Source organism: Sphingobium sp. WR1, from assembly GCF_059693745.1.
On the sequence record NZ_JCATID010000019.1, the window covers coordinates 55,310 to 112,478 of the forward strand.

Annotated in this window: 48 protein-coding genes, 1 tRNA gene and 9 pseudogenes (2 of these 58 cut by a window edge); 26 read left to right on the forward strand and 32 right to left on the reverse strand. The window is 63.8% G+C overall.

From position 1 onward, the window contains the following. Positions 1-215 carry the 3' portion of a radical SAM family heme chaperone HemW gene (gene hemW, locus AC58EF_RS19875; RefSeq protein WP_497278133.1) on the forward strand. Its footprint begins 961 nt before the window's first position, so the window shows 215 of its 1,176 coding nt (coding positions 962-1,176); the start codon falls outside the window, past its left edge; the stop codon is at positions 213-215. 200 nt (positions 216-415) lie between these two features. Here the strand turns inward: hemW and AC58EF_RS19880 are convergent, their stop codons facing one another. After that, complete coding sequence (locus tag AC58EF_RS19880; RefSeq protein ID WP_497278134.1) at positions 416-1,807, reverse strand: DEAD/DEAH box helicase; 1,392 nt, start codon at positions 1,805-1,807, stop codon at positions 416-418. Positions 1,808-1,930: 123 nt separating this feature from the next. Further along, complete coding sequence (locus AC58EF_RS19885) at positions 1,931-2,365, reverse strand: hypothetical protein (RefSeq protein ID WP_497278135.1); 435 nt, start codon at positions 2,363-2,365, stop codon at positions 1,931-1,933. Positions 2,366-2,444: 79 nt separating this feature from the next. On the opposite strand from AC58EF_RS19885, the gene AC58EF_RS19890 reads away from it, so the two are divergent. The 3 genes from AC58EF_RS19890 to AC58EF_RS19900 all read left to right on the forward strand — a co-directional run bounded on the left by AC58EF_RS19890 (position 2,445) and on the right by AC58EF_RS19900 (position 5,164). Further along, the gene (locus tag AC58EF_RS19890) at positions 2,445-3,884 is read left to right on the forward strand and encodes an FAD-binding oxidoreductase (RefSeq protein ID WP_497278136.1); all 1,440 of its coding nucleotides are present in this window, start codon (positions 2,445-2,447) and stop codon (positions 3,882-3,884) included. Positions 3,885-4,012: 128 nt separating this feature from the next. Further along, positions 4,013-4,801 (forward strand): SapC family protein, encoded by a 789-nt coding sequence (locus tag AC58EF_RS19895; protein WP_497278138.1) that lies wholly within the window; start codon positions 4,013-4,015, stop codon positions 4,799-4,801. A gap of 288 nt (positions 4,802-5,089) precedes the next feature. Continuing rightward, a tRNA-Glu gene (locus tag AC58EF_RS19900) sits at positions 5,090-5,164 on the forward strand. A gap of 816 nt (positions 5,165-5,980) precedes the next feature. On the opposite strand, the pseudogene AC58EF_RS19905 reads toward AC58EF_RS19900, so the two are convergent. The 6 genes and pseudogenes from AC58EF_RS19905 to AC58EF_RS19930 all read right to left on the reverse strand — a co-directional run. Continuing rightward, positions 5,981-6,201 (reverse strand): annotated as a pseudogene (locus AC58EF_RS19905) (IS1380 family transposase); the annotation flags it as partial. 28 nt (positions 6,202-6,229) lie between these two features. Next, complete coding sequence (locus tag AC58EF_RS19910; protein WP_229668043.1) at positions 6,230-7,672, reverse strand: efflux transporter outer membrane subunit; 1,443 nt, start codon at positions 7,670-7,672, stop codon at positions 6,230-6,232. Continuing rightward, a complete protein-coding gene (locus AC58EF_RS19915; RefSeq protein ID WP_133494097.1) occupies positions 7,669-8,577 on the reverse strand; it encodes an HlyD family secretion protein in 909 nt (302 codons plus the stop codon). The genes AC58EF_RS19910 and AC58EF_RS19915 overlap by 4 nt, the downstream gene beginning before the upstream one ends. 10 nt (positions 8,578-8,587) lie before the next feature. Then, positions 8,588-8,800 carry a DUF1656 domain-containing protein gene (locus AC58EF_RS19920; protein ID WP_133494098.1) on the reverse strand — a complete coding sequence of 71 codons (213 nt, stop codon included), beginning with the start codon at positions 8,798-8,800 and terminating at the stop codon, positions 8,588-8,590. Beyond that, positions 8,797-10,779 carry an FUSC family protein gene (locus tag AC58EF_RS19925; RefSeq protein WP_133494099.1) on the reverse strand — a complete coding sequence of 661 codons (1,983 nt, stop codon included), beginning with the start codon at positions 10,777-10,779 and terminating at the stop codon, positions 8,797-8,799. The genes AC58EF_RS19920 and AC58EF_RS19925 overlap by 4 nt, the downstream gene beginning before the upstream one ends. Next, entirely contained in the window at positions 10,776-11,201 is a 426-nt protein-coding gene (locus AC58EF_RS19930) for a MarR family winged helix-turn-helix transcriptional regulator (RefSeq protein WP_197057672.1), read from the reverse strand. Before AC58EF_RS19930 ends, AC58EF_RS19925 begins: the two co-directional genes overlap by 4 nt. 293 nt (positions 11,202-11,494) lie before the next feature. Here AC58EF_RS19930 and AC58EF_RS19935 point away from each other — a divergent pair, with 293 nt between their 5' ends. Beyond that, positions 11,495-11,623: a hypothetical protein gene (locus tag AC58EF_RS19935; RefSeq protein ID WP_255530622.1), complete on the forward strand. Its 129-nt coding sequence runs from the start codon at positions 11,495-11,497 to the stop codon at positions 11,621-11,623. A gap of 265 nt (positions 11,624-11,888) precedes the next feature. Here the strand turns inward: AC58EF_RS19935 and AC58EF_RS19940 are convergent, their stop codons facing one another. The 9 genes and pseudogenes from AC58EF_RS19940 to AC58EF_RS19980 all read right to left on the reverse strand — a co-directional run. Continuing rightward, on the reverse strand, positions 11,889-12,905 hold the full coding sequence (locus tag AC58EF_RS19940) for an SDR family NAD(P)-dependent oxidoreductase (RefSeq protein WP_272781415.1): 1,017 nt from the start codon (positions 12,903-12,905) through the stop codon (positions 11,889-11,891). Continuing rightward, entirely contained in the window at positions 12,841-14,016 is a 1,176-nt protein-coding gene (locus AC58EF_RS19945; RefSeq protein WP_133494101.1) for an acyl-CoA dehydrogenase family protein, read from the reverse strand. The genes AC58EF_RS19940 and AC58EF_RS19945 overlap by 65 nt, the downstream gene beginning before the upstream one ends. A 78-nt stretch (positions 14,017-14,094) precedes the next feature. After that, positions 14,095-15,153 carry an acyl-CoA dehydrogenase family protein gene (locus AC58EF_RS19950; protein ID WP_133494102.1) on the reverse strand — a complete coding sequence of 353 codons (1,059 nt, stop codon included), beginning with the start codon at positions 15,151-15,153 and terminating at the stop codon, positions 14,095-14,097. 13 nt (positions 15,154-15,166) lie between these two features. After that, positions 15,167-16,012 (reverse strand): MaoC/PaaZ C-terminal domain-containing protein, encoded by an 846-nt coding sequence (locus tag AC58EF_RS19955; protein WP_229668044.1) that lies wholly within the window; start codon positions 16,010-16,012, stop codon positions 15,167-15,169. Beyond that, positions 16,009-18,126 carry an acetate--CoA ligase family protein gene (locus AC58EF_RS19960; protein ID WP_133494241.1) on the reverse strand — a complete coding sequence of 706 codons (2,118 nt, stop codon included), beginning with the start codon at positions 18,124-18,126 and terminating at the stop codon, positions 16,009-16,011. The genes AC58EF_RS19955 and AC58EF_RS19960 overlap by 4 nt, the downstream gene beginning before the upstream one ends. A 2-nt stretch (positions 18,127-18,128) precedes the next feature. Then, positions 18,129-19,280, reverse strand: coding sequence for a thiolase family protein (locus tag AC58EF_RS19965; protein WP_133494103.1), 1,152 nt, complete (start codon positions 19,278-19,280; stop codon positions 18,129-18,131). A 1-nt stretch (position 19,281) separates the two neighbouring features. Then, complete coding sequence (locus AC58EF_RS19970) at positions 19,282-19,656, reverse strand: Zn-ribbon domain-containing OB-fold protein (RefSeq protein WP_133494242.1); 375 nt, start codon at positions 19,654-19,656, stop codon at positions 19,282-19,284. A 531-nt stretch (positions 19,657-20,187) separates the two neighbouring features. After that, positions 20,188-20,295, reverse strand: a pseudogene (locus AC58EF_RS19975) (ATP-binding protein); the annotation flags it as partial. Between the two features lie 5 nt (positions 20,296-20,300). Beyond that, positions 20,301-20,560 (reverse strand): annotated as a pseudogene (locus AC58EF_RS19980) (IS3 family transposase); the annotation flags it as partial. Between the two features lie 69 nt (positions 20,561-20,629). On the opposite strand from AC58EF_RS19980, the gene AC58EF_RS19985 reads away from it, so the two are divergent. Continuing rightward, complete coding sequence (locus AC58EF_RS19985) at positions 20,630-21,646, forward strand: IS110 family RNA-guided transposase (RefSeq protein ID WP_026109761.1); 1,017 nt, start codon at positions 20,630-20,632, stop codon at positions 21,644-21,646. A gap of 231 nt (positions 21,647-21,877) precedes the next feature. On the opposite strand, the pseudogene AC58EF_RS19990 reads toward AC58EF_RS19985, so the two are convergent. From AC58EF_RS19990 to AC58EF_RS20000, 3 genes and pseudogenes are all read right to left on the reverse strand, one after another. Further along, positions 21,878-22,006 (reverse strand): annotated as a pseudogene (locus AC58EF_RS19990) (IS3 family transposase); the annotation flags it as partial. A gap of 74 nt (positions 22,007-22,080) precedes the next feature. Next, positions 22,081-22,194 (reverse strand): annotated as a pseudogene (locus AC58EF_RS19995) (transposase); the annotation flags it as partial. 116 nt (positions 22,195-22,310) lie between these two features. Continuing rightward, positions 22,311-23,249, reverse strand: a complete 939-nt coding sequence (locus tag AC58EF_RS20000) for a LysR family transcriptional regulator (RefSeq protein WP_133494104.1) — start codon at positions 23,247-23,249, stop codon at positions 22,311-22,313. Between the two features lie 96 nt (positions 23,250-23,345). Here AC58EF_RS20000 and AC58EF_RS20005 point away from each other — a divergent pair, with 96 nt between their 5' ends. From AC58EF_RS20005 to AC58EF_RS20020, 4 genes are read left to right on the forward strand one after another with little or no spacing between them, the layout of a single operon-like run. Then, positions 23,346-24,536, forward strand: coding sequence for an acyl-CoA dehydrogenase family protein (locus AC58EF_RS20005; RefSeq protein ID WP_133494105.1), 1,191 nt, complete (start codon positions 23,346-23,348; stop codon positions 24,534-24,536). Further along, positions 24,536-25,636, forward strand: a complete 1,101-nt coding sequence (locus tag AC58EF_RS20010) for a CaiB/BaiF CoA transferase family protein (protein ID WP_025549983.1) — start codon at positions 24,536-24,538, stop codon at positions 25,634-25,636. Before AC58EF_RS20005 ends, AC58EF_RS20010 begins: the two co-directional genes overlap by 1 nt. Positions 25,637-25,640: 4 nt before the next feature. After that, on the forward strand, positions 25,641-26,495 hold the full coding sequence (locus AC58EF_RS20015) for an HTD2 family dehydratase (protein ID WP_211338445.1): 855 nt from the start codon (positions 25,641-25,643) through the stop codon (positions 26,493-26,495). Further along, positions 26,489-27,295, forward strand: a complete 807-nt coding sequence (locus AC58EF_RS20020; protein WP_025549981.1) for an HpcH/HpaI aldolase/citrate lyase family protein — start codon at positions 26,489-26,491, stop codon at positions 27,293-27,295. The genes AC58EF_RS20015 and AC58EF_RS20020 overlap by 7 nt, the downstream gene beginning before the upstream one ends. A gap of 259 nt (positions 27,296-27,554) precedes the next feature. Here AC58EF_RS20020 and AC58EF_RS20025 read toward each other — a convergent pair. Continuing rightward, positions 27,555-27,917 (reverse strand): annotated as a pseudogene (locus tag AC58EF_RS20025) (transposase); the annotation flags it as partial. A 148-nt stretch (positions 27,918-28,065) separates the two neighbouring features. On the opposite strand from AC58EF_RS20025, the pseudogene AC58EF_RS20030 reads away from it, so the two are divergent. Further along, a pseudogene (locus AC58EF_RS20030) lies at positions 28,066-28,269 on the forward strand (IS5/IS1182 family transposase); the annotation flags it as partial. Positions 28,270-28,676: 407 nt separating this feature from the next. On the opposite strand, the gene AC58EF_RS20035 reads toward AC58EF_RS20030, so the two are convergent. The 4 genes from AC58EF_RS20035 to AC58EF_RS20050 form a co-directional block, all read right to left on the reverse strand. Further along, positions 28,677-29,498: an IclR family transcriptional regulator gene (locus AC58EF_RS20035; protein ID WP_133494106.1), complete on the reverse strand. Its 822-nt coding sequence runs from the start codon at positions 29,496-29,498 to the stop codon at positions 28,677-28,679. A gap of 127 nt (positions 29,499-29,625) precedes the next feature. Beyond that, positions 29,626-30,507, reverse strand: a complete 882-nt coding sequence (locus AC58EF_RS20040) for a helix-turn-helix domain-containing protein (protein WP_497278146.1) — start codon at positions 30,505-30,507, stop codon at positions 29,626-29,628. Between the two features lie 98 nt (positions 30,508-30,605). Continuing rightward, positions 30,606-31,766 carry an acyl-CoA dehydrogenase family protein gene (locus AC58EF_RS20045; RefSeq protein WP_133494244.1) on the reverse strand — a complete coding sequence of 387 codons (1,161 nt, stop codon included), beginning with the start codon at positions 31,764-31,766 and terminating at the stop codon, positions 30,606-30,608. A 19-nt stretch (positions 31,767-31,785) separates the two neighbouring features. Then, positions 31,786-32,577, reverse strand: a complete 792-nt coding sequence (locus AC58EF_RS20050) for an IclR family transcriptional regulator (RefSeq protein ID WP_133494108.1) — start codon at positions 32,575-32,577, stop codon at positions 31,786-31,788. Between the two features lie 400 nt (positions 32,578-32,977). Here AC58EF_RS20050 and AC58EF_RS20055 point away from each other — a divergent pair, with 400 nt between their 5' ends. The 6 genes from AC58EF_RS20055 (at position 32,978) to AC58EF_RS20080 (ending at position 40,181) form a co-directional block, all read left to right on the forward strand. Next, positions 32,978-33,880: an alpha/beta hydrolase gene (locus AC58EF_RS20055; protein WP_025549975.1), complete on the forward strand. Its 903-nt coding sequence runs from the start codon at positions 32,978-32,980 to the stop codon at positions 33,878-33,880. A gap of 103 nt (positions 33,881-33,983) precedes the next feature. Next, positions 33,984-35,621, forward strand: a complete 1,638-nt coding sequence (locus AC58EF_RS20060; protein WP_133494109.1) for a flavin-containing monooxygenase — start codon at positions 33,984-33,986, stop codon at positions 35,619-35,621. Between the two features lie 89 nt (positions 35,622-35,710). Continuing rightward, positions 35,711-36,466: an SDR family NAD(P)-dependent oxidoreductase gene (locus tag AC58EF_RS20065; protein ID WP_133494245.1), complete on the forward strand. Its 756-nt coding sequence runs from the start codon at positions 35,711-35,713 to the stop codon at positions 36,464-36,466. A 115-nt stretch (positions 36,467-36,581) separates the two neighbouring features. Further along, the gene (locus AC58EF_RS20070) at positions 36,582-37,481 is read left to right on the forward strand and encodes a transporter (protein ID WP_170170537.1); all 900 of its coding nucleotides are present in this window, start codon (positions 36,582-36,584) and stop codon (positions 37,479-37,481) included. Positions 37,482-37,713: 232 nt separating this feature from the next. Further along, the gene (locus AC58EF_RS20075; protein WP_211338446.1) at positions 37,714-38,682 is read left to right on the forward strand and encodes an alcohol dehydrogenase; all 969 of its coding nucleotides are present in this window, start codon (positions 37,714-37,716) and stop codon (positions 38,680-38,682) included. 5 nt (positions 38,683-38,687) lie between these two features. Continuing rightward, the gene (locus tag AC58EF_RS20080; protein WP_229668048.1) at positions 38,688-40,181 is read left to right on the forward strand and encodes an NAD-dependent succinate-semialdehyde dehydrogenase; all 1,494 of its coding nucleotides are present in this window, start codon (positions 38,688-38,690) and stop codon (positions 40,179-40,181) included. Here AC58EF_RS20080 and AC58EF_RS20085 read toward each other — a convergent pair. From AC58EF_RS20085 to traA, 4 genes and pseudogenes are all read right to left on the reverse strand, one after another. Continuing rightward, a pseudogene (locus AC58EF_RS20085) lies at positions 40,131-40,396 on the reverse strand (hypothetical protein); the annotation flags it as partial. The gene AC58EF_RS20080 and the pseudogene AC58EF_RS20085 sit on opposite strands and share 51 nt — an antisense overlap. Positions 40,397-40,400: 4 nt before the next feature. Next, positions 40,401-40,603: pseudogene (locus AC58EF_RS20090) on the reverse strand (arsenical-resistance protein); the annotation flags it as partial. A 358-nt stretch (positions 40,604-40,961) separates the two neighbouring features. Beyond that, entirely contained in the window at positions 40,962-41,717 is a 756-nt protein-coding gene (locus AC58EF_RS20095) for a DUF6118 family protein (protein WP_133494112.1), read from the reverse strand. A 16-nt stretch (positions 41,718-41,733) separates the two neighbouring features. Then, positions 41,734-44,760 carry a Ti-type conjugative transfer relaxase TraA gene (gene traA / locus AC58EF_RS20100; RefSeq protein WP_133494113.1) on the reverse strand — a complete coding sequence of 1,009 codons (3,027 nt, stop codon included), beginning with the start codon at positions 44,758-44,760 and terminating at the stop codon, positions 41,734-41,736. A 173-nt stretch (positions 44,761-44,933) separates the two neighbouring features. On the opposite strand from traA, the gene traD reads away from it, so the two are divergent. Together traD and AC58EF_RS20110 are read left to right on the forward strand one after the other, a co-directional pair. After that, entirely contained in the window at positions 44,934-45,239 is a 306-nt protein-coding gene (gene traD / locus AC58EF_RS20105) for a conjugal transfer protein TraD (RefSeq protein WP_133494114.1), read from the forward strand. 37 nt (positions 45,240-45,276) lie between these two features. Next, a complete protein-coding gene (locus tag AC58EF_RS20110; protein ID WP_133494115.1) occupies positions 45,277-45,522 on the forward strand; it encodes a conjugal transfer protein TraD in 246 nt (81 codons plus the stop codon). A 7-nt stretch (positions 45,523-45,529) separates the two neighbouring features. Here the strand turns inward: AC58EF_RS20110 and AC58EF_RS20115 are convergent, their stop codons facing one another. Then, on the reverse strand, positions 45,530-45,892 hold the full coding sequence (locus AC58EF_RS20115) for a helix-turn-helix domain-containing protein (protein WP_133494116.1): 363 nt from the start codon (positions 45,890-45,892) through the stop codon (positions 45,530-45,532). A 2-nt stretch (positions 45,893-45,894) separates the two neighbouring features. Then, the gene (locus AC58EF_RS20120; protein ID WP_133494117.1) at positions 45,895-46,251 is read right to left on the reverse strand and encodes a type II toxin-antitoxin system RelE/ParE family toxin; all 357 of its coding nucleotides are present in this window, start codon (positions 46,249-46,251) and stop codon (positions 45,895-45,897) included. Positions 46,252-47,011: 760 nt separating this feature from the next. On the opposite strand from AC58EF_RS20120, the gene AC58EF_RS20125 reads away from it, so the two are divergent. Next, positions 47,012-47,227, forward strand: coding sequence for a helix-turn-helix transcriptional regulator (locus tag AC58EF_RS20125; protein WP_133494118.1), 216 nt, complete (start codon positions 47,012-47,014; stop codon positions 47,225-47,227). Beyond that, complete coding sequence (locus tag AC58EF_RS20130) at positions 47,224-47,418, forward strand: helix-turn-helix domain-containing protein (RefSeq protein WP_133494119.1); 195 nt, start codon at positions 47,224-47,226, stop codon at positions 47,416-47,418. The genes AC58EF_RS20125 and AC58EF_RS20130 overlap by 4 nt, the downstream gene beginning before the upstream one ends. On the opposite strand, the gene AC58EF_RS20135 is transcribed toward AC58EF_RS20130, so the two are convergent. Continuing rightward, positions 47,393-48,607, reverse strand: a complete 1,215-nt coding sequence (locus AC58EF_RS20135; RefSeq protein WP_229668050.1) for a tyrosine-type recombinase/integrase — start codon at positions 48,605-48,607, stop codon at positions 47,393-47,395. The two genes, AC58EF_RS20130 and AC58EF_RS20135, sit on opposite strands and share 26 nt — an antisense overlap. A 556-nt stretch (positions 48,608-49,163) precedes the next feature. On the opposite strand from AC58EF_RS20135, the gene AC58EF_RS20140 reads away from it, so the two are divergent. The 5 genes from AC58EF_RS20140 to AC58EF_RS20160 form a co-directional block, all read left to right on the forward strand. After that, positions 49,164-49,904 carry a TetR/AcrR family transcriptional regulator gene (locus AC58EF_RS20140; RefSeq protein ID WP_497278150.1) on the forward strand — a complete coding sequence of 247 codons (741 nt, stop codon included), beginning with the start codon at positions 49,164-49,166 and terminating at the stop codon, positions 49,902-49,904. A gap of 176 nt (positions 49,905-50,080) precedes the next feature. After that, positions 50,081-52,810 carry a TonB-dependent receptor plug domain-containing protein gene (locus tag AC58EF_RS20145; protein ID WP_497278151.1) on the forward strand — a complete coding sequence of 910 codons (2,730 nt, stop codon included), beginning with the start codon at positions 50,081-50,083 and terminating at the stop codon, positions 52,808-52,810. 23 nt (positions 52,811-52,833) lie between these two features. After that, positions 52,834-54,372, forward strand: a complete 1,539-nt coding sequence (locus AC58EF_RS20150; protein ID WP_497278152.1) for a hypothetical protein — start codon at positions 52,834-52,836, stop codon at positions 54,370-54,372. 64 nt (positions 54,373-54,436) lie between these two features. Then, entirely contained in the window at positions 54,437-55,999 is a 1,563-nt protein-coding gene (locus AC58EF_RS20155) for a long-chain-fatty-acid--CoA ligase (protein WP_497278154.1), read from the forward strand. Then, on the forward strand, positions 55,996-57,169 hold the 5' portion of the coding sequence (locus tag AC58EF_RS20160; RefSeq protein WP_497278156.1) for a hypothetical protein. Its footprint extends 389 nt past the window's final position; the window shows 1,174 of its 1,563 coding nt (coding positions 1-1,174); it begins with the start codon at positions 55,996-55,998; its stop codon lies off the right edge, out of view. The genes AC58EF_RS20155 and AC58EF_RS20160 overlap by 4 nt, the downstream gene beginning before the upstream one ends.

Consider the following 57,169-nt stretch of genomic DNA (forward strand, 5'->3'; position numbering starts at 1 on the left):
AGGCGCTGCTGATGGGCCTGCGCCTGGCCGAAGGCGTCGACCTCGACCGCATCGCCGCCTTGTCCGGCATCGGCGTCGCCCAACTGGTGGACGAGCGCACCATCGACCAGCTGATCGACATCGGGCTGCTGCATCGCAGGGGTGCGAAACTTCAGGTCGCGGCGGCGGGGATGCTGCTGCTCGACGCCATCCTGCCGGAAATCGTGATGGTGTGAGGCGCAGGCGGTTTGGGTGACGCGGATCGTCCGGTATTCGCGCGAATTCTGATTTGGGTGGATTACGGAACGTCTGCTTTTTCATCCTTCCCTGCAAGGGGAGAATTTTATCTCCGCTTCTGGTCGCTTGCAGTCATCTTCCCCACACCGGGGAGGGCAATGATGGCCGCAAAGGGTCGATCGAGGATGCGGCCGGCCGGTCAACCGTTGAAGCCGACCGACAGGAAGCCCGGCACCGGACCGTTCCAGCCGTCGTCCGGGCCATCGTCCACCGGATCGGGGCGGCGCTGGCGTTGCGGGGCGGCGGCGCGGTCTTTGCGGTCATCGCGGGGGCGGTCCTCACGAGAGGGCGCGCCTTGGCGGTCGTCGCGGCGCTTCTCGTCACGCGGCTTTTCGGTGCGCTTCTCGCCGCGGCGGCGATCGTCCTTACGGTCGCGGCTTTCGGTGCGCGGCTCTTCCTTTTGCGCCTCGGCGTCGCCCGGCAGGTCGGCATAGGCGATTTTGGTGCCGATCAGCTTCTGGATATTGTCGATCGCCTCGGCGTCGGCCTCGCTGACGAAAGTGTAAGCGACACCCGTCGCGCCCGCGCGGCCGGTGCGGCCGATGCGATGGACATAATCGTCCGGGTGCCACGGCGCGTCGAAGTTGAAGACGTGGGACACGCCCTTGATGTCGAGGCCGCGCGCGGCGACGTCCGACGCGACGAGGATGTTGACCTTGCCCTCGCGGAAGCGTTCCAATTCGGCGATGCGTGATGCCTGGTCGATGTCGCCGTGAATCTCGCCCGACCTGTAGCCGTGGCGCTGAAGACTCTTGTTGAGTTCGCGCACCGTGGTCTTGCGGTTGCAGAAGATCACCGCGCTCTGCACCTGCTGCTCGTCGAGCAGCGCGCGCAGCGCCTCGCGCTTCTTGCGCGCATCCACCTTCACCAGATGCTGGGTGATGTTGGTGGAGGCGGTCGCGGGGCGGGCCACCTCGATCGACTTGGGATTGGACAGGAAGCGGTCGGCCAGCTTCTTGATCACCGGCGGCATGGTCGCCGAGAAAAGCAGCGTCTGCCGCTGCGCCGGCAGCTTTGTGCAGATCTGCTCGATATCGGGGATGAAGCCCATGTCGAGCATCCGGTCCGCTTCGTCGATGACCAGCATGTTGCAGCCGTTGAGCAGGATCTTGCCGCGTTCGAACAGGTCCATCAGGCGGCCCGGCGTGGCGATCAGCACATCGACGCCCTTTTCCAGCGCCTTGATCTGATCCCCCATCTGCACGCCGCCGATCAGCAGCGCCATGGAGAGTTTGTGATATTTGCCGTATTTCTCGAAATTCTCAGCCACCTGGGCGGCGAGTTCGCGGGTCGGCTCCAGAATCAGGCTGCGCGGCATCAGCGCGCGGGCGCGGCCATGGGCGAGGATGTCGATCATCGGCAGCACGAAGCTGGCGGTCTTGCCCGTCCCCGTCTGGGCGATGCCGATAATGTCCTTCATCATCAGCACCGGCGGGATCGCCTGCGCCTGGATCGGCGTCGGCGTGTCGTAACCGGATTCGGTTACGGCCTTGAGCAATTCGTCGGAAAGGCCGAGATCGGCAAAAGTCATTCAATAGTCCGGGACAGGAGGTGGCCTGCCCAGCGCGTCCGCGGGACAGAAATCGGCCGCGCCTTGCGAAAATATCGGCATCTTGTCAAGAAATTCGCGATATTGGCGGCGACAAGCAGCCGATCAGTCATCTCCTTCGACGGCGATCAGGCGGCGAAAACTGTCGATGGCGCAACTCATGCCGCTGCGCGCCTGCAATTCGTCCCTCCCGGAACAGAGTGATCCGTCCTCATGCGGCTCCACATAGAAGCCCGAATAGAAGCCGATCGAATCGCAGCCTCGCTCCAGCCGGGCGCGGTAGCGATGTTCGTCCGCGAGCAGCAGGTCGACGCCGTTGCGCACGACGATGCTGGCCCCGCGAATCGAGCGTAGCGCGATGCAGCGCGGCCCCTTCTTCTCCTCCCAATCCTCCGCGGCGTCAGGCGCGATTCGCGAAGGCGCCTTGCCCTTGCGGGTCATGGGGACGCGAATGATCATGCGTTGCTGGATCGTCAGCTGCGCCATCTGCACAGGCTCGGCGGCTGGCGCGACGAGAAGCAGCAATATGGTGTGAAGCAAATTGGACCCCTTCTTGGGAACGGCACGCTATCGCCCCATGGTTGAACAGTCGATGAATTCCGGGGCATAGGTGCATCCTATGATCGGACAGGACATCATCGACCGCTTCGCCGCCCTGCTCGGCCCCAAGGGAGTAACGAGCGAGCAGGAGGATATCACCCCCTGGGCCAGCGACTGGCGCGGACGCTATCATGGCGCGGCGGCGGCGATCCTGTCGCCCGCATCCACGCAGGAGGTGGCCGCGACGGTCAGCCTGGCGGCGGAGCTGGGCGTCCCGCTGGTGCCGCAGGGGGGCAATACGTCGATGGTCGGCGGCGCGACCCCGCCTGCGGACGGTTCCGCCCTGATCCTGTCGCTGCGCCGGATGAACCGCATCCGCAGCCTGTCGAGCGACGACAATCTGGCCGTGTGCGAGGCGGGCGTGATCCTGAGCGTGCTGCACGACGCCGCAGAGGCCGCCGGGCGGCGCTTTCCGCTCAGTCTGGGGGCCAAGGGATCGGCTACGATCGGCGGGCTGGTGTCGACCAATGCGGGCGGGACGCAAGTGCTGCGCCATGGCACGATGCGCGCGCTGGTGGAAGGGATAGAGGCGGTGTTGCCCGACGGCAGCATCTTCGACGGGCTGGATGCGCTGAAGAAAGATAATCGCGGCTATGACATCAAGCAGCTGCTGATCGGCGCGGAAGGGACTTTGGGTGTCGTCACCGCCGCGTCACTGCGGCTGGTGCCGGCGATCGCCGCGCGGGCAGTCGGCTGGGTCGGTGTGGAGACGCCCGCCGACGCATTGCGCCTGCTCCGCCTGACCGAGGAGAAGATCGGCGACAGCGTCGAGGGATTCGAGGTGATCGCCGATGACACGCTGGGCTTCGTGCTCAGCCACATTCCCGGCACCCGGTCGCCGATCGGGACGCGCACGCCCTGGCATGTGCTGATCGAGGTCGACCATGCCGACCTGTCCGAACCCGGCCCGGCCGAACGGCTTGAAATCGCGCTGGCGGACGCCTTCGAGCGCGGCATCGCCGTCGATGCCGCCATCGCCGCCAACGAGGCGCAGGCCGAAGCCTTCTGGCGCATTCGCGAATCCCTGTCGGAATCGGAGCGCGCGCAGGGTCCGGCGCTGCAATATGACATCAGCGTGCCGGTGGCGAAGATGCCCGCCTTCATGATCGAGGCGGCGGCGGCGGCCGAAGCGACCTTTCCCGGCACCACCGCCTCCTCCTTCGGCCATCTGGGCGACGGCAATGTCCATTTCCATGTCCGCGCGCCCAAGGGGACGAGCGACGGCCCCGCCTGGATCGCGGCGGAGGGACAGGCGATCAACGCCTTCGTCCATGACGCGGTGGTCGCGGCGGGCGGCTCCATCTCGGCCGAACATGGCATCGGCCAGATGAAGCGGGCCGAACTGGGGCGGCTAGCCAGCCCCGCCCGGATCGGCGCCTTGCGGGCGATCAAGGCGGCCTTCGATCCCAGGGGGCTGTTCAACCCCGGCAAGCTCATTCCCCTGCCCGGCGAAGGCTGACGCGACAAGGGTGCAGGCCGCCGACAAAGCGATTGCGCCCGACCGGCAAGGCCTTTATCGCCCTGCCCCAATCTTCGGACCCGCGGCGCGTGCGAACCCGCCGCATTTATGAGAGAATGGACCTGATCATGGCCAGTGCGCCCGCGAACAACCTGCCGATCTTCTATAATGACCTGATTCCGCTCAGCAGCCTGGATCATGCCGACTACAAGTCGCGATCGGTGGATTCGGCCCCGTTCCTGACCAATCAACATGCCGTGCCCCTGACCGTGGATGAATTCGTCACCGCCCAGCGCTTCACGCCGATCATCTTTTCCGCCGGCAATGACAGCGTGCCGTTGGCGTTGATGGGCCTCAATGAAGGCGTCAACGTCTTCCTCGACGATGAAGGCAAGCTGCGTGGCCCGGCCTATGTGCCCGCCTATGTCCGCCGCTATCCCTGGATGCTCGCCAAGCTGCGCCCCGACAGCGACGAACTCTCGCTCTGCTTCGATCCGACCAGCCCGGCGCTGGGCGCGTTCGAGGAAGGCCAGCCGCTGTTCGAGGACGGCAAGCCGAGCGAGTTGACCCAGGGCGTGCTGAAATTCTGCGAGGATTTCGAACAGGCCGCCGCCCGCACCGGCCAGTTCGTCCGCGACCTGCAGGAGATGGACCTGCTGATGGACGGCGAAGTGTCGATCCAGACGCCGCTCAACGGGCAGCCCTTCGTCTATCGCGGGTTCCGCATGGTCAACGAAGAAAAGCTGCGCGACCTGCGCGGCGATCAGCTGCGCAAGATCAACCAGAGCGGGATGCTGCCCCTGATCCACGCCCATCTCTTCTCGCTGCAGCTGATGCGCGAGATTTTCGAGGCGCAAGTGACCCAGGGCAAGGGTCCGATCGCTGCTCCGGCAGCGCCTGCCCCCGCCGAAGCCTGAACGGGAAGTTAACCCGAACCGGCTCAAATATTGATGGAAAGGGCATCGCATCCCCTCTTGAAAGGCGATGCGACCTGCCCTATCTACCAATCATACGGCGCACCTGCCCCCCTTTCGGGTGTGTCGTATGGGCGCCTCCCCCCTTTGGAGGCGTCTCCTCCCTGAACCTTGGCCACCCCATGCTTGCATGGGGTGGTTTTTTATTGCGCCGATGCTGAGTGCTTTCGCTTGACGCAGGCGAACGGCCTGCTAAACGGCTCCCCCTGCCGGTCGCCCATGCGGCCAAGCGGCCCCTTCGTCTAGCGGTCAGGACGCGGCCCTCTCACGGCTGAAACACGGGTTCGATTCCCGTAGGGGTCACCAGTCAAGCGATTTATCGCGTTGATTTTGCGTGATAATTTTAGGAATCTCGAAATTCGATACCACAGGCGTTCCCACAATTTTCGCGGGTTCTGATGGTATCGTTCGGAACATAACGAGACCACATTCGACCAATCTTGCTCTGTTAATTTGGCAATTTGCGCCTCATCCTTCACCGTTGCGGCGGCATTCCGCCGTTCCGGAATAGACCGGTCCATTGCTGCCATGATCTTTGACGAAGGCAGTTTTCTATGGCGACCATTGGACACGCGATCTTTCCCGATGATGCAGCCTCGGTGTTTGAGATTTGGCGTGAATATATCGCCAGCCCAAGCGTCAGCCTCGATTATCAAGGCATGAGGCAGAGTTCGCGAATCTGCCGGGGAAGTATGCGCCGCCTCGCGGGCGGTTGCTCTTGGCCGAACGAAACGAGCAAATCGATGGCTGCGTCGCACTTAGGATGGTGGACCACGAAATTGCCGAAATGAAACGCCTTTATGTCGTCCTCGCGCGCGAGGGGGGGGCTGGCTGGGTTATGCGCGGTCGAGCACTTAATCGCCGGAGCCCGGATAGCAGGTTACACTAAAATCCGCCTCGACGTGTTGGAGGAGTTCGCTCAAGAGCGGAGACTGTTGGCGGGCTGTCGAACGCCCCGCGCGTCGTGAGGAGGGCGAGCCGATGGCCCACCCAGCCTCCCACAGCGGCGAGAAGCCCGGCGATCTCGGGCGAAATGCCCCCTGCCCCCCAGACCGTCGTGCCGACAGCACGGTGCCGGCTTTGGGTGGGGTCAAGGTTGGCAGCAAGTTCGGCCTGCCGCACTGTACCAAGCCGCTGCGCCATCGCGAGGGTGTCCATGCCCATCGTGCTGGCCTCGATGCGGGCGAGGACGCGGCGCTGGCATGCCCAGTTTTTGGCGCCGTAGAGGTCTCGGCATAATTGCGCAGAACCGGATGCTGCGCCTTCGCCCGCCTGACCGCACAGGCATCGGCAACCGTGACGATCTCAAGATCGGCGCGCAGCACGGCGTTGGTGGGCAGGCCGAGCGTACGCTTCGCGAAGGCTCGGCCATCACGGCCCCGCCATCCCTCCTTCCCAGCCGCCGCCGAGCGCAAGGAACAGCCGAACGCGATCCGAGGCGATGGACGCATCCGAGGCCGCCAGCGCCGCTTCGGTTGTGGCAAGGCTTCGCTGCGTGTCGAGCAGTTCAAGACCCGTTCCAAGACCGCCCCGAGTCATCCGGGCTTGTAGCGCGGAAGCCCTCCGGCTCTCATCGCGCGCGACCCTGAGCTTGACATTCTGGTCCAGATCGCGAGCATAGGCGCTGAGGGCCGTCTCGGTTTCGCGGAGAGCTGCGAGGACGCTGCTGTCAAATGCCGCCAGCGTCGCGCGCGCCGCTGCATCGCTTTCCGCGATCCGCGCCCTGGCGACGCGCCGGTTCGGGAAGGACCACGAGATGAGCGGGCCGAAGCTGAACCGCAACGCCGAATCGTCGACCAGCCCGCCCACGCTCCGCGAGGTCGTGCCGAGCGATGCGCCGAGGCTGACGCTCGGATAGAGGTCCGCCGTCGCCACGCCGATGCGCGCCGTCGCAGCCGCGAGCCGGCGTTCAGCTTCGCGGATGTCGGGCCGGCGCCGGATCAGCGCCACACCGTCGCCAATCGGCAGGGGGCGGTCGACGGAAGGGATGATCCGGCAGGTCGCAAGATCAGGCGGATAATCTTCGGGCGTCCGGCCGAGCAGCACGGCAAGGCTGTATAGTGCAGCTTTGCGGCTTGCCTCGATCGGCGGCAGCGCTGCCTCGAACTGAGCCAGAAGCGCGCGCGAGCGGGTAGCGTCGAGCGGCGTGTAGAGGCCAGCGCGCACGCCTCTTTCGGTGAGCGCGAGGCTTTGCCGCTGCAGTTCGACCGAATGGCGGGCAACGGTCATTCGCGCGCCGGCGGCGCAGGCATCTCCATAGGCGCCGACCACTCCGGCCACGACCGTCGTGCGCGCAAGGTCATAGGCGGCGGCCTGCGCTTCCGCATCAGCCTGCGCGGCCTCGATCGTGCGCCGAATCCGGCCCACGACGTCGAGTTCATAGGATATGCCGACGCCGGCGTCGAAGGTCGCATGGGTCCCGTTGGGCGAGCTGAGACCGAGATTGGACGTCTCGCCCACCGTTACGCCGCCCGCCGCGGAAGTCTCGACGCCCGCACTGGCCTCGACCTCCTGGACGATCGCGCGCGCGCGTTCGAGATTGGCCGCCGCGACCCTGAGATCGGTGTTGGCCTCGATCGCTTCCTGGACGAGCGCATCCAGTTGGGGAACGGCGTAGAGGCGCCACCAGCGCTGAGGCAAGGGTTCAGCCGAATAGGCGGGCGATTTTCCTTCGGCAAAGCTCGCGGGCCGATCCGCGATCCCTGCGGGCAAGGGCGGTGCGCGATAGCTGGGACCGACCGTGCCACAGCCAGCGAGCATCAGCGCGCCCATCAGTCCGAGCGGCCTTTTCGTTCCGAAGCGCCCCATCGTCATTCGCTCCGACCGGGGCCGAGCGCATTTCCCGCGCCATCGAGCGTCACGGTGACCGTCCGGCCCGCGATCAGATCGATGCCGGGCGGCACCTTGTCAATGGCGATCCGCACAGGGATGCGCTGGGCAAGACGGACCCAGCTGAAGGTGGGATTGACATTCGCGAGTAGCGTTCCGGACGCGGTCGTCCGTTCGCGATCGTCAATGCCCGCCGATCGGCCTTCAACATGGCCAGAAAGCGGCCTATCCTCGCCCATTACCCGCATCGTGACGCGGACGCCGGGGCGGATGTGCGAAAGCTTCGTCTCCTCGAAATAACCGGCAACGTAGTAGCTGTCGGAATCGACCAGCGTCATCACGGGCTGCCCGGCGGCGGCATAGGCGCCGGGACGGAGCGAGAAATTGGTGACGATGCCGTTGACCGGCGCACGCACCTCGGCGCGCGCCAGATTGATGCGGGCGAGATCGCGATCAGCGATCGCCTGGGCATAGCGTGCGCGGGCCTCCTCGGCGGTGGAGCGGCGGTCGTCACGTTGCTGCCCCGAGACGATATCAGAGAGGGCCTGATAGCGGCGGTTCTCCCGTTCGGCGGCGTTCAACGTTGCCCGTGCCGTGGCGACAGCGGCCTCGGCCTGCTCAACGGCATTGCGCAGCCGAACATGGTCGATGGTAAACAGGATGTCGCCGCGCCTGACCACCTGGTTGTCGCGAACGTGGACCTGCTCGACCCGGCCCGACACGTCTGCCGCGAGAGGGACCACATCCGCCCTGATCTTCCCGTCGCGCGTCTGTGGCGCGTAGGTGTAGTAATTATAGAGGTGCCAGAAGACGAACACGCCCGCACCCACCACCAGCAGGGTGAGCAAGGGCTTGAGCAGGCGGAGGAGGGTATCGCGATCTAGGGTCATGGCGGGCACTTCAGGATGCGGTGACAAGGCGTAGAGCCAGAAAGGCGGTGCCGGTCAGGATGAGGAACAGGGCGGTGTCGAACAGCGGGCGCTGCCAGATGAGGCGGTAGAAGCTGATGGACTCGAGCACCCGCGACAGCAGCAGGCGCATCGCGAAGCCGAGGATCGCGCAGAGGAGCAGCGGCGAAACGAACACGCCCGCGATGTCGATTTCGCCGATCATGTCGCCGGTACCCAGGCCGGCGCGCGCTCGAACAGGGCGATGCGCAGACCCGCTAAGGCATGAATGGCGCGGTCGGGGCGAGCGCCGGGCGAACCATCTCCCGGCCAGAGCGCATCAAGTGCTTCGTCGATGAGCGCGAGCAGACGGGACGACGGCTGCGGCTTGTCGAACTCGCTGCGGAGTTGATCGAGAACCCGATCCGTCGCCTGCCGCCCATCGGCAGGAAGCGCGTTGCCCATCGAGCGCAGGTCGGCGACGTTCGCGCCGACCCGCAGCCGGATGAGCAGGCCGGCGCTCCGCTCGACCTGCCCGGCTGCGGCAAGGCGCGCCGTCACCACCGAAATGCGGTCGAGCGCCCGCTGGACATAGCTGTCCCGCAACCGTCGGCTGGGCGACCGGCTCAGCCGCGCGATCTCGCGCGCTTCGATGCGGAGGACGCGCTGAAGCTGATGCTGCACGCCCCAGGTACGGAACAGGCCGGCGCCGAGAATGGCGGTGAATATGCCCAGCATGCTGGCGACGCTCGCCTCGACGAAGGTTCCGAAATCGGGCGGCGAATAATGGCCCTGTAGATTGATGTTGCTGAGCCCGAAGGCGAGGATCAGCGTCGCCATCGGACTGACGGCCGCCCAGACGCCCAGCGGCAGCATGAACAGGCCCATCATCATCGCAAAGGTCGCGAAATCGGCAGCGAGCGGGAGCAGGCCATAGCACAGGATCCCCGCCAGCAGGGTCGCTAGCAGGGCGAAACGCGCGAACATTCCGATCGCTCGGCCAGGCTCGTCGCCGCCGCCGAAGAAGGCCAGCGCTATCGTGCTGAACAGGACGGCGTTCGCGCCCTGATGCCAGCCCGTCGCATACCAGAGGCCGCAGAGGAGGGCGTAGGTTACGAGGATTCCCGCCGCGATCCGGGCAGCGTGATCAATGTCGGGGTTGAGCGGAAACGCCCGCGTCTCGCTGACTGTTCGCGCGAGCGCGGGCGCAAGCTTCGCCTTTCCGCTCAACGCCGCCTCGATCCGCGAAACTTCGCTCCAGAGCGTCAGCATTTCGGTCAGCATGTCGGCCAGCGCATCATGAACGAGCTGCTGCCACGCGCGCGCGTCACTGGCATCGAGCGGAAGCGAGCGCACGGCATCGGCCAGATCGGGTGGCGGTTCCGTACCGGCATCGAGATCGGCCCTGGCCGTGGCGAGAGAGGGTCGGAGGGCCAAGCGCTCCGCTTCGCCAAGGCCCGCGATGCGGCTGCCGATCGCGGAAAGGAGCGGGACCATGCGCAGCAGGCGTTGCTGGATCGCGAGCGCGTGCCGCAGGTCATCGCGATGGATCGTCGGATCGTAGCGCAGCGCTCCGGTCAGCTGTGACAGGGATGTGATGTCGGCCAGCGTCTTTAGCCGGTCATGCTCTCCTTGGGCGTCCGCCTCATGGCCATCAAGGACATCCTTCGCCCAGGTCTCGATGCTGGGCAGCCAGCGATGCAGGCGCGCGCGTAGCGCACCTTCAAGAGAATGCGGAGCGATCACGCCGTCAACGAGGGTCGTCGCGAGGATGCCGAGGGTGATTTCGCTGACCCGCGCCACAACGGTATCGAACATGATCTCCGGATGATCCACACCGGCGACCGCCACCAGCATGAGCGTGATCGCGAAAAGCTGGAAGCCGTAGCTGCGCGGCGTGCGGTCGAGGAAAGAAATACCGAACGCCAGGGTTGCCACGATTCCCGACGCCGCGATCAGCAGCAGCGGCGCGCTCGCAAATAGCGCGACCATGGCAAGCGTGACGAAGCCGGCGCAGGAAGTTCCGGTGAACCGATAGACGGCCTTCGACCGGATCGCCCCGCTCATGGGGTTCATGCAGACGCAGCAGGTGACAAGTGCCCAGTAAGGATTGGGCAGGCCGATCCGCACCGCTATCGCGAATGCGATCATGCCCGCGACGAACAGCTTAACAGAGAAGATCAGCTGATCGGCGCTGACCTTCATCGGCCCGTCCGCGTCTGCTGCAGGAACTGACCGATCCGTTCCTCGAACAAACGCAGCGTGCGCGTCGTCGTTTCGATGTCCTGCGAAGGAAGATCACCAAGGAGATCGTCGCGGAGCCGCATGACCGCCTTTTCCATCTTCCTTGCAAGGTCACGACCTTTCGGCATGACATGGATCGTCTTGATGCGCCGGTCGTCGGGAGAATCGCGCCGCTCGAGCAGGTTGGCGGCTTCGGCCTGGTCGAGAATGCGCACCATGCCGCCAGGATTGACCCCGACTTCCTCGGCCAGCGCGTTCTGCCTGACACCCTTGTCTCCATGACGGGACGCCAGAATGAGCGCCGAAATGAGCGATGCGGGAAGTCCGAAGTCGGCGAGTGCGAGACTGACTGCCTGAACCCAGACACGCCGGATCGGCTGCAAAGCGTTCGTGAGTTCAAAAAGCGCGACGGGGCTGGTTCTGGATCGGTCGCAGGGCATGCGCGGCTACCTAGTCCATCATCCGATTACGTTCAATATACAATCATTGCCTTAACAATTAAATTGGGCAGGCTGAACACGCCAATGAGCCATGCGGTGCGCAAGATCAGGGGTTACCGGTCTTCTGACAAGAACGGCGAATGGCTCACGATGTGGGACGCGGCCGCCAAACTCGGAGTCCCGCACGTCAAGATCCAACGCTTCATCAGGAATGGCATATCGCCGCCGAGCAGGTCATGCGCTACGCGCCCTATCAAATCCGCTCCAGCGACCTCGAAGACGAGTGGATCAAGGCCAAACTGGCGCGCCCAATCCCGTGTCGCGCCCAAGACGACAACCAGGAATCGCTATTTTCCGACATTTGAAAAGGGGGTGCACAACGAATCAGCCTTTGCCCTGCGCTGAAAATCCTGGCTCTTCACCGGTTCAGACCGCGGCGGTCAGCGCACCGCCGTCATGATGAGCCTCATTGCCACGGCAAAGCTCAACGACATCGATCCGCAAGCCTGACCGATTTTGCCGGCGACGATGACGATGTTCTGCTTGATAAGCTCCAGTGTTTCCTGCCGTCGGGACCGTCCCTTCGATAAGCCCGGGGAAGCCCCGTCGGTTGTCTTCTGCCCCGGTGCCTCAGATCGGATCCCAAGAGAAGACGTCACCCGAACGCTCCGGCGGGGTGAAAGCCGCGCGGAAGGCAGGCAGGGCGCGTTCTGCAATCAGGGCCGGCGTCCAGCCACCTCCCGATTGGACGCTGCGGATCGGTCGCATGGCGTTGAACAGGAACAGCTCGTTGAGACGCGCTGCGAAGACCTGCCCGGTAACACCCTCTGCCGCCGCCGAGGCCAGGAAGACGACGAGCGGCGCGTTGGTTTCCGGTGTCATGCGCTTCATGCGTTCGACACGCGCCTGTTCCTCCGGTGTCGTTGCAGGAATGGAACTTGTCATCCGGCTCCAGGCGAAGGGGGCGACGCAGTTCGAGCGCACGCCGAACCGGCTCATGTCCAGAGCGATTGATTTCGAAAGGCCGACGATACCGAGCTTGGCCGCGGAATAATTCGCCTGACCGAAATTTCCGATCAGCCCCGAGGTGCTGGTCATATGCACGAAAGCGCCGCCACCCTGGGCCCGAAACGGCTCGGCCGCCGCACGGCTCATGTAGAAGCTTCCATTCAGGTGGACATTGATCACCGCTTCCCAATCGGACGGATCCATCTTGTGGAAGATGACATCCCGAAGGATGCCGGCATTGTTGACCACCACATCCACCTGGCCAAAGCTGTCCATGGCCATCTCGATGGTGCGGCGCGCGGCATGCCATTCGGACACGCTTTCGCTCGAGATGACCGCCTGCCCGCCGATCTCTTCGATCATCGCCCGGGTTTCCTCCGCGGGTGCGCTGGAGCGCTCGCCGCTTCCTCCCAGTGATACGCCGATATCGTTGATCACCACGCGGGTGCCCGCCTTGGCGAATTCCAGCGCGATGCCGCGACCGATCCCGCCGCCCGCTCCCGTGATGACCGCAACCTTGCCCTCAAGTCCCAAACCCACTGTCATTTCGTACTTCCTCCTTGAACAGGCTGCCTTATCGGCCGAGACCGAGCACTTGCTTGGCAACAATGTTGCGCTGAATTTCGGATGACCCGCCATAAATCGACGTCGGGCGTGCCTGAAGGAAGACGCTGCCAGGATAGAGCGTCGGCGTGTCCGGCAACTGTCCGGCAAGTGTTCCCAGTTCCCCGGCAACGTCCATGATGCGGTCTGTGATCTTCTGGTAGAGCGCGGATTGGTTGATCTTGAGCATGGAAACGTCGGGACCGAGCCTTTCGCCGCGTCGCACCTTGTCTGCGAAGCTCGTGTAGAAGGACTTGTGGTCCTCGAGTTCCATGCGCAATCCGTTGAGGAGCGATGCATGGTCGCCGCTCTTCCCCAGATGGTCGCAAAGCCGCTCGAGATGGCCGAGCGCGCCTTCTGATTGCTTTGGCGAGCCCAGGAACAGGCGTTCGAAGCCAAGGAGGTTCTTGGCGATGGTCCAACCCTCGTTCACCTCGCCGACAATCGCGTCAGCGGGAATGCGGGCATCGTCGAAGAAGACCTCTGCAAATTCGTCGTGCAGGTCGATGTTGACGATCGAACGCACCTTTACGCCGGGCATATCCATCGGCACCAGGAAGAAGCTTATGCCCTTTTGCTTGGCGGCCTGAGGATCCGTGCGGGCAAGCACGAAAATCCATTGCGCGTCCATGCCCAGCGTCGTCCAGACCTTCTGGCCGTTGATTACCCACTGATCGGCTTCGCGCACAGCGGAGGTACGGAGCGCCGCCAGGTCGGAGCCGGCATCGGGTTCGCTATAGCCTTGACACCAGATGATTTCGCCCGAGAGGATCTTCGGCAGATGGTAGGCGCGTTGAGCATCGGTTCCATGGGCGATCAGGAGAGGACCTACCATGGTCAGTCCGGTATCAGGCAGTCGGGCGCAACCATAGCGTTCCATTTCCTCGATCATGATCAGCAGCTTCGAGGGCGACAGTCCCATCCCCCCATATTCGCGCGGCCAGCCAGGCGCCAGCCAGCCCTGCTGCGACAGGATCCTGTACCAGGGCATGGCTTCTGCAGCGTGCAACCGTTTGGGGGGACTACGCAGGTTCTGCGGATAGCTGGCGGCGATCCAGTTCCGGACCGCCGCGCGGAAGTCGGCGTCTGTGAGCGGGTCCAGGTCCGCATGCGGCTGTGGCGCGGTCGGGCTAGTGATGGCTGTCATGTCGCTCTCCCCCGGATATGGGTGCGGGTTTCCCGAAAAAGGCTGCGCGCCCTTCCTCAACAGTCGCCATGATCCCGCTCATGGCCGTCCCTCCCTCAGGCCGCCGTAACGTTGGCGATGAAAGCCGGCACTGCCGTAGCGCGGCGCCAGCACCATGGCGCGGCGCAGGAACAAGCCGATATCGGCCTCGTCGGTGTAACCGATGGCACCGTGAAACTGCACCGCCTGTCGCGTGACCAGCATGGCGGCATCGGCTGCCCGCGCCTTCGCCCTGGAGGTGATACGACGGCAGTCGTCGCCCGTATCGAAGGTTTCGACGGCATCGCGCAGCACCGCCCGCGTCAAGCCAATCTCGATTTCCATATCCACAGCCTTGTGCTGCAACGCCTGGAAGTAGCCGATTGGTTGGCCGAACTGGACGCGAGTCTTGAGGTAGTCAAGCGTGATGGCAAAGGCGCGCTCCATGAGTCCGAGCAATGCCGACGCCGTGGCCAGGGCCGCGGCTTCGAGCGCCCTCGCATCGGGCGCCGATAACCGTTTCGCCTCGACCCCATCGAGGATCAAGGTCGCCGTGTGACCGCCGTCGAGGGTGCTTTCGATTTCAAGCGACACGCCCGCGGCTTTCGCGTCGATCAACCAGCAGGCTTCCGTTGAAACGACCAGAAATACATCGGCGGCGGCGGCCATTGGCACGAAACGCCGTCTTCCCGATATCCGCCCCTCGGCCTCGGTGATGCCTCCGGCGAGCGTGAGGCCATCGGGGGTATCGAGCCAGGCCGGCAAGACAAGCTTGTCACCGCTCAACGCTTCGGCGGGTGCGTCCTTGCCCATGAGATCGAGAGCAAGCTGGGCCTCGATGAACGGCTCGGGCAGCAACGCCGCTCCGACTTCACTGGCGAGTGCCGCATATTCCGCCATGCCGAGACCTGCCCCGCCTGCCGTTTCTGGCAGCCGAATTCCAAGCCACCCCATGGCGGAAATCTCGCTCCAGCGTCCTCGATCCATTCCCGGCCTGCCAAAGCGCAGATGTCGAACCGGCTTGAGATCGCCATCGCGCGGGGCAATGCCTGCGGCGCTTTCGACCAGCAGGCGCACCCCCTCAAGCCTGTCCTCGCCCGTTGCGAGCGCTGCAGCCATCGCCGTTTCCTCCTTATTCGAATTGGGCGAGACCGTTTGCGAGCACCACCACGTCGCGCTCCGTCACGCGCATGCGGAACGAGCCGTCCGGCCAGATTTCCGTAAGCAGGGTCTCCCCCGGCAGGACCGTCGCACTGAAACGAACATCAAGCCCTTTCAGTCGCGTCGGATCGCCTGCGCAAAGCGTCTTCATCAGAGCATGCGCTGCGATGCCCAGGCTGCACAATCCGTGCAGGATGGGTCGCTCGAATCCGGCCTTGGCGGCAACATCAGGATCAATGTGCAAGGGATTCCCGTCGCCATTCCAACGGTACCAGAGCGCCTGCTCGGGCCGCGTTTGCGTCTTGCGCACAAACGCAGGATCCGTTTCAGGCAGCGCATGGGTCTGCTTCACCGGACCGGCCGGCCCCCCGAAACCTCCGTCCCCGCGCAGGAAGGTGGTGGCACGGGTCGTCGCGTAGAGCCTGCCATCCTCCGCGTCGCGCACTTCCTTTTCGCTATAAAGCAGCGCGCCGCGCCCGGCGCCCTTATCGATGATTCCCGTCACGCGGGTCTTGCCGATCACCACGCCTTCCGGCGGCAACGGGCCATACAGCGTAATGCCCTGCTCACCATGGACGAGGCGCAGCGCATCGACCCCGGTATCGGGGTTGGCAAGCCAGAACCCCGGATGCCCGAGCACCAGGGGCATGGTCGGAAAGGGGGTCAGCGGACCTGCGCCGACGAACCGCAGATCACCCCTGTCCATCGGATCCTGTCCGACGCCGATGGACAGGGCGTAGAAGGCACACTCGCGCGGACCATAGCTCTGACGGACCTCGGGAATGTCGTAGGCCATCAGCTTTTCGTAGTCGATCACGGCAAAACCTCATCATCGCACTCGATCACCGCGTCGAGCGCGTAGGCCCCGTCGGGCAGCGCGAGCACCGGATTGAGATCGATCGCGCGCAGGCGCGGGCCCGCAGCGGCGGCAAAGGCGGAAAGCCGTGACAACATGGAAGCAAGCGCATCAAGATCGGCGGGCGCGCGGCCGCGTGCCCCGGTCAGGATTGCCGCAGCCTTGATCGACAGGATCATCTCCCGCGCCGTCGCCTCGTCGAAGGGGCAGGGACTGATCGCCACGTCTTTGAGAATCTCGACAAAGATCCCGCCAAGACCGAAGACGGCGACGGGGCCAAAGACAGGGTCGCGGCTGATACCTATCAGGCATTCGACGCCCCCCGAAAGCTGTCGGGCAACCAGGATACCGGCAATGCGCGCTGCGGGCGCCGTCCTGCCGACCGTGTCGAGAATTTCTTGATAGGCCGCACGGACGCAATCGGTATCGACCAGGTTCAGCCTGACACCGCCGATATCGGACTTGTGAACGATGTCGGGCGAAACGATCTTCATCACGACAGGGAAACCGAGTTCGGCGGCGGCGGCTACCGCCTCCTCCGCCGAGTGGGCGATCCGCTCGGCGGCAGCCGCTATGCCGGCTTTCGCAAGAAGCGCCTTTGCCGCGTATTCGTCGGGGCTGACGGCCGGCAGGCGGACATTCGGCAGTTCCGGCAGCGCCTTCGGCTTCCGTGCCATCATTTCGCCGACCCGTCCCATCGCCGCAATGGCCCGCACGGCCCGGCTTGGATCGGAAAATACGAGGAAACCGGCCTCTTCGTAGGCGCGTGTGACGGTGTCATCCGCAATGATGCAGAGCGCCAGCAGCCGGTCGGGAAACTCGGTGCGGATCTCGTGCAAGGTTTCGCGCAGTTTCGGCGCAAGCGTCGCGCTTCCGGCCACATAGGTCATGAAACACAGGATCGACCGGTATCCGCCATCTCTGAGCGCCGCGCGGGTGAACTCCTCGAACAATGACATGTCGTTCAGCGCCTGGGCCGTGCAGTCGAGCGGATTGGCCGGAGCGCCATAGGGCAGAAGCTGTTTCAACCGGGCCTGCGCCTCGGCCGGCATGGCCGGCATCGGCAAGCCTGCCAGTTCCGCCTCATCGCTGGCGACTATACCCGCGCCGCCGCTGATGGTGATCACGCCAAGACTATTGTGGGCAGGATATATCCGCTGCCGCGCCGCGTAGGCGAAATCAAGCATCTGCTCGGTATCACGCACCCGGATGACGCCATGCTCGGCGAGAACCGCCTCGGCGACGGCATCGTCCCCGGCTAGCGAGGCTGTATGCGAGGCGGCCGCCGAAGCGCCGAGAGGGCTGCGTCCGGATTTCAGCATGAAGACCGGTTTGCCGGCCGCTCGCGCCGTATCGAGGGCGGCGATCATGCGGTCCGCGTCGCGAAAACCTTCTTGATAGGCACAGATCACGTCCACCGTGTCACTGCCGGCCATCCAGCCGATTGCGTCAGCGACCGTCACATCCGCTTCATTGCCGGTGGTGACCAGAACGGACGCACCAAGCCCGCGCACGCGCGCCACTGCTGAAAGATGGGCCCCGTAAGCGCCCGACTGGCTAGCGATGCCGACATTGCCCGGCAAGGGGAAAGCCATTTCCAACGATGAGGAAAAGGTGCCGTAATACCCCACGGCAACATTGTAGACCCCCAACGTGTTGGGACCGAGCACGCGCATGCCGTAACCATGTGCAATGGCCAGCACTTCGGCCTGGATTTTCTCTCCGACCGCACCCGTTTCGGCAAATCCTGCGGAAAACAGCGTGACCGAGCGGCATCCCTTTTCGCCAAGAGCCCTTACGATCTCCGGCGTCTGCTTCGCCGCAACAGCGATGATGCCGGCCTCCGGCGTCTCGGGCAGATCGGCGACCGAAGCATAGCAGGCAAGCCCCTGCACCTCGTCACGGCCGGGATTTACCGGCAGGATGCGACCCTTGTAACCGCCGCTCAGCATGGCGGCTATCGGGCGTCCGCCGATACGCGCAGGATCCGCGGATGCGCCGATGATCGCAACGGAACGCGGCGCCAAAAGCGCACCAAGGGATGCGAAATCATAGGTCCGAGGCTTCGCGTTCATGTTCACAGCACAACCTCCGAACCGAGAAACGCCGTAACCTGGCTCGACAGCGTTCCGCCGTTGCCATGCAGAAGCGCCACATCCGCCGTCTTCAACTGGCGCTCGCCGGCTTCCCCCCGAATTTGGGCCACGCCTTCGGCAATCAGAAACATGCCGTACATTCCCGGATGAACACAGGACAGGCCGCCACCGTTGGTATTGACCGCCAGTTCGCCCCCCGGTGCGATGCGTCCGTCCTGAACGAAGTGGCCGCCTTCGCCCTTCGGGCAAAAGCCGAGATCCTCCAGGAAGAGGATGGTATTGATCGTGAAGGCGTCATAGAGCATGACCAGATCGACCTCACTGCGGGCCAGACCCGCCATTTCGAAGGCGCGCGGCCCGCTTTCACTGGCTGCGGTCACGGTAAGGTCGGGCATGGCCTGAATCGATCTATGCCAATTCGCGCCGGCCGCGCCGAGGAAATAGACGGGCTTTTTAGGGAAGTCTCTGGCCCTGTCGGAACGTACGAGAATGCAGGCCGCGGCGCCATCGGTCACCAGACAGCAGTCGCCGGCAGTCAAGGGATCGCTGACCATGCGCATCGACAATACGTCGTCGCGGGTCAATGGACCACGCGCAAAGGCATCGGGGTTGAGGTTCGCCCAATGGCGCGCGGAAACCGCGACATCGGCCAGCATTTCCCGAGTGGTTCCGTACTGGTGCATATGCCGACTGGTGGCAAGCGCATAGGCCGTGATCGGATGGCGTGGCGCGTAGGACGTCTCGTGCCATTGCGGCTCCGACATGGAGACGAGGCGGCCGCCTGCCGTGCGCTGGTTGGAACCGTAGCAGATCAGCGCCACGTCGCAAAGCTCTGCGTCCAGCGCGAGAGATGCCTGCAAGAGATGCATCTCGAAGCTGGAGCCGCCGACATTCGTGCTGTCGAAGTATTTCGGCTTCAGGCCAAGATATTCGGTCACGCTCATCGAGGCAAACGCGTGGCTGCTCGTCGCCGCGAAAACCGCGTCGATATCGCGGAGCTTGAGCCCGGCATCAGACAGTGCCGAATGGACGGAAAGCCCCAGAAGCTCCATGGCCGAGTAGCCGGGCGCCTCACCCACACCCGCCACACCCATGCCGACGATCGCTGTTTTCCCGCGAATGGAATGGCTCATGTCACTTCTCCTCCGGCTCGAAGACGACGCGGGGATTTTCTCCCGCCTCGATCCGCGCCCTGACGCGGGCCCCGATGGGCAGCGTCTCGACACCGACAACCGTGGCCATCATCCGCGGCCCCTCATCAAGGTTGATGAGCGCCACGTTGTAGGAACCTTCGCGCTTGCGATTGACCGTGATGGCATAGACCGTGCCACCGCCCGAGGCTTCGACCCAGTCGAGATCGACCGCGCCGGAAGGCGCCATCACCTTCGGATAAAAGACGTACTCGCCCGTCTCGCGACTGCGCTGGATCATGAAACGTCCCTCGGCCAGGAACGCCTCGTAGATCGCCTGCGGTCCGGCGATTGCTTTTGCGGCGGCTGTATCGCCCATCATTCCCCTCCTCGGACGAGGCTGCTGGCGCGGCAGAACCGGATCTGCCCCGCGCGCATGCCCCATTTGCCAATCATGCCGACCAGCAGCCTGATATGCCTTCACATTCAGTTCCATCGCTTCCGGGAGGGTTGGCGCGGGCGTGCCAGGCAACCTGCCCGGTTCCAGGATCGGTGGCCCACAGCATCGCAACCTCCCGTTGCAACGCAGAATCAATCATCGAGCCATTTTTTCCCATAAAGAACCCATTTCGTCTATGAGAAAATGTCGTGTCCCACCGCGTTCTCTAATCGCCATCGTCAACAGCTGATCTTTAGCGTTTCACCACGCGCACCGGAGTCCAGGGTTCGCCGCAGATCCTGGCAACCGCGACCTTCGTGTTTGTCAATCGGCGCGGGAACGGGGACCGGGATCGGCGCTTAAAAGGGGACCACCTTCTCGACGTCGTTCTGGGGTATGCCGGTGGAGGGCGTAGCCCGGAGCCGGCATACCCCAGAACGACATCCTCGTTGACACCGGCAGCGACGGCCCTCAGCTTCGGTTCTTGAACCGCCAGCTCTCGTTGCCGGCCTCGACGATGTCGCAGTGATGGGTGAGCCGATCGAGCAGCGCGGTGGTCATCTTGGCATCGCCGAACACACGCACGGCACCTTGCGCTGCGTCGACCGGTGCTGGCCGAGCACGCGGCACACCCGCCGCTCGGAAACATCCAGCACCTCCCGGACCTGGTCGATGCAGCGCCGGCGCCGTGCGGGGCTCAGAAGTTTCCCTTGGCTGCCTCCTGCAGAATGAGCTTGTCCAGCGTCAGATCCGAGATCGCGCGGCGTAGCCGCAGGTTCTCCTTCTCCAACTCCTTCATCCGCCGAGCCTGATCCGTCTTCAGGCCGCCATACTCCTTGCGCCAGCTAATGGGATGGACGGCTCTCCCACCCCGGAGCATCGTTGTGCAACCGGCAGTCGAAGGAGAGGAATGATGACCATCGATGTACTTGGTATTGATCTGGCGAAGAATGTCTTCCAGCTGCATGGCGTTGATCGCAAGGGCAATGCGATTTTCAAACGGCGGGTCATGCGCGACCAACTACTTTCGGTGCTGGCCGGGATTGAGCCCTGCACCGTCGCGATCGAAGCCTGCACAGGAGCATTTTGCTGGGCCCGCCAATTTGAAGAGTTGGGCCACAACGTGAAGATCGTGAGTCCTCAATATGTGAAGCCATTTGTCCGCAGGCAGAAGAACGACGGCAACGATGCCGAGGCGATCTGTACGGCTGTGCGTCAACCCCACATTCCGCTGGTGCCTAAGAAAAGCGTTGAGCAACAGGATATCCAGGCTCTACACCGCGCCCGCCAGCGTCTTGTGAACCACCGAACGGCCCTGGTCAGCCAGATGCGCGGGCTGCTGCTTGATCGTGGCATTGCCTTTGCCAAGTCGATTACCCGGGTGAGACGCATGATTCCGGAGATACTCGCACGCGCCGACTCCGGCCTCTCGACTATGGCCCGTGAGACCATTGCCGAGCTCTGGGATTTCTTCTGCGATCTCGAACGCCGCATCGAGCATTTCGACAAGAAAATCGAAGCCGTCTTCAAATCGAGCGAGCCCTGTCAGCGTGTCGCCAGGATCAAAGGCGTTGGGCCCAAAACGGCAACAGCGATTGTCGCGGCGGTCGGCGATGGTTCGGACTTCAGGAATGGGCGCCACATGGCGGCCTGGCTTGGATTAGTACCGCGCCAGTTCTCGAGCGGTGATAAGGCGGTGCTTATGGGCATCTCTAAACGAGGAAGCCAGCATTTGCGCAGCCTATTGGTTCACGGCGCGCGTGCCGTCGTGAGAACGGCACCCAATAAAAATGATCCCATCAGCCAATGGGCCAACCAGCTTCGGGAGCGACGCGGGTTCAACCGCGCAACGGTTGCCATCGCCAACAAGAATGCACGGATAATCTGGGCCGTGCTTCGAACGGGCGATCAATACCGCGCCGCCGCCTGAAGAACCGAACCAGTTTGCGAGTAGACGGAGAAATGGACTGCACTGATCGAGCCGACGCGCGACGAGCCTGACTATTATCGAGGCCCTTGAGGCCTACCAGCTGTAGAGGTGCGCGTGTGCGGATTTCCCATTTGGGCGCTCTGGACAACCAGCTGACGCCGGATAGATGTTTGCAACTGATCCACGCAGAACGTTTCAATGCCGCTTGCAAAGGGAGAGCCGTCCATAGAGGTAGTAGGTCTGCTCGCTGACCGCGATCCGCCGGCACGCCTCGGCGGCCGTGCCGCCTTGGCCCAGCACAATCTCTACCTCACGCCGATTCCCGATGATTTCCTCGGGCTTGTGCTTCTTCGCAGGCATTCGTCGTCCCTTCCTTGGTCCAGACTGTCATAGTCGATGGACCACTCAGAAGGGGGCAGCTCAGCGGAACACCCGCCCAACTCCCTGCGAATCTCCCCAAACAACAGCTTGCGCCGACATTTCGGGATGAACACCACGTGGTATTTGCACTCCCAGCGCGTGTGATTTAAACTCTCTACCTCGTTCATCGTGACTCGACCTTTCATGTGCTTGGCGGCTCACGAAAGCGAGTGTCACGATGGACTCCCCGATACGTCAAACGTTCATAGTCGCCCCGGCACAGCCGGGGGATTTCCAAAGTGTATTAAAGGGCCGATCCACAGCCAAGCCAGCGCGTGCCGGTCAAGCGCTCGACGTCAACCTGTTTGCGCATCAACTCGCGCAGTAGCGACATCACCGCCGCGCAAGCATGGCTTGAGGCTTCGGCCAGCGGCCCCACCAGATATACCTCGCGCAGGCAATCCGCAGCGCGCCAGCGGGCGACCCTTAATGTGCCGGCAGCTGCTTCGCGCGCGATAGCATGCAAGGGAAGGATTGAGGCGCCTTTCCCGCGTTCGACCAACTCCTTGATGTTCTGATAGGAGTCCAGCTCGATATCCACTGACAGCCTGATCCCTTTGGCGCTGGCCCAGCCTTCCAGAAGCTGCCGCAGCCCATGCGCAGGGCCGGGCAGGATCAGCGGCAAGCCCAAAAGCGCCGAGGCCCCGATCTTGGCCGGGAGGTCGTGACCGGGCGGGACCAGCAGCACCAACTCTTCGTGCAGAAGCAGCTCTGATCGGAAACGGGCATCGGTGGCTGGCAGATACAGCACGGCCAAGTCAACGCGGCCCTCGCGCAACCAATCCAGCACGAAGCCGCTCATCGCCTCGGAGATCGTCAGCCGTACGCCGGGAAGCTGCGCCTTGGCCGCAAGCACCAGATCCGGCGACAGCATTCCGCCGATCGTGCTGGGCAAGCCGAGCCGCACCTCGCCTTGCGGCTCGCGTCCGAGGTTGCGGATGTCGTCCTCCATCCGCGACATGTCGATCAAGAGCCGCCTTGCCTGCGCCAGCAGCATCTCGCCGGCCTCGGTCAGCTGCACCCCGCGCGCACCGCGCAAAAGAAGCTTGGTACCCAGATGCTCTTCCATGTTGCGCAGATGCAGCGATAGCGAGGGCTGGGCGACGTTCAGCCGATGCGACGCTGCCGAGATCGACCCCGTCTCGGCAATCGCCTGAAAATAGCGCAGCTGTCGCAGGTCCACCGACAGTCCTTCCTCTCGCTCTAACGATCATATTTTAGCATGGCTGCCGTCGCGATTATATATTTGCGTGCGATGTGGCGCCCATCCACTAACTGCATGGCATCGAAAAAGAGGAGCAGACAGGTGATCGAGACCGGAAAAGGGGCATTCCAGGACATCCGCGATGCGGTGCGGGCGCTCTGCGCGCAGTTTCCCGATGCGTATCACCGCCGAGTCGACGACGCCCGCGGCTACCCCGAAGAGTTTGTGGAGGCGCTGACCCGGGCGGGGTGGATGGCGGCGCTGATCCCCGAAGCCTACGGCGGCTCGGGGCTGGGCCTTACGGAAGCCTCAGTAATCATGGAGGAAATCAACCGCTCGGGGGGCAATTCCGGCGCCTGCCACGGCCAGATGTACAATATGAACACTCTGATCCGGCACGGTTCCGAGGAACAGCGCCGCCGCTATCTGCCGAAGATCGCCGCAGGCGAACTGCGGCTGCAGTCGATGGGTGTGACCGAGCCGACAACGGGCACCGATACCACGAAGATCAAGACTACCGCGGTCCGCAGGGGCGACCGCTATGTGATCAACGGCCAGAAGGTCTGGATCAGCCGAGTGCAGCATTCGGATCTTATGATCCTGCTGGCCCGCACCACGCCGCTGGCCGAGGTGGCGAAGAAATCCGAGGGCCTGTCGATCTTCCTTGTCGACATCAAGGCGGCGATGGGCGCGGGCATGGCTGTGCGCCCGATCCCGAACATGGTCAACCACGAGACCAACGAATTGTTCTTCGACAATCTGGAGATCCCGGTCGAGAACCTGATCGGCGAAGAGGGCAAGGGGTTCAAGTACATCCTGACCGGGCTGAACGCCGAGCGGACGCTGATCGCGGCCGAATGTATCGGCGACGGTTACTGGTTCACCGAACGGGTCGCGAAATATGTCTCGGAACGCGAGGTCTTCGGTCGGCCGATCGGCAAGAACCAAGGCGTGCAATTCCCGATCGCCGAGGCCTTCATCGATGTCGAGGCCGCGAACCTGATGCGGTGGGAGGCCTGTCGGCGCTATGACGCGGGGCTTGATTGCGGGGCCCAGGCGAACATGGCCAAGTACCTGGCTGCCAAGGCCAGCTGGGGGGCCGCCAATGCCTGCATCCAGTTCCACGGCGGCTTCGGCTTTGCCTGCGAATATGATGTCGAGCGCAAGTTCCGCGAGACCCGGCTCTATCAGGTTGCCCCGATCTCGACCAACCTGATCCTCAGCTATGTCGCCGAACACATCCTCGGCATGCCGAGGTCATTCTGATGGGCTTGCCGCTCAAGGGAGTGAAGGTCGTCGCCATCGAACAGGCCGTGGCCGCGCCCTTTGCCACCGCCCGTCTGGCCGATGCCGGGGCAGAGGTGATCAAAATCGAACGGCCCGAGGGCGATCTCGCCCGCGGCTATGACGATGCGGCCAGGGGCCAGTCGAGCTATTTCGTCTGGCTGAACCGCGGCAAGACATCGGTGACACTGGACCTCGGCTCGGCCTGGGGCAGGGCCGAACTGGCGCGGCTGATCGGCGACGCCGATGTGCTGGTCCAGAATCTGAGGCGCGGCGCGCTGGCGCGTCTAGGCTTTCCGGTCGAGCGGCTGGCGCGGGACTTTCCCCAGCTCATCACCTGCTCGATTTCCGGTTATGGCAATGACGGGCCGATGGCCGACCGCAAGGCCTATGACCTGTTGATCCAGGCCGAGGCGGGGCTCTGCTCCATCACCGGCGGGCCTTCGGAACCGGCGCGGGTGGGCATATCGCTGGTCGATATCGCGACAGGCGCAACCGCCTATTCGGCCATTCTTGAAGCGCTGATCGGCCGAGGCATCACCGGGAAAGGGGCTGCGATCTCGGTCTCGATGTTCGATGTCATGGCCGACTGGCTGACCGTGCCGCTCCTGAATCACGAAGGCGGAAAGAGCCCCAAGCGCATCGGCATGGCGCATCCCTCGATCGCCCCCTATGGCGTCTTCACCGCCCGCGACGGTGCGCCGATCCTGATCGCGGTGCAGAGCGACCGCGAATGGCGAGCCCTCGCCCAGGACTTTCTGGGGGATCCGGCGCTGGGCATCGATCCGCGCTTTGCCACCAATGTCGCCCGCGTTGCCAACCGGGCGGAAACCGATGCCGCGGTCGCTAGAGCTTTTGCCAACCACGATGCGGCTGGCGCGATCGAGGTTCTTCTGGCCGCCGATATCGCTCTGGCCTCGGTCAATGACATGGAAAAGCTGTCGCACCACCCGCATCTGCGCCGGGTGACCGTCGCCACGCCGAACGGCCCGGTGCAGATTCCCGCGCCCGCACCGATCTTTTCGGGCGAGGACCGCAGCTATGGCCCCGTCCCGCCGCTTCAACCCCTTGCCGAGGCATGATGACATGATCCCGCTCGACCTTGACCATCTGCGCCAATGGATTGGCCGCGAGGAGACACGGGCCGAGCGGCTGACCGCCGCAATCGCCGCGCGGTTCAATGCCACCTTCGACCGCCCCGAAGCCCCGTCGGAAGGCGAACTGGCCCCGAGCCTGATCCACCTCTGCCTCGCCCCCGATACTGCGCCGACCTCGACGCTTGGCCCCGATGGCCACCCGGCTCGGGGCGGCTTCCTGCCGCCCGTGCCCCTGCCCCGCCGCATTTGGGCGGGCGGACATTTCCGCTTTCACGAAAATATCCGGATTGGCGACACGGTCACCCGCCGCTCGGTGGTCCGCGATGTGACCGTCAAGCAAGGCCGCAGCGGCCCGCTGTGCCTCGTCACGATCGAGCATCGCATCGACAGCGGCGGCGCGCTTGCCGTCACCGAACGCCAGGACATCATCTATCGCGGAGCCGGTCCCGCCGCCGCCCCGTCTGGCGCTCCCTCGTCTGCCACTGCCGAGGCCGCGCCGCAGGGCCGGTATCGCCAAGCGGTCGAGGCAGGCCCGGCGCTCCTGTTTCGCTACTCGGCGCTGACCTTCAATGGCCACCGGATCCATTACGACGCCCCCTATGCCCGGGCGGAGGAGGGCTATCCGGGGCTGGTAGTGCACGGGCCGCTGCAGGCCACGCTCCTGCTGCAGTTCGCCGAAGCCCTGCGCGGAAAGCGCCCCGCGCAGATCGGCTTTCGCGGTCTTTCCCCTCTCTTCGACACCGCCGGCTTCACCCTGCATGCGCAGGACGAGGCGAACACATTGCGGCTCTGGACCGCGGCCGAGGGCGGGCCGGTGGCGATGGAAGCGCGGGCGGAATGGTGACCCTTGTTCGCGCACCCCTGTTTGTGCCCGCCGACCGGCCCGAACGCTTCGGGAAAGCGGCGGCCTCGGGGGCTGATGCGGTGATCCTCGATCTGGAGGATGCCGTGGCCCCCGCGGCCAAGGCCGCCGCCCGCGCTGCGCTGCGCTGCGATTTCACCACCCTGCCGGTGATCCTGCGCATCAATGCTGCCGGGACAGCCTGGCATGCAGACGACCTTGCGGCGGCAACGTCGCTTCACCCCTCCGCCGTTATGGTTCCCAAGGCCGAGGCCCCCGACGATCTCAAACTCATCTCTGCCGCGTTGGGCGACATACCCTTGGTCGCCCTTGTCGAAACCGCCCGCGGTCTTGCGCAAGGCCGGGCGATTGCCGTTGTGCCAGGCGTGATCCGTCTTGCCTTCGGTTCGGTCGACTTCTGCGCCGATCTTCGGTGCGCGCATACCTCCGAGGTGCTGCTGCCTGCACGCTCCGAACTGGTGCTCGCATCACGTCTTGCTGATCTGCCCGGGCCGCTCGACGGGGTGACCACCTCGCTGGATGACCCGGACGAAACGGCGCGCGACGCAGGACGAGCGCGCGATCAGGGGATGGGCGGCAAGCTGTGCATCCATCCCTGCCAGATCGAACCCGTGCTGGCCGTCTTCGCCCCCACGACCGAACAGATTGACTGGGCCAGACGCGTCCTGGCCAGCGGCGATGGCGCGGTCCGGATCGACGGTGCCATGGTAGACAAACCCCTCCGCCAGCGGGCACACGCCATCCTTGCCGAAGCCGCACACAGCGCGCGCCGGCCGGTGTGACATTGAACCGGAGAAGACCGTATGGTCGGTGAAGGTGACCCGCCCCCGTAGTAAGCAAGAAACGGGGGTTGCGCCGGATGGGCCGGAGCCGAGCACCATGCTTAAGCGAGGCCGAACCATGGATGAGCATAGCGAACGTTTTATCGGACTCGATACGTCGAAATTGAAGATCTCGGTTGCGGTCGCGGAAGGTGAGCGGAACGGTGAAGTTCGATTTTTCGAAGATATTTCAGCCGAGCTGACGTCGGTGGCATCGATGGTGGCCACGGATCTCGCGCACCGTCATGCCGCGCGCGTACATCGAGATGATCTTGTCGTCGAAGTCGGGGAAACGGCGCTGGTATTTGGTGATCAGCTTCGGATCGAACGTCCCCGCGCGATCCCGCGGCACGTCCAACGTCACCTTCGACGTGCCCGTCAGCATCGTCTTTCGCGACGAGCCGTTGCGCCGGTTGATTGCGCCTGCGGCGCCTTCATTTTCCAGATGATCGTCCAGCTCCGCTGACAGCATGCGCTCAGAGAGCGCCTTCTTCAGATCGTCGAGCAGACCGTCCTTGGCGAACAGTTGCTGCGGGTCACGACCAGCCAGCAGCTGGTCCAAAACGTCCTTGTCGATTGCCATATCGATGGTCCTTCCCATTCCATCCTATGGCCTCCCGCACAAAATTCCTGACAGTCCCTGTTCAGCGGGCGAACATCCGTACGCATCCGGTGAGAACCGCGGATCAGGCCGCTTGGCGTTGATCGTCTGCAAGCCGAAGGGAAAGGCGCTCCCGGCGCATCACGCCCGGGCGAACACGGCGCGATCAGCGGTACGCTCGGCCGTCGAGCATGTCTTCGCCGGACAGAAGCACCGCATGAAGCTGTTCGTGCGCACCGTCGGCATTGCCCGCGCCGAGGTGAAGATCGGCATGGTCAACCTCGCCTACAACTTCAACCGACTTGCCTGGCTCGACGTCCGAGTTGCGCCTGCCTGTGACCGGAATGACGCCCGATCCGGCAGCCTGAGCCACGCCAAACCGGTCAATACGCCCCTGATGATACCGCCGGGCGCCCGATCCGTACCACCGCGCCGCCGTAATCGCCATTCAACTGGTTCTTCGATGTGTCCTGTCGCTTTCCTGCTCGCGTAAACCCCGCCATCCAAACGCGCCTGGAAAGCCTCCCAAGATCGATCCGCGAGATCGCGTGGAAGGCGATGAGACTGACCACCTGATCGGGCGGTGTGCAGTTCCGGGCGCCGTCTACCAGTCTCCGGCCAAGGCGGCGTAAGTCCGATCGCTGGCCGAGAAGACGTCGGAGCGAAGGAGGGCAAGGAGCCGGTCAGCCAACCAACTGGCTACGAATGAAAGGCCGACCCATCGCGCCATCTAGGCGGCCGTCATGCATGAGTAATGTGGGTTCCGTAAAGATTAGCGGAAATGCGGTTCGTCGTATCGCGCAGTTCGCGGGCCAATGCGTCGAGTTCCGTCTTCTTCATCTGGCCCATGATGGCAATGCCGCTGATACCGAAGCGCACCCGGCCCTCGTGATCAACGATAACGGCGGCCGCAATGTCGAGACCTTGGAAGAGGTTGCCGTGGTCGAAGGCGAAACCGGTCAGCTGGGCTCGCTCCACGTCTGCGGCATACTCCTCAAAAGTCGGTGCGTTCTGCCAGCGTAGCGACCTGAACCGGCGCCGCAGTTCCGATTTCGGCAGCCGGCGGGTCGCCGCGACGCAGCGGCCCACCGCGCCGGCAAGAGCCGGAAGTCGCGACCCGAGCGCCATGTCGACACGGACCGTCTTGCCTTCCACCACGCGATCCACAAGCACGATGCGGTCATGGGGCGTGACTTTCCACAGGCCGATCAACGCCCGCCGCTCGACCGAAAGTTGCTCCAAGACAGGGTGCAACAGATCGATCTGGTTGGTGCCCAACAGGGGAACAGAGAACTCGAGAAGTCCAAGTCCTGGACTATATTCCTTGGTCGATGGATTCATCGAAATCAGACCCTCATTCGCCAGGGTACGCAGGATGTTGAACGTGGTCGAAACGTTGATCCCGGTTTCACGAGCAATGCGGGCGACACCCGACGCTGCATAGTCATGGGTCAGGAAACGCAGGATGGAAATGGCATTCTCAACTGCGCCGACAAACTTCTGAGTGCCGCGCGTCGTTACGTTTGCCATTTTCTCGCCAGCGACCCCTTGCACCTCTTTCATGCCTCACTCCGTTCGACTTTTAAGCCGATTATACAATTTCTAGGGCGAATTCGGAAGTACGTTGTTCGCCTTGAACAATTCCCGTATCTTCGGTTTTCCGCAGAAACGTTACAGTTTTGTTCGCGATTCACACCGAGGACCGCCGATATTCTGCGGGCGTGACGCCAACCATCCTGCGGAAGGTCCGGCAGAAATGACTCTGGTCTGAAAACCCGCAGTCGAAAGCCACGGCCGTCATGGAGATATTTCCCTTTTGCAACATCGTCTTTGCTCGTTCGATCCTCTTGCGAATTATGAAAGAGTGCGGCGTCTGACCAAACTCGGCCTTGAACTTCCTGGAAAAGTGGAAAGGGCTCAGCCCGACCGTGCTTGCCAGGCTTTCTAGACCGAAGTTCTCACCCAGATATTCTTCGATAAATTCGAGGATCCTGTGGCTCTGCGGTGCGCTGAAGACAGTGGGATTCAGGTTCGGCAGATCGACCTTCGCGAACCGGCGCAATAGATGAACGGCGATCTGGGTTCGGACGGCGTCGACCAGAAGATTCTGACCGGGACCGCCATGCGCCATCTCATCCTCGAGAACCTGAAGGCACTGCGGAATGACCGTATCAACACGGCGGAGGTGATCGTCGATCTCGATCGATGCCGGCTCGCGCCCGAAAACCTGTTCCGCGGTCTCGGCGAGGGTGTCATGGCTGAGATAGATATGCCTCACGTTGATCGGCTTGTCCCAATGCCAGATCGACTGCTCAGCCCGCGTCAGCAGGGACACGACGCCGCGCTCCACGGTCGCCGTTTGCCAAGGGCCGCCGCTGCGTCGCCGCATGGTCGATTTCCCGCCCTGGTAGACGACGATCATGTAGTCCCGCATCTCGGGGATGTCGACTTCCTGCTCATCGTATTGGTAGCCCATGACCGTGATGCCTCTCCAGCCGAGGCGTGAACTGTCGAGCGTTCTGTTTCCGGGTATCCACCGCGGGATCAGATCAGGTGGAATTAGATTGCTCATGTTTTCCTCCTCCTAGGACGAGGTACCTTCCCCGGCACCCCCTTGTTCGCTCAGTTGGACGCCGCCAAGTTGAAGTTCACCGCAAGGCTTCGTAACGTTCAGGCAGCGGCATCGCGGATCATGTTCCGCGCAATGACCAGCTGCTGGATCTGGGTGGTTCCCTCGTAGATTCGGAACAGCCGGACATCGCGGTAGAAGCGTTCGACGGCATATTCGGCCATATAACCCGCCCCGCCGTGGATCTGCACGGCGCGATCCGCGACCCGTCCCACCATCTCGCTGGCAAACATCTTGCAGCAGGCGGCATCGGTGGAGACATTGGCACCGGAATCCTTGCGGCGCGCGGTTTCCTCGATCATGCAGCGTGCCGCAAAAGCCTCGGCGCGACTGTCGGCCAGCATCGCCTGCACCAATTGCTTTTCGGCGATAGGTTCACCGAATTGCCTGCGCTCCATTGCATAGGCGAGGCTGTCGCGGATCAGCCGCTCCGCCGCACCGACGCAGACCGCCGAGATGTGGAGCCGGCCACGGTCCAACACCTTCATCGCGGTCTTGAAGCCCTGGTTCTCGCGACCGGGGCCGCCGATGATGTTGTCGGCAGGGACGCGAACGTCCTGCAGGATGACATCGCTGCTGTGCGAGCCCTTCTGCCCCATCTTCCTGTCATGCGGCCCGACCGACAGCCCCGGCGTTCCGGCCTCGACCAGAAAGGCGGACACGCCCGAGGCATTGGTGGTGGTGTGGTCCGTGCGTGCGAAGACCGTGAAGACATGAGCGTGCGGGGCGTTGGTGATGAAACGCTTGGTGCCATTTAGGACGAAATGGTCCCCATCACGGCGCGCTGAGGTGCGCACCGACCCGGCGTCGGAGCCTGCGTCGGGCTCGGTCAGCGCAAAGGAAGCGATCATCTCACCGCTTGCAAGCTTCGGCAGGTAGGCCGCCTTCTGCTCCGGCGTGCCGTCGATGATGATCCCCTGCGAGCCGATGCCGTTGTTGGTGCCGACGAGCGAGCGGAACACAGGCGACGTCTGCCCCAGAACGAGGGCCGCGGCTACCTCTTCAGCCATCGTCAGGCCCAGACCGCCGAACTCCTCGGGGATCGACATGCCGAAAAGGCCCATGTCACGGATTTCGGCGATCAGCGCGGGCGGAATGGCATCTTCTTCCGCTACCAGTTCCTCGTTGGGGATCAGGCGCTCCTTCACAAAGCGGCCTAGTGTGTCCAGAAATTGTGCAAGCGTTTCGGGGTCTAGTGGCATGTCGTTCGAAGTCCTGAATTCAGTGGGCGATCGCCGACACGCGGCGGACGAGTTCGACAAGGCGGGGCGCGACATCGCTTTCGATCCGGTCGCGCGTCAGGTTCTGAGACGGCCCGCCACAGTTGAAGGCCATGGCCGGCGAGCCATCCCGCGGCGCAAGCGCCACGGCAACGGCATTGACGTCCGGCTTCCATTCAGTGAGCGACATACAATAGCCACGCTCCTGATAGCATTCGATCGCAGCCTCGATCCCGCGCCTGACTTCCGCCCAGGCGGCCCCTTCGTGCTGCCCAAGCTGCTCGAACAAAGCGGCGCGCTGTTCGGGAGGGATGACGGAAAGATAGGCGCGCCCGACGGCGGTGGTTGCCATCTTGATATGGGCGCCGACCTCGATGGCGAGCGTTACCGTATTTTCCCCGCGGCAACGCTCTAGATAAACCATGGTCAGGCGATCCGGGCTTGCCAGGGCGACAGGCATCCCGGTGTGGTCGGCAAGCTCCTGCATGTAGGGCCTTGCGATCTGGCGCAGCGGCATGCCAGCCAGACAGGAGAACCCCAGCGAAAGCACCGGCGGCGCAAGTTGATAGCGCGCGGTGTCGGGATTCCAGCTCAGATAGTCGAGCTTGTGGAGGGTATAGGTCAGGCGCGAGACCGTCGACTTGCTCAACCCGGTGCGCATGGCGAAGTCGCCGTTGCCAAGTGCCTCTCCCTCGCGCCGAAAGGCGCGTAGAATTTCGAGACCCCGTGCAAGAGCGACCACGAAATCGCGGTCCTTCCCATCGCCTTCTGCGCGCTCCTTGCGTGGTCGCACGTTCGCTCCTCCCCGGCGGTCCGCCCTTAGATGACAAGGTTAGTGGCGCTATCGCCCCTGTCAATAGTGCGGAAAACTTTTCCGCACTGCAGAATACCTCATCCTACCGCCGATTGCTGAACAGTATTCTGACTGTCGGAATAGACACCCCCTCCACTCATGCGACGCGAACATGGTACCGGGTGCGCGACCGTTCCAGCCCATGCCGCGCGGAAGCGCGCTTCGATCGGGCAGCAAGAATATACAATGTATCGAGCAAGACTATTCAATACAGGCCACTTCAACCCCTCCAAGGTTGAAAATGTTGGGAAGACGTCACCGTGGCCAGCGTGTGCCGCGTGGATGCCGATCGAGCGGACTAAGATATCTGCAAGACAAACCGATCTCTTGGAGAGGAAGCATGATAATCAGCAAGGAGGCCGATAAACTACGGTCGCTCTATCAGAGTTGGACCGACCAGATGGTCGAAAATCCGAACCTCACTATCCTGAATCTGCGCAGCATGTTCGACGAATGGGGTCAGCCGGCGCTGGAGCCTGAGAACGTTACCTACAAGAGCGACCATGTGGGCGGTGTCGAGGCGATCTGGGCACTGCCCGCCGGTGCCGACACCAAGCGCGTGATCCTCTACACCCATGGCGGTGGCTTTTGCGTGGGGTCGGCCGACAGCCACCGCAAGATGGTCGGGCATCTGGCCAAGGCTCTTGGCGCGACAGCCTGCAACCTGCACTATCGCCGCGCGCCAGAACACCCCTTCCCCGCCCAGATCGAGGATGCTGTGGCCGCCTACAAGGCGCTGCTGGCCAAGGGATTTGATGCGAAGAATATCCTAACGGCGGGCGACAGCGCAGGGGGCAACCTTGCCGTCGCCTCGGTTTTGAAGTTCCGCGAGCTTGGCCTGTCGCTGCCGGGTGCCGTCATCGCCTATTCGCCCTGGCTCGATATGGCGCTGCGCGGCAAGACGTTGGAAACCAATGCCGGGACGGACGCTCTTGTCAGCCGTGCCATCCTGGAAGGGATGGCGGGCATGTTCCTGGGCGGTGCAACGGACCCGCTCAACCCGCTGGCCAACCCGCTGGAGAACGACTTCACCGGCTTCCCGCCGCTCTACATCACCTGCGGAAGCGCCGAGACGCTGCAAAGCGACTCGGAGGCGCTCTATGCCAAGGCCAAGGCCGCGGGCGTGAAGACGACGCTTTCGGTGGTTCCCGGCATGCAGCACGTCTTTCCGTCGCTGGCGGGCCGTGCGCCCGAGGCCGATCAGGAACTGGCCCGCATCGCCGCCTGGTATCGCGCGCTGTGAACCCGCCGCCCAGCGTCGCTGGGCGGCCTGACGCGTCAAGACAGTCAATCCGGTACCAGGCCCGTATCGCACGGGGCTTCGGAGCTATGATATGGAAAGATCAATGACCAAGACTCTTGAAACCACCAAGACCAAAGGCGCCGATTTCGATGCTGTCGTCGTCGGCGCGGGCTTCGGTGGCCTCTACTCCGTTTACAAACTTCGCAATGAGCAAAGCCTGAACGTCAAGGCCTATGACGGCGCCGGCGATGTCGGCGGCACCTGGTTCTGGAACCGCTATCCAGGAGCCTTGTCGGACACGGAAAGCTTCGTCTACCGCTATTCCTTCAGCGGCGAATTGCTGCAGAAAGGCCACTGGAAGAACCGCTACCTGACCCAGCCCGAGGTCCTCTCCTACATGAACGAGGTGGCGGATACCTACGATCTGCGCCGCAGCTACGAGTTCAACACCCGCGTCACCGCAGCCCGTTTCAACGAGAAAACCGGGCTCTGGCATGTGACCACCGACAAGGGACAGACCGTCACGGCGAAATACCTCATCACCGGTCTTGGCCTTCTCTCGGCGACGAACCTGCCGACGTTCAAGGGCATCGACAGCTTCAAGGGACAGATCCTGCACACCGGTGCCTGGCCGGAGGGGGTCGACCTGAAGGGCAAGCGCGTGGGCATCATCGGTACCGGCTCGACCGGGACTCAGGTAATCACCGCCACCGCCCCCATCGCGAAACACCTGACGGTGTTCCAGCGTTCGCCGCAATATGTTGTGCCGATCGGGAACACGCCGCAGGACGAGGCGACGATCGCTGCGCAGAAGGCCAGCTATGACGACATCTGGAAACAGGTGAAATCGTCGGCCGTGGCGTTCGGCTTCGAGGAAAGCACCATCCCCGCGGAAACAGCCACGCCCGAGGAACGTGAGCGCGTGTTCGAGGCGGCATGGCAGCGCGGCGGCGGTTTCTACTTCATGTTTGGCACCTTCTGCGACATCGCCACCAGCCAGATCGCCAATGACGCGGCGGCCGACTTCATCAAGAAGAAGATCCGGCAGATCGTGAAGGATCCCGAGACCGCGAGGAAGCTGACGCCGACCGACCTCTACGCCAAGCGGCCCTTGTGCGGGAGCGACTACTACGGGGTCTACAACCGCCCCAACGTCACGCTGGCCGATGTGAAAGCTGATCCGATCGCGGAATTTACCCCGACCGGCATCCGTCAGGAAAGCGGCGCCGAGCATGAACTGGACGTGGTGATCTTCGCTACCGGCTTTGACGCGGTGGACGGCAACTACACGAGGATGGACCTGCGCGGCCGCGGCGGCGTGACGATGCGCGACAAGTGGAAGGACGGCCCCTTGGGCTATCTGGGCATGATGGAGGCGGATTTCCCGAATCTCTTCATGATCCTTGGCCCGAACGGCCCCTTCACAAACTTGCCGCCAAGCATCGAGACGCAGGTCGAATGGTTTTCGGACACCATCAAAATGATGGAGGCCAAGGGTCTGAAGAGCATCGAGCCGACCGAGGCTGCCCGCGACGAATGGGTCGCCCTGTGCCGCACGATTGCCGACATGACCCTGTTCCCGAAAGCTGACAGCTGGATTTTCGGTGCCAACATCCCTGGTAAGAAGAACGCGGTCATGTTCTACCTGGCGGGCCTTGGCAACTACCGCGCTGCGATCGACGCGGTGAAGGATGGTGGCTACCAGACCATGATCTTCAACCGCGAGACGGTCGCAGGCTGAGGCTGCGGATCGGCGGCAGGCCCGGGGCGATGGTTCCAGGCCCGGTTCTGCGGAAGAGAGCAAGAAGAGAGCAACAAAGGAGAGAATCTGTGGGACGTGTATCGGGAAAAGTCGCCCTCGTGACGGGCGCTGCGATGGGGATGGGCAAGTCCCACTCCGAACTTCTGGCGCGCGAGGGTGCGCATGTCTTTGTCACCGACCGCGAAGCAGCGGCGGGCGAAGCGGTGGCCAAGGGCATCGTGGCTGCCGGGGGCAAGGCCGATTTCATCAAGCATGACGTGACCAGCGAGGATGATTGGTCAAAGCTCATCGACGCCGTGCGCGCCAAGGCCGGACGGCTGGACATCTTGGTGAACAACGCCGGCATCCTGATCCTGAAGGCGCTGCACGAGACCTCGCCCGAGGAATTTGACCGGGTGATGAACGTCAACGTGAAGGGCGTCTATCTGGGCATCCGCGCCGCCGTGCCGCTGATGAAGGAATCGGGCAAGGCCTCGATCATCAACATATCGTCCATCTACGGCATCGCTGGCGCCGCGATGGCGGGGGCCTACATCAGCTCCAAGGGCGCGGTGCGGCTGATGACCAAATCCTGCGCCGTCGATCTGGCGGATACGGGCATCCGGGTCAATTCGATCCACCCGGGCGTCATCGACACGCCGATGACCAAGGATCTTCTGCATGCCGCTCCGGAAGCGCGGGAGGCGCTCCTTGGCCCGACGCTGCTGAAGCGGCCCTGCCAGCCCGAGGAAGTTTCGAACGCGGTGCTGTTCCTGGCCTCGGATGAAGCCTCGTTCGTCCATGGTGCCGAGTTGGTGGTCGACGGCGGGTACACCGCGAACTGACCGTTCCGGATCCGCTGCGAATGCGCGGCCCTGAACCCGAGATCTGCCGACAGCTTGCCTGTCGGCAGCCAACAATCGGGACAGTCGCAGAGCGCAGTCAACAATAGGAGAAGTGATGATGTTGGCGCCAAGAAAAAGGGTTCGGTATTCATTGTTTGTCGCGGCCGGGTTTGCTGTTCAGTGCCTGATGTCGGGGACCGCCGCGTATGGGCAGGATTATCAGCCGCGCGACTTCGTGCCCTTACCGGCGGGAACGAACCTTGCGTTGGTATATTATCTTGGCAGCACTTCAGACACTTTGGTTGACGGGAATGGGGACGACGTGGCGGACTCCAATCTCGACACGAACGTGAGCCTTCTTCGCTATGTCAAATATTTCGACCTCGCGGGAATGCGTGTTGACGTGAACGTGCTGCAACCTTTCGGAGGTCTGAACAATATGAGGATTGCCGGAACCGACATCGACACCAAGCACTTCTCCTCCGGGGATCTTACGCTTGTCGGTACGATCTGGCCGCTGAACGATGCCAAAAACGGACGCTACTTTGGCATTGCCACCTATCTCACCCTGCCGACCGGCAACTATTCTGCCACCAAGCCTAGCTTGGGGTCTAATCGATGGTCTGTCGCCGTTCAGCCAGGCTTCCTGTTCAATGTCGCCCCCAAATGGTCGGTCGATGTTGTGGGGGGCGTCACAATCTATGGGGACAACAACGATGGCCCCGGTGGCGTGCAAGTCGAGAAGGATGCAAGCTATACTGCGCTCGGCTGGGTCAACTACAATGCAAGCGATACGACGATGCTCTCGGCTGGGGCCACGGCAAGCTGGGGAGGTGCCGAAACGGTAGGAAGCATCAGGGGGGCGGACGTTGAATCCACCACAGTTCGAGTGGCCTGGTCCCAGATGCTCAACCCGACAACGCAGTTCCTGATGGAAGTTGGGCACGATGTGGACGCACAGAATACGTTCAAGCGCGACACAACCCTGACCCTCCGGCTCGCGAAATTCTTCTGAACGGCGCGGGAGCGGTGGATCGAAATATTCTTGGGTAAGGCGGAAAGCGTCGATCGTCCGGAAACGAGTGATGCTTTCCACCCCATTCCAGCAACTGCAAATTCAAAAGCTACATCATTGGTGAGCTGTAACGGAGGAAAACATCATGCATTGCCAATGTGTTCATGAATTCGGTCAACCCCTGCGTCCAGACGACAGGCCGGACATGACCCCTCGCGGAACGGAGGTCATCTTGTCCGTGACCGCCGCCGGCGTCTGTCACACCGACCTGCATATTCGCGAGGGGGGGTATGATCTTGGTCACGGCCGCAAGCTGGAATTCGCCCAGCGCGGGATCGCGTTGCCGCTGGTGATGGGGCATGAAACGGTCGGGGAAGTGGTCGCCGCTGGCCCGGATGTCGGCACGCTCGACAGGGGAAAGAAATATGTGGTCTATCCCTGGATCGGCTGTGGCACCTGCGCTGTCTGTGCCTCGGGCCAAGAGCAGCTGTGCATGAAACCGCAGTTTCTCGGCATGCATGTCGATGGCGGTTATGCCACGCAGATCCGGGTGCCGCATCCGAAATATCTTCATGAGATCGGAGATATCCCACCCGAAAACGCCGCACCGCTGGCCTGTTCGGGGCTTACGGCCTATGGCGCGCTCAAGAAGGTGGAAAGCACGCTGAAAGACCATGCGCTTCTGGTGATCGGCGCTGGCGGCCTTGGGCTGATGTGCGCGCAACTGTTGCAGGCGCTGGGGGCCAAGGCGCCCGTCTTCGTCGATATCGACCCTGTCAAGCGGGCGTCGGCCCTTGCTGCGGGGGTCTGTGCGGCGGTCGATCCGCGCGCCGCGGATGCCGTGGCGCAGATTCATGCCGCCGCCGGCGAGGCGCCCCTTGCGGCGATCGACTTCGTCGGCGCCGAGGCGACGGCCGAGCTTGGCTTCGACGCTCTGGGCAAGGGCGGAACCTATGTCATCGTCGGGCTGTTCGGCGGGGCTGCCCCCTGGGCGCTTCCCCTGATCGCCGTGCGCGCGCTCACGATCCGCGGCAGCTATACGGGCTCCCCAGGAGAGTTCGCGGAACTGATGCAGCTTGCCCGCAATGGCGCGATCAAGCCGATTCCCACCACCTGCTACAAGCTGGACGAGGCTGAGGACGTGCTGAACAGCCTCGCCGGTGGCAAGATCGTCGGCAGGGCAATTCTGGCCGGTGTGTAAGTGACTTGACTGAAGGCACCACGAAGGCGGGCGCCCGGGGGATCAACATGGAAACGACCTATCCTGATACTCAACTCCTGATCGACGGACGGTGGCGCGATGGCGCGCTGGGGCGGCGAACAGCCGTTTATGATCCGGCAACCGCAGAGGTGATTGGCCATTATGCCATGGCCGAACCTGCCGATCTGGAGGAGGCGGTGCAGGCCGCGGGCAGCGCCTTCGCGGCTTGGCGGGATGCCGGCGCCTATGCGCGCGGCAGCATCCTGCGCCAGGCGGCCGTGCTGCTGCGCGAGCGCGCCGATACCCTCGCGCCGTGCATGACGATGGAAATGGGCAAGCCCCTTGCCGAGGCGCGCGCCGAGGTGATGTCGTCCGCCGATCTGCTCGACTGGTTCGCCGGCGAAGGCCAGCGCGCCTATGGGCAGGTGATTCCGGCGCGTTCGCCGAACGTGACCCAGATGGTGCTCAAGCAGCCGGTGGGTCCGGTCGTGGCCTTCACGCCATGGAATTTCCCGATGTCGCAACTGGTGCGCAAGCTCGGTCCGGCGCTGTCGGTCGGATGCACCGTCGTCGCCAAGCCGCCCGAAGACACGCCGGCCTCGCCGGCGGCACTTGCACAGGCGCTGCTGGACGCCGGGCTCCCGCCGGGCGTTCTCAACATCGTTTACGGCGAACCGGCTGACATCGCGAACTATCTCATTCCACATCCGGTGATCCGCAAGGTGTCCTTCACCGGGTCGGTGCCTGTGGGCAAGCAGCTTGCGGCCCTGGCCGGCAAACACATGAAGCGCATCACGATGGAACTGGGCGGCCACAATCCGGTCATCGTCTGCGAGGACGCGAATGTTGAGGCGGCGGTCGCGGCCATTGCGGGTTTCAAGGTCCGCAACGCGGGCCAGGTCTGCATCTCGCCCACACGCGTGCTGGTCCAGCGGGGCATCTACGACCGCTTCGCCGCGGCGCTGGCGGAGCATGTGAAGAAGGTGCGGACCGGATCGGGGCTCGAACCGGCCACGGCAATGGGCCCGCTGGTCAGCGAGCGCCGGGTCAAGGCCGTCGCCGGCCTTATCCAGGAGGCAGTGAGCGAGGGGGCGCAGGTGCTGGTCGAGGGCGATGCGGCACCGCGGGCCGGGTTCTTTCAAGCCCCGACCGTTCTCACCGATGTCAGTCTTTCATCGCGCATCCAGAACGAGGAACCCTTCGGGCCGGTCGCGACGCTGTCGCCCTTCGATACGATCGACGAGGCGATCGCTGAAGCGAACCGCCTTCCCTATGGCCTTGCAGCCTATGCGTTCACCTCGTCGATCCGCAATTCGCAAAGGTTTCAGACCGAGCTTGAAGTTGGCATGCTGGCAATCAACCATACCCTTCTGGGATTGCCGGAACTCCCGCTTGGCGGGGTCAAGGACTCCGGTTACGGGTCTGAGGGCGGCTCGGAAGCCATCAACTCATACCTGATTTCGAAGCTCGTGACGCAGGCCGCAGTGATTGGAATCTAACACTTGGTGCCCGCGTCTGACGGCGGCGATGATTTTATCAGGATCGGCGGTCCAGACGAAGGGTTTGGGGCTTTCGTTGTGCTGCTCATCCAGGAAGCGGTTGATGGCGACCTGAAGGTCGACGAGGAATGGAAGACGCCGCGTTTGAGCCGGTGGTTGGTCAGCCTGGCGAAGAAAACCTCGACGGCATTGAGCCATGAGCACGGGGTTGGCGTAGGCTACCCGACGCTCATACCAAGGGCGTGTCGCCTTCACGATTCTGACCAGGGACAGCATGACCGGAACTTCGACCAGCACGAGGACGACGGTAGCAAGCGCTGCGCCGGAGTTGAGACCGAACAGACTGATCGCGGCAGCGACCGCCAGCTCGAAGAAGTTGGACGCGCCGATCAATGCGGGGGGGCGGCAACGCACCATGCCACGCAAATCGGCATCAGACTGCCGAAAGCGGCACGTCAGTGCCCTACCCCTTGCGCGGCCGGAAGCGACTCACCATCTTCGTCCCAGATCGATTTCGATGCTCGACAATCATCCGTTGCGGGGTGAAGCCATCAAGCGCGGTGTCGGTTGAGCAGACCCATATTGCAGGACAGGCAGGTGCAATTGAACTTGGGTTTCAAGTATAGGTCCGCCCGGTATTCATGCGCCGCCGCGCGATCCTGCTCCCAAAAAGCTTCGCCGTTGTTGATGTTCATAAAGAGCGAAGCCGACCGGGCGCGCGCTCCCCAAATGGCGCCGTAGCGGGTGGGCGGCTTCGCGGCCTATCGTCACGCGATCCGCTCAAGGGGACTGACGCCCTATCCTGATCGTGCATCGCACCGACTCCTTGGCCTTGATCGCCGCTCGCTCGCACGCGGCGATGGTTTCACGGTTGGCCTGCCGCATATCGGCGGCATCAATGATGGCCTGCCAGCCTTCCGGGTTCCCAGCCTGCATCAGGCGGATGCCCGCATCCCATAGCGTCGGCTCGCCCATAGTGCGACGCGCGACCCGTTCGGGCCAGTGCCAGCCTTGCGGGGCCATGCTCGCCGCCCAGCCCGGATAGAATAGCCATAGGAGGGATACAGCGAGGATCGCGATGCCGATGGCATTGAGCAAATGGTTCCGCTCATCCTCCTTTGCGCGGAGCGTGCCGACCGCCCTGCTCATCGCGGCGTTGCTCTGCCGGTTAAGCTCCCGCATTTCCTTGAGCGCGATCCTGTCAGCCTCGCGCGCCGCGTCCGCCGCCGCCGCGATGCGCTCGGCCATGCTCTCCGGCGTGATCCGCAACGCCTCCGATTGCTCGACCGCCTTCATGTGCTTGGCAAGGTCGGCCATGTTGGCGTTGATCTTGCCAAGCGTGGGATTGTAGTCGGGAACCTCGATGCTCTGCTTCTCGATGGCGATATGTTCGAGCGCGCGGGCGATCACCGCCAAGCGCCCGTCAAACCGCCCCTCCATCGCCTCCACGCGCGCCGCCAGGCGCGTGAACGCCTCCGCCGCCGTTCCGGCCTGCGGCTGGGGTTCCGGCTCGTTGGGCAGGGATTGTTCGTCCATGATCTCTTCTCCTTGTCTATCGTTCCATGCCGCGGCTGATGTCGCGGCCATGATCGAAGGGGATGGAAGCCGCGAGGTCCCGGCCGATGCTGCGGCCCATGTCGTGACCGATCTCAAGGCCAAGCTCGCGGCTGCGTAGTCCCAGCACGGATTCAAGCTGGGCGTCGCGCTCAAGGCTTTTCGCCATGTCGGCCATGTGCTGCGCGGTGGTCTTCGCGCCCCGGAAATTGCCATCGCGCACCAGCTCGGCGTGCTGCTCGCGCAACTGCTGCCAGCCTTCGACAAAGCGGTCTGCGCGCTGGAACGGGTCGATGCGGATTTCCGCTTCCGCCTGCATGGCGCGCACGGCGTCTTGGCCGCGCCCTTGAGCCGCCTCGCGGATCAGTTCCGGTTCGCCCCGGAATGCGCTGTTGAGGTCCGTCGAGCCTTGCGGCCGGATCGCATCCAAAGCATCGCGCGCGCGGTCCAGCGCCTCGCGCTGGTGGGGCATCGGGTCGATTCCCTGCGCGCGGGTCTGCCGGATCGCATCGAGCGCCTTGGCGTAACGCTCGACCGCGCCGCGCAAGCCCCCGGCGCGCATCGGCTGCGGGTCGTGGTCCCGCTGCTGCTGGCGGGCAGGATCGTGGCCGGATGGCGAAACGAAACGCCCAAGGTCAAGGCCGTCGAACATGCCGCGCCGGGGTTCGGGCGTTGGCGATGGCTCGCGCTGCTGACCGGGCAGCGAGAGCCGCAATCCGTCGAAGATCCCGCGCGCCTTCTCCGCCACGGGCCGGACGATTCCCGCGATGCGCTCGCCAAACGTGAGGCCGCGCCGCTCCGCGAACTGCTGCGCCGGGCCGCGGGCAGGCTCGACTTGGCGGTAGTCGCTCGCCATGTCCTTGGTGCGCTCGCGCGACAGCGTGCGGACAAGGCGGGCGTCGTCCCGGAAATCGTCGCGCCCATAGTGAAGCGCCATGCCCTCCCTGTGGCGCGTCATCCCGACATAGGCCCCGTGCCGGTCCATCCCCGGCGTGGCGAGCATGTGGGAGCGGTCCACGCTCATGCCCTGCGCCTTGTGGATCGTGGCCGCATAGCCATGATCGACATGGGCGTAATCCTTCATGTCGAACGCGACGGAGCGCCCGTCATCGGTGCGGACGGCCATGCCCTGCCGGTTCACATGTTCGACGGTGCCGAGCGTGCCGTTCTTCACCTCAAGGCTGCGTTCGTTGCGAAGGAACATGATGCGGTCGCCGGTCGCAAAGCTGCGGTTGCCGCGCTCGGCCTTCACCAACACGTCATCGCCAAGCTCGCCCGCCGCGCGCATCCGGTCGCGCGCGGCTTCGTTCAGTTCGCGCACCTCGTCATTGGTATGGGTGAGGATGATGCGCGATTGATCGGGCGCGGCGATGCGCTCACGGTCCCAACGCTCGACAAGCTCGGCGCGCGCCTGCTCGCGCGTCTCGGCTGCGTGGACCATGCCATGATCGGCATAGGCCCGGATCGCCTCACCAGTTCTGCCGGTCGCCAGATGCCGGGTGGCGTCGCGCTGCCAGTCGTGAACCTGGCGGCGGACCTCCGTAATCTCGACGCCCCCATGCCGTTCGTGGATCGCCCGGAAGGCCGCGCCCGCCTCGATCGCCTGCAACTGCTGCGGGTCGCCGACAAGAACGACCTTCGCGCCCGCATCGGCGGCGTGCGACAATACGCGCTCCATCTGACGCGTGCCGACCATGCCCGCCTCGTCGATCACTAGGACGTCGCGAGAGGTGAGCATATCGCGGCCCTGCGCCCAGCCATGCTCCATGCTGGCGATGGTGCGCGAAGCGATGCCGGAGCCGTTCTCCAACCCCTCCGCCGCGATCCCCGACAACGCCGCGCCGCGCACCTCGAATCCGCTGCGCTCCCACGCCTCCCGCGCAACGCCAAGCATCGCGCTCTTGCCGGTGCCTGCGTAACCGACGACGACGCTCAAGCCGCGCTCGCCCGTCACATGATCGAACGCCGCGCGCTGCTCGCCGGTCAACGCAAGCCCGCGCTGCTCGGCCTGCGCCAAGGCGGCTGCGCGGTCCTTCTCGTCCACGCGGTGCCGCTCGCGCTCGGCCATCAACTCCGATGCGCGCTGCAACCGCTGCTCGGTCTCGATCATGTCGCGGCTGGTGAAGCGATCTTCGCCGCGCCCATCCTTGCCGAGCGCGATCAAGTCGGGCGATGCGCGAACGGCGCTCATCGCCCGGTCGAACTGCTCTTTCCCGTCCGTGTGCCGATGCACGAACATCGCCATGTCGCGCCGGGTGAACGTCGCCTGATGGTGGGTGATCGCGTCCAGCGCGATACGCGGCTCCGCGATGATGCGTTCGCCGTTGCGCTGCGCGGTGGCGCGGTGATCCTCGATCCGTTCGGACTCAAGGCCGCGCTCGCCCATGCGCTGAGCGGCGGGACCGATCTTGTCCTGCGGCTCAAGGTCGATGCCTTGCGCCTGCAAACTGCGGTGATCGATGCGCGCGTCGATATCGAGTTCGGCAAGGCGGGTGTTGACGTGATCCGCCCAGCGCTCGCGCCACTGCTCGACAAGCTCTGTGCGATTCCAGTCGCGGACCTTTGCGCCGAACCCATCCTCGCTCACCTCGCGCATGGTGAGCATGACATGGGCGTGCGGCTTGGGCTGCCCGTCCGCGCCGATATCCCAATGCACATTGAGGTCGGCGATCATGCCGCGTTCGACAAATTCGGCCTGGGCGAAGTCGCGGGCAAGCTCGATGCCCTGTGCCTGCGTCATCTCGCGCGGAATGGAAAACTCGACCTCGCGGGCAAGCTGCGCGTCCTTGCGCTTCTCGGTCGCCTCTACCTCGTTCCACAGTTTTTCGCGGTCGGCGAACGCCTCGGGTGCATTCTCCGGCAGGAGGATTTCAGAGTGGACGACCCCCGACTTGTTGGAGAAGTCATGGTCGCGGTCCAGTCGCTCGTCGTGCAGCCTGTCGGCCGCGCGATAGGCGGCGGCCGCCACGGCGCTGCGCCCGCTGGCGCGGCCGATGACCTGAACGGAGAAGTGATAAATTGCCATGACGGCAATCCATCTACTGCCTCAAGCGCACGTCGGCACGACGTATAAGCGCGCCCTCCTCGAATAAAATCCGAGCAGGGACTAGGCGGTGTCATCACGTCCCGGCGACTCTACTGCGTCACCGCCTGCCTTCTTCTATCATGGCTGCATCGTCACACAATGGAGACTTTGCCATGCGGAAACCACGCGACTATGATTCGGAGCTAAAGGCGCTGGCCGACAAGGCCAAGGCCATCAAGGAACGCCGCGTGCGTCAACTTGGCGAATTGGTGGCCGCGACAGGTGCCGATGCGCTCGACGCCGATCTGCTCGCGGGCGCTCTGCTCGATGCCGTCGCCAGCAAAGATGCCGCGACAAGGGAGGGCTGGCGCAAGGCGGGCGCGGCTTTCTTTCGCAGCAAACAACGCAAGCCTGCGCCGCGATCTGAACAACAGCCGGAAGGCGCTCTACCGCTCGACGGCGGCGCGGCATCGCATTGAGGCCGCAAAGGCACGAACGGACAGGCGGGAATGGGTGATGAAGCGTCGAGAAAGAACGCGGATGCTCATTGAGCTAGGCGGGCTGGTCGTGAAGGCGGGGCTGGTAGAATTGACCGACGATGACCGCGCCACGATCTACGGCGCGCTCCTCATGGTCGCGGACAAGTTGCGCGGCGAGGAAGTCGGCAACGCGCTTGCCCTATGGCAGCGCAAAGGCAAGCGCGCGTTCGAGGCGGAAGCGGAAACGCGAAGTGGCAAGGCGTCGGATCGGTCCCCCGGCTAACCCGGATTCAGGCCGCCGCACGTCCTGCGTCGTCGGGCGTATCCTTCCCGGCTTTGCCAAGGTCGCGCATGTGGTCGATCCTGACGGGCGGCGCGTCGGGGAAGCGTGCGACAAGCTCAAGGCTTCCGCCCGCCGCCTCGATATAGCCGCGCAGCGTGGACAGCATGAGGTCGGCGCGCTTCTCGATCTTCGACACGCCCGCCTGATTGGTGTGCAGCTTTTCCGCCACCGCCTTTTGCGACAGCCGCCGCGCCTTGCGAAGCTCGCGCAGCGTCAGATACTCGGCCGCAAGCCTGCGCCCTTCCTTCTCGATCTCGCGGCGCTCATCGTCAGGCAGCTTTGCCAGAACGTCCTCGAACGGAATCGCCATCGTCACTTTCCTTCCTCATCCAATTGCGCGAGGTGGCGCGCATAACGCTGGTCGGCAATCGGAATGTTCACGTCATAAAATCGCTTGTCTCCGGCCTTGTTGCCGCCAACCAACAGAATAGCCGCGCGGCGCGGGTCGAAGGCGAAAAATATGCGCCACGGATCGCCGCCGATCTGCACGCGCAGTTCCTTCATGTTCGGATAGACCGAGCCTTTCAGCGTATCCACATGCGGCCGGTTCAGCGACGGGCCAAATTGACCCAATACCATAATGCGGGCGGCTATCGCCTTTCGCACTGGCGCTGCCTGTTCCAAAAGCCACGCTGCAAATTCCTCGTCAGATTCGACCGTCCAATTCATAAGACCATATATTCCGTGAAGGGAATGTTTTCAAGCGCCCGCAACCAAGGCGCGGCGAAATGCCGACTCAAACAGAATCGCCATCCTTAGGACTAATTTTGCACCTGTCGGCACTGTCGTGCCTCCCCCTCTTGCGCGACGGGACAAAGCGATACAGCATGAGTTTGTGGCAATGGCGGGCCACCGGAAGAAAGGCCCCGCCATGTCGTGCGAATCGGAATTGTGGAAGACGAAAAGCGGACGGCGTGAAAGCCTCTGGCATCATCCTGAATTGCATGGAGCAAAGGCAATCACGGCCGAAATAACCGCCGTTCACCGCGTGCTATTGCCCATAGCACGCCATTACCGCCCGGAGCACGCCAGAACCGCCGTGCGCAAGTTTTTACCGCCCATACTACGATCAAGCCGCCTCTCCGGCGGTTTGTTCTTGCAACGCGATTCGGGTCGGCCATCCTTATTTGTCAGGGGGCGTCATTCATCACCAAAAGATGGAAGTAAGTCCCGTGTCGAATACTGAAAAGATCATCCGAACGGCGCTGTCCCGCACCAGTCTGAGAACAGGTCACGCGAGCGCACGCTACGTCCTCGCGCATCACTGCAATGCACCCGACATCCCTCAAGGTCCTCCTACATACTTTTATGTTCCTCCTTGATCCCTGCTGGTCCTCCGCCGTCCCGGCCGCCCTTGCAAGGCGGATTCGGGCCGCCAATGCTGCCACCGAGGGGCTTTTATGAAACCGCCAGATTACGGAATGAAGCTATGTCCAACCCTGAAAGGATCATTCGTCTAAAGACGGTGCTGCAACGCACCGGCCTTTCCCGTTCCACGCTCTACCGCAAGATCGCGGACGGGACGTTTCCCCGGCAACTGCCGATCAGCGTCAACGGCACCGGCTGGCATGAGTCAGCCGTCCAGCGCTGGATCGCCAATCCGTCCGCTTACCGTGAGGATCGCACCGGGGGCGAAGCGCCATGACCGCGCGCCCTTCCCCCGATCCGATCTGCGTCCGCGTCAATGATGCCGCCCACATGATCGGCATCGGCCGGACCAAGCTCTACGAGCTGATCGCGGCCGGTGAAATCGAGACGGTGAAGCTCGGTAAGTCCACCCGCATCACAACCGCCAGCCTGCATGACCTGATCAGGCGGCAGCGCGGAGCGGGATAGGCTCGGACGCCGTGGCGGCGGCGTCCCTTCCCTTGTTCGTCTGTGCCGGTGTGCGGTCCAGATACTCGGCCCAACGCGCCATCAGGTTGCGCCGCTTCTCGAAAAAGTCGGTGCGCCGATAAGCGGCTTCCACCTTGTTGGGCAGCTTGTGCGCCAATGCCTTGTCGGCAACCTCCTTGGGAAAGCGCGTCCGCTCCGATGACCAGTCGGTGAAGGCTGAACGGAAGCCGTGGACGGTCACGCCCCTGATGCCGTCATCGCGCAGCAGCTTGGTCATGGTCATGTCGCTGATCGGCTTTTCCCCGTCATTGGAGAACACAAGCCCGGTGTCGCTGGTGCGTTCCTTCCACCGCTTGCGGAGCAGCGCCACGGCGGGCGCGGACAGCGGCACGACATGGGTTTCCCCCGCCTTCATCCGCTCGCCCGGAATGGTCCAAATGGCCTTGTCCAAGTCGAACTCCGTCCAGACCGCAAAGCGTGTCTCGTTGGAGCGGACAGCGTTGTAGATGGTGAAGCGCAAGGCATCGCGCCCGGTCGTAGGCGAAGCCGCCGCCAGCTTCTGCATGAGGGCGGGCACGTCCGCATAGGGCATGGCTTCCAGATGCCCGCCCTTGTCCACCTGGCGCGGAAGCCCCTTGCGGACGGAACGCAACGATACCTCGCCCGGAAGCCATCCCTTGATATGGGCGAAGTCCAGCACCGCGCCGATGCGTTGCAGGACGCGCCGCGCCGTGTCGGGAATCTCAAGCCAGATAGGCGAAAGCACCTCGACCACGGCGGCGCTGTCCACCTGATCCACCGGCCTTGTGCCGACCATCGAAAAGACATGGTTCTCGAAACTGGAAATCCAGTTAGCGTGCCGCTTGTTTTTCCAGCCCTCTTTCAACGCCTCGTAGCAGTCGCGCGCTGCCGTCTCGAAGCTCGGCACCACCTTGCGCGCCTTGCGCCGCTCCGCGACCGGATCAACGCCCTCGCGGACCTGACGGCGCAGCGCCGCCGCCGCGTCGCGGGCTTCGGCAAGCGACACGTCGAGCGCCGATCCCAAGCCATAGTCGCGCCGCCTGCCGCCCTTCTGCATCCGCAGCACCCATGTTCGCGCGCCGCTCGGCTTCACCAGCAGGCAAAGCCCCCGGCCATCGACATGCCGACCCGGCTTCGCGTTCTTCACTTTCAATGCAGTCAGTGCCATCGGTTCGGTTCCCGTTTTGGGCATTGCGGGCGTTCCCACACTTTCGCGCGAGAAACGGTCCCACAATCGTTCCCACATTTTGAGCCAAATTCAGGCAGACCAGAGCGACCGACCGCGAACACCTTACAAGGGAAATCATTGATTTTACAGTGTCGTTAGGGACGCCCTGAGCTTGCTTGACACAAAAGTTCTACACTCGTAGGGGTCACCACCTTCCCGTCTCGGAAGGCGCCATTGCATCTCGTAAATAGCTGTTTTCTGTGGATTTTCTGTGGTATGATCGTTCCACACGAAGCGATGCAAGCAATTTGATGATGGTCCTGATATAGCGGCTCGCTCCCCTCGTGAGTGTTGACCACCGTTGCCATCAAGACGGCCAAGGGCGGCAAGCCCACGCGCCATCGAGGGGTTCGAGATGCGCGCCCGGCGCATTTCCACCATGAGCATGAGCGCTCCGATCTTTCGCACCGGCCCGGACGCAGACCGCCCGCATGTGCGCCTGACGCAGGGGCGAGTTTGCCATGGTATCGCGTCTCGATACTGATTATCTGAAATAATGACCGACAAAGATCGCCGCAGCATCGCGCAGATGAAAAACAAGGAGAAACCCAAAAAGCCCGCGGGCGTCCGCAAACCCAATGCCGAACGGCGCGAAGAATCCATGACGCTGATCCTGGACCATGCCGAGGCGGAGTTCGCGCACAAGGGTTATAACGGAACGACCCTCGCCAGCGTGGCGGAGATTGCCGGGGTCGATACCGCGCTGATGCGATACTATTTTGGCGACAAGGAAAAGCTGTTCGCGGCCGTTTTCCGACGGCGCGGCCCCAAAATCAACGCCGCCCGATACGAGGCGCTCGATGCCTATCGCGCCCGTTACGGCGACAAGGGCACGCTGGAAGGACTGATCGACGCATTTGTGCGGCCTGGCTTTGAAATGGCGCAACTGGACGAAGGGCACCGCAACTATGCCGCCATCGTCGCCTATGTGAACAGCTCCAAGGGAGCGATGCACTCGCTGATGTCGGAGGTGTTCGATGAACTCTCCGCGGTGCTGATCGCCGACATGCAGCGGCTGATGCCGGACGCCCCGCGCGAGGCGATTTACTGGGGCTATCATTTCCTGACCGGAGCCTTCACCTTCTCGCTGGGGCAGACCGGACGCATCGATCGCATTTCGGCGGGCGCGGTGAGCTCCTCCGATTTCGCCGGCATCGCCGATCGCCTTCCTGCCTTTGTCGCCGCAGGAATCCGGGCTTTGTGCTTGTCCGCAACGCCGCCGGACACGGACGGTTGACGATTACGAACTATATTTCTTTTCTAAAAAAGAAATATATTGACTCGCTCATCATTAGCAGGAACATTCGGCGCCAGGAGACGGACGGGCGACGGTAACAAGCCGCGGGCCCGAAACTGAAAGGGCGGCGAATGAATCGTGTATCTCTGCGCGCATCAGTATGCGCAATTGCACTCATGGCGGGATCGGCGGCGGCGCAGGAGGTGGCGGAACCCGCGACCGCCGACATCGTCGTCACCGGATCGCGCGCGATCCGCGACGGGTCGCAGGCGCCGACCCCCGTCACCGTCGTCGGCGCCGAAGCGCTGGCCAAGGCGCAGCCGGGCCTGGTCGGCGAGGCGCTGAACCAGTTGCCCGCCTTCCGCGGATCGACCCGTCCGACCGGCGGCTTCACCGCCGCGACCGGGCCGGGCACGGGCAGCTATCTCAACCTGCGCAATTTGGGGCCGCAGCGGACGCTGGTGCTGGTGGACGGACGCCGCGCGGCGCCGTCGGCGCGGGACGGATCGACCGACATCAACCTCCTGCCCGAAGCGCTCATCAAGCGGGTCGACGTTGTGACCGGCGGAGCATCGGCCGCCTATGGGTCGGACGCGGTCGCCGGCGTGGTGAATTTCGTGCTCGATACCGGCTTTACCGGGCTCAAGGCGACGATCCAGTCGGGCATTTCCGATCAGGGCGACGTCCCCAGCTACAAGGCCAATCTGACCGCCGGGCACAGCTTTGCCGATGGACGCGGCCGGATCGTGGCGAGCGCCTCCTATCTCGACATTGGCGGATTGCAGAGCGTGGCGGATCGCGACTGGGGCCAGCGCGGCACCGGCTTCCTCAGCAATCCGGCGGTGCCCGGCCAGCTGATCTTCCGCGACGATTTGCGCGCATCGACGGCATCGCCCGGGGGGCTGATCCTCAGCGGCCCGTTCGCCATGCGGCAATTCGCGCCGGACGGCACGCTGGCGCCCTTCTCACGCGGATCGCTGCAATCGGGCCTGATCCAGGTCGGCGGTGATGGCGCGCAGGTGTTCAGCAACCTGTCCGCCGCCATTCGGACCCACAGCTATTTCGGCCATGCCGAATTTGACGTGACGCCGTCATTGACCCTGTTCGCGCAGGGTAATCTGGCCTTTGCCCGGAACCATTATAATCAGGTGCAGCAATTCAACCTGGGCGGCTTCAACGGCTTCACCATCTATAGCGGCAACGCCTATCTGAACCCGGCGGTGCAGCAGATATTGACCGACACCAACACGCCGGCCTTCGCCATGGGGCGGCTGAATTTCGACTTTGGCGATCCGGCCAATGCCACGGCCAAGGCACGCACCATCGATTTGAAGGCCGGTTTCCGCTTCACCGGACCGAACGACCTGACGATCGATGGCTATTATGGCCATGCGAAGAACCGCACGCGCATCCGTACCGACAATAATGTGGTGCTGGAACGGCTTTATGCCGCAGCCGACGCCGTGCGCGATCCGGCGACCGGTGACATCGTCTGCCGCGTCGCGCTTACCAATCCCACCCTCTTTCCCGGTTGCGTCCCCATCAACCTGTTCGGGGCCGGCGCGCCGTCGCAGGCAGCGATCGACTATGTCGAAGGAACGTCCGCCTATCGCACCGACTTCACCCAGGATGTCGTCGACCTGTCGGCCCGCGCCCAGCCCTTCTCGACCTGGGCCGGGCCGGTGTTGCTGGCGGCGGGCGGGCAGTATCGCCGTATTAAGCTCGACCAGGTGACTGACGATATCGCCCCCAGCATCAACGACGCGACCGGCATCAGGGGCTTTCCCGCCGCCTATCAGAACCAGCCGGGGGGCTATCTGCTGACCAATGTCTTCCCCGTTTCGGGCGGCTATAACCTGTGGGAATTATTTGGCGAGGCCGCCGTTCCGCTGGCACGCGACACGCCCCTGCTCCATGCGCTCGATCTCAACGCCGCGGTCCGCTACACCCATTACAGCACCAGCGGCGGGGTCACGACCTGGAAGGCGGGGCTGGTGTGGGAGCCGATCGCCGGCCTGCGCCTGCGCGGCACCGCGTCGCGCGACATTCGCGCCCCCAATGTGCCGGAACTGTTCGCGGGCACCGTCCAGAATACCGGCTCGGTGATCGAGAACGGCGCTACCGTGCCGATCATCCAGGTGACGCGCGGCAATGCCGGCCTGCAACCCGAGCGGGCCAAGACCTATACGGCCGGCATCGTTTTCAGCCCCTCCTTCCTGCCGGGCCTGACCCTGTCAGCGGACTATTATTCGATCGACCTGTCCGGCATCATCGCATCGCTGACGCCGCAGAACACGCTGGATCAGTGCAACGCCGGCGCGACGGCGCTCTGCGCCAATATCGTCCGCAACGCCGCGGGACAGATCACGCGCATCGAATCCCCGACGCTGAACCTCAATCGCCTGAAAAGCGCCGGCATCGATTTCGAACTGGGCTATCGGCCGGGCGGCGCCGTGCTGGGCGGCGCCATGCAACTGCGCCTGGTCGCCAGCTACCTGCAGAAGCAGCGGCAGGATATCAGCAACGGCACCTCCATCGACCGCGCCGGGGAGGTCGGCCTGACCGCCAATCCGCGCTGGACGGCGATTGCCAATCTCAACTGGACGCGCGGCCCGTTCGAGCTGTTCGTGCAGGAACGTTTCATCAGCGCCGGCAAATATGACGTCACCCGCCATGAGCCGCGCACCATCGAGGACAACAGCGTGAAGTCGGTCTTCTACACCGACCTCACCGCCTCCTATCGCGTCGACCGGCGGTTCCGCCTCTTCTTCACGGTCAACAACCTGTTCGACCGCGATCCGCCGCTGGCGCCCAACGGCACGCTGGTGACGTTCATCCCAACCAATCCGCAACTGTATGACGTCATCGGCCGGCACCTTACCGCCGGCGTGAACCTGAACTTCTGATCCCACCCACCGGAGGATGATCGATGTCCAATAGCTTGCTCCTGTCCCGGCGCGCCGCCCTGCTGACTGCCGCCGTCGCCATGGCCGGCTGCGGCCGGGCGGGACGGGCGATCGCCGCCGCCCGCGCGCCAATGCCGGTGCCTCTGCCATCCGCAGACCAGATCCGGCAGGACTATCAACAGATGGTCGATTTCGGTCCGCGCCTGCCCGGCAACGCCAACCATATCAGATTCGTCGATTGGCTGGCGCGCCAAATGGTCGCCGCGGGGCTGCAATCGGGACCGTGCGAGAATTATGCCTATCGCCGCTGGGAGCCCAAGCGCTGGAGCCTCGACATCATCGACGGGAAAAGGCGCATCGCCATCCCCGTCGCCTATTTCGTGCGGTCCCAGCCCACCGGGCGGCAGGGCGTCACCGGCCCCCTGGTCTATGCCGGCCGGCTGGAGCCGAACGGCCCGGTCAGCCTGCCGTCCTTTGCCAGGGGTAGCCTGCTGGTCTTCGACGCATCCCTGCCGGACATGGCGCTCAGCCATATCGTCCACCCGCACTTCATCCATCTGCGTGGCGAAACGCGGGCGGATGTGTTGGACTCGCGCTATCATCGCCTCTGGACCATGCCCGCTTTCCAGATGGATGCGCTGGCGGCGCTGGGGGCGGCCGGCGTGGCGATCATCATCAATGCGTCGTCGGCGATGATCGAGGGCAATTTCTCCCCCCATGCCTCGCCCTACAAGGCGAAAGCGCCCGCGCTGTTCGTCGGCCAGGATCGCGGCGAAGCATTGCGCGCTGCGGCCAAGAGCGGGCGATCCGCCCACCTTACGCTGGACGCGGACTGGGTGGAGGGCGAGGTGCCCCAGATCACGGCCATCCTGCCGGGGACAAGCGACGAGGTGATGATCGTCGACACCCATACGGACGGCCAGAATTTCATCGAGGAAAATGGCTGCATGGCGATGCTGCAGCTGGCGCGCCACTTCGCCAGCCAGCCGCCAGGCCAAAGGCTGCGCCGCACGCTCGTCTTCGCCGGCTGGCCGGGACATATGAGCGGCGACATGCCCGAAGCACCGGGCTGGGCGCTGGCCCATCCCGACCTCATGCGGCGCGCGGCTGCGGCCTTCACCATCGAACATCTGGGGGCCAGCGAATGGGCCGATATACCCGGTAGGGGCTATGCGGCGACGGGTCATAATGAATATATGAACTGGCCAGCAACCGCCGGACCGCTGAACGACATGCTGATAGAGGGGATCAAACGCCACGACCTGCTCCGCCATGCAGTGGAGCGCGGACCGGGCTATACGACCGGCCGGGTCTTCCACAATAGCGGTATCCCGCATGTCGCCTGCATATCCGGACCGAACTATCTGCTGGGCATCGCGCCGAACGGCCATATGGACAAGCTGGACGCCGATCTCGCCGCGCGGCAGACGGCGATGATCGCGGAACTGATCCGGCAGGCCGACACCCGCCCCATGGCGGCGCTCAAGGGCAGCGATCCCAGCCTGGGCGCCGAGCCGATATCGGGACCGGACACCGCCAGACGCGCATCCTGCCCGGCTTGACGACAATGGCACCCGGCACCGATCCCTGCGTTATTTCCATTCCTGACCCATTGGAGGCCATCCGTTGAACGCGCCCAAGATCCTGTCGACCCCCGGCACCGACGCCTATGCCTATCCCTTGCTGATCCGCGACTTGCTCGCCAATGTCGCGGATCAAAGCTATGCGGAAATCGTCAGCGGCGATCTGCGCCTCAGTTACCACGACTTTGTCGATCGGGTGACGCGGCTGGCGACCCTGCTGACGGCGCGGGGCGTGCGCGCGGGCGATACGGTCGCGGTGATGGACTGGGACAGCCATCGCTATCTGGAATGCTATTTCGCCATTCCCATGATGGGCGCGATCCTGCAGACGGTGAATGTCCGCCTGTCCCCCGCCCAGCTCGATTTCACCCTGCGCCAGTCCGGTGCCTCCTTCCTGCTGCATCATGCCGATTTCGCGCCCCTGTGCGCGCACTTGCTCCCTGCCCTGCCGCAGATCGACGGCGTGATTGTCATGGAGGGGGGAGAGGACGGGGCGGACTATGAAGCGCTGATCGCCGCGACCGCACCCGACTTCGTCTTTCGCGATTTCGATGAGAATGCGATCGCCACCACCTTTCACACCACCGGCACGACGGGCGATCCCAAGCAGGTCTTCTTCAGCCATCGCCAGCTTGTCCTGCACACGATCGCCTTGGCCGCGACGCTGGCGAACCAGCCCGACGGGCAGGGCCTGCGGCGAACCAATGTCTATATGCCGATGACCCCCATGTTCCATGTCCATGCCTGGGGTATGCCCTACGCGGCGACGATGCTGGGCGTTCGCCAAGTCTATCCCGGCCGCTATGATCCCGCGGCTCTGCTGGCGCTCAAGCAACGGGAGGGCGTCGACTTCTCTCATTGTGTGCCAACCATCCTGCGCATGTTGCTGGATAGGAATGCAGCGAGCGGCGAAACCCTTAAGCCCTGGACCATCGTCATCGGGGGAGCGGCGCTCCCCGCGGCGCTGGCGCGGGAGGCGGAGGCGGCCGGCATCACCATCCTGGCCGGTTATGGCATGTCGGAAACCGGCCCGATCATCGCATTGGCGCGCGGATTGCCGGACGATGTTGCAGGCCGTTGCCGTGCGGGCTTTCCCGCAATCCTGGTCCAGGCGCGGGTGGATACGGCCCATGGCGGCGAATTGCTGCTGCGCGCGCCCTGGCTGACGCAGGGCTATGCGACCCAGGCGGATTCCGACGCGCTCTGGGCGGACGGCTGGATGCACACCGGCGATGTCGCCGCCGCCGACCCCGATGGCGCGCTGCGCATTGTCGACCGGCTGAAGGATGTCATCAAGTCCGGCGGCGAATGGGTGTCCTCCGTGGATCTGGAGGATCTGCTCGTCGCCCAGCCCGGCATCGCCGAAGCGGCTGTCATCGGCGTGCCTGACGAGAAATGGGGCGAGCGCCCGGCCGCCTTCCTTGTCGCCAGTCCCGACGCCACGCCGCCGCGAATGGAGGAGTTGCGCGCGCAACTGGATCAACTTGTCGCATCCGGCCGCATCAGCCGCTATGCCCTTCCCGAACGGCTGCTGCTGGTCGACGCGCTGCCACGCACCAGCGTCGGCAAGATCGACAAGAAGGCGCTGCGAGTCTTGCTGGCATGAGGGGGATGGCGCGGCGCAAATTCCTGATCGGTGGCCTGGCGAGCCTGGCGGCGCTAAGCGGCTTGCTGGCGTGGCGCGCGCGCCCGCTCAAGCCCTTGCCGGACGTCGCGGCCGTCCCCCTGCCGGATCGCGCTACGCTGTGGCGCTGGATCGAACGGATCAACGCCTTCGGCCCCCGCCTGACCGCCAGTCCGGCGCACCGGCAGTCCGTCGACTATATTGCGGACGAACTCGCCGCCATGGGGCTGGACGTGCATCGCCAGACCCATCGCATCCGGCGCTGGACGCCCGGCCGCACCTCGATCCGCCTGGACGATGGCGCCGCCGTGCCAGTCGCCGCGCCCTATCCCTATTCCGGCAGGACGGAGACGGAGGGCGTGACCGCGCCCCTGATCTGGTTCGACAAGGCGCCCAAGGATTTCGCCGCCGCGCGCGACAGGATCGCCATTGTCCCGGTAGGCCGGCTGGACCTCACCACGCTCACTACGCTGATGCTGTTCGAGCGCAGGGCGGCCCTGCCCGACAACAGTGCGGACCTAGCCGATCGAGAGGTGGTGCCGGTGCTTGGGCCGCTCACCAATATCTTTCTCGCCCGGGCCAGGGCAGCTGGCGCGCGCGGGGTCATCTGCCTGTTCGAAGGGCTGTCCGACGATCTGGCGCAGGGGCAGGTGCTGCCCTTCACCACCCCCTATGCCGATTGCCCGGCGCTCTGGGTTGGAGAGGGCCAACGTGATCAGCTGAAACAGGCGGCGGCCCGCGGCGCCAAGGCCACGCTAACGCTGGAAGCGGAACTGGAGGACGCCGAAACCGACACGCTCCATGTCGTGCTGGAGGGGCGCAATCCGCATGAGACAATCATCGTCAACACCCATACGGATGGACCCAATGCCTGCGAGGAAAACGGCCCGGCGGGGCTGCTGGCGCTGGCGCGCGCACATGCAGCGCGAACCGACAGGAACCGCACGATCATCCTTGTCTTCGCCACCGGCCATTTCCAGATACCGCAGCTGGTGAAGGGGCATGGCCAGGCGACTTCCGCCTGGCTCCAACGCCATCCCGAACTGTGGGATGGCCAGCCCGGCCATGCCCGCGCCGTTGCCGGCCTGACGCTGGAGCATCTGGGCTGCACGGAGTGGAAGGACAGGAACGGCCGTCCCGCGCCTACCGGCC

Bases quoted from the DNA above. Each gene is read 5' to 3' on its own strand.
- AC58EF_RS19895 (WP_497278138.1), top strand. From the start codon at position 4,013: ATGGCCAGTGCGCCCGCGAACAACCTGCCGATCTTCTATAATGACCTG.
- AC58EF_RS19935 (WP_255530622.1), top strand. From the start codon at position 11,495: ATGCGCTACGCGCCCTATCAAATCCGCTCCAGCGACCTCGAAGACGAG.
- AC58EF_RS19890 (WP_497278136.1), top strand. From the start codon at position 2,445: ATGATCGGACAGGACATCATCGACCGCTTCGCCGCCCTGCTCGGCCCC.
- AC58EF_RS20060 (WP_133494109.1), top strand. From the start codon at position 33,984: ATGACCAAGACTCTTGAAACCACCAAGACCAAAGGCGCCGATTTCGAT.
- AC58EF_RS20040 (WP_497278146.1), bottom strand. From the start codon at position 30,507: ATGAGCAATCTAATTCCACCTGATCTGATCCCGCGGTGGATACCCGGA.
- AC58EF_RS20005 (WP_133494105.1), top strand. From the start codon at position 23,346: ATGGCATCGAAAAAGAGGAGCAGACAGGTGATCGAGACCGGAAAAGGG.
- AC58EF_RS19960 (WP_133494241.1), bottom strand. From the start codon at position 18,126: ATGAACGCGAAGCCTCGGACCTATGATTTCGCATCCCTTGGTGCGCTT.
- AC58EF_RS20135 (WP_229668050.1), bottom strand. From the start codon at position 48,607: ATGGCACTGACTGCATTGAAAGTGAAGAACGCGAAGCCGGGTCGGCAT.
- AC58EF_RS20035 (WP_133494106.1), bottom strand. From the start codon at position 29,498: ATGAAAGAGGTGCAAGGGGTCGCTGGCGAGAAAATGGCAAACGTAACG.
- AC58EF_RS20125 (WP_133494118.1), top strand. From the start codon at position 47,012: ATGTCCAACCCTGAAAGGATCATTCGTCTAAAGACGGTGCTGCAACGC.
- traD (WP_133494114.1), top strand. From the start codon at position 44,934: ATGCGGAAACCACGCGACTATGATTCGGAGCTAAAGGCGCTGGCCGAC.
- AC58EF_RS20045 (WP_133494244.1), bottom strand. From the start codon at position 31,766: ATGCCACTAGACCCCGAAACGCTTGCACAATTTCTGGACACACTAGGC.
- AC58EF_RS20110 (WP_133494115.1), top strand. From the start codon at position 45,277: ATGAAGCGTCGAGAAAGAACGCGGATGCTCATTGAGCTAGGCGGGCTG.
- AC58EF_RS20120 (WP_133494117.1), bottom strand. From the start codon at position 46,251: ATGAATTGGACGGTCGAATCTGACGAGGAATTTGCAGCGTGGCTTTTG.
- AC58EF_RS20010 (WP_025549983.1), top strand. From the start codon at position 24,536: ATGGGCTTGCCGCTCAAGGGAGTGAAGGTCGTCGCCATCGAACAGGCC.
- AC58EF_RS19880 (WP_497278134.1), bottom strand. From the start codon at position 1,807: ATGACTTTTGCCGATCTCGGCCTTTCCGACGAATTGCTCAAGGCCGTA.
- AC58EF_RS20145 (WP_497278151.1), top strand. From the start codon at position 50,081: ATGGCGGGATCGGCGGCGGCGCAGGAGGTGGCGGAACCCGCGACCGCC.
- AC58EF_RS19970 (WP_133494242.1), bottom strand. From the start codon at position 19,656: ATGGGCGATACAGCCGCCGCAAAAGCAATCGCCGGACCGCAGGCGATC.
- AC58EF_RS20070 (WP_170170537.1), top strand. From the start codon at position 36,582: ATGATGTTGGCGCCAAGAAAAAGGGTTCGGTATTCATTGTTTGTCGCG.
- AC58EF_RS19925 (WP_133494099.1), bottom strand. From the start codon at position 10,779: ATGAAGGTCAGCGCCGATCAGCTGATCTTCTCTGTTAAGCTGTTCGTC.
- AC58EF_RS20140 (WP_497278150.1), top strand. From the start codon at position 49,164: ATGACCGACAAAGATCGCCGCAGCATCGCGCAGATGAAAAACAAGGAG.
- AC58EF_RS19950 (WP_133494102.1), bottom strand. From the start codon at position 15,153: ATGGCTGCAGCGCTCGCAACGGGCGAGGACAGGCTTGAGGGGGTGCGC.
- AC58EF_RS19915 (WP_133494097.1), bottom strand. From the start codon at position 8,577: ATGACCCTAGATCGCGATACCCTCCTCCGCCTGCTCAAGCCCTTGCTC.
- AC58EF_RS20015 (WP_211338445.1), top strand. From the start codon at position 25,641: ATGATCCCGCTCGACCTTGACCATCTGCGCCAATGGATTGGCCGCGAG.
- AC58EF_RS19985 (WP_026109761.1), top strand. From the start codon at position 20,630: ATGACCATCGATGTACTTGGTATTGATCTGGCGAAGAATGTCTTCCAG.
- AC58EF_RS19945 (WP_133494101.1), bottom strand. From the start codon at position 14,016: ATGACAGCCATCACTAGCCCGACCGCGCCACAGCCGCATGCGGACCTG.
- AC58EF_RS19910 (WP_229668043.1), bottom strand. From the start codon at position 7,672: ATGACGATGGGGCGCTTCGGAACGAAAAGGCCGCTCGGACTGATGGGC.
- AC58EF_RS20115 (WP_133494116.1), bottom strand. From the start codon at position 45,892: ATGGCGATTCCGTTCGAGGACGTTCTGGCAAAGCTGCCTGACGATGAG.
- traA (WP_133494113.1), bottom strand. From the start codon at position 44,760: ATGGCAATTTATCACTTCTCCGTTCAGGTCATCGGCCGCGCCAGCGGG.
- AC58EF_RS20150 (WP_497278152.1), top strand. From the start codon at position 52,834: ATGTCCAATAGCTTGCTCCTGTCCCGGCGCGCCGCCCTGCTGACTGCC.
- AC58EF_RS20095 (WP_133494112.1), bottom strand. From the start codon at position 41,717: ATGGACGAACAATCCCTGCCCAACGAGCCGGAACCCCAGCCGCAGGCC.
- AC58EF_RS20055 (WP_025549975.1), top strand. From the start codon at position 32,978: ATGATAATCAGCAAGGAGGCCGATAAACTACGGTCGCTCTATCAGAGT.
- AC58EF_RS20020 (WP_025549981.1), top strand. From the start codon at position 26,489: ATGGTGACCCTTGTTCGCGCACCCCTGTTTGTGCCCGCCGACCGGCCC.
- AC58EF_RS20130 (WP_133494119.1), top strand. From the start codon at position 47,224: ATGACCGCGCGCCCTTCCCCCGATCCGATCTGCGTCCGCGTCAATGAT.
- AC58EF_RS19920 (WP_133494098.1), bottom strand. From the start codon at position 8,800: ATGATCGGCGAAATCGACATCGCGGGCGTGTTCGTTTCGCCGCTGCTC.
- AC58EF_RS19965 (WP_133494103.1), bottom strand. From the start codon at position 19,280: ATGAGCCATTCCATTCGCGGGAAAACAGCGATCGTCGGCATGGGTGTG.
- AC58EF_RS19940 (WP_272781415.1), bottom strand. From the start codon at position 12,905: ATGGCGGGTCATCCGAAATTCAGCGCAACATTGTTGCCAAGCAAGTGC.